We start from the raw sequence: 55,979 nt of genomic DNA on the forward strand, positions 1-55,979 counted from the left end.
GGCCGGCGGTGGGCGTCTCGGGGATCCCCCGGCGAAGCAGGGCCCGGGCGCGGGCCAGGAGCTCAGCCAGCCGGAACGGCTTGGTGACGTAGTCGTCGGCGCCCGCATCGAGCCCCACGACGGTGTCGACCTCGTCGGCGCGGGCGGTGAGCACGAGCACCGGCACGGTGTAGCCCTCGCCGCGCAACCTGCGGCACACCTCGAGCCCGTCCATCGTGGGCAGGCCAAGGTCGAGGACGAGGAGGTCGGGGCTGTCGCGCGCGGCCTCGAGTGCCTCGCGCCCGTCGGCGCGCACCTCCACCTCATAGCCCTCGCGCCGCAGGGCTCGGGCCAAGGGCTCCGAGATCGCCGGGTCGTCTTCGGCGAGCAGCACGCGAGTCATGCGGGCGATGCTAGTGGGAACAGGGGGAATCACGCGTGTTGGTCCCACGGGCGGTCCTTGCGCGCGCCGCTGGACCGGGCGAGCTCGAACGGGGTGATCGTGCCGATGCCACGCAGGTGGCGGCGGCGTTGCTCGATCATCGAGAACCCCGACAAGGTGCCCAGCGCCCGCGCGACCTCGTCGTCGACGAACACCCGACCGGGAGGCGTCACGGCCGTGAGCCTGCTGGCCCGGTTGACGGTCGTGCCGAAGACGTCGCCCAGCCGGCTGATGACCTTGCCCGAGGCCATGCCGACGCGCACGTCGGGCAGCAGGTCGTCTTCCCCCATGGCGTCGACGAGGTCGAGGCCGATGGCCGCCGCGGCGTTGGCGTCGGCGTGGACGAACAGCACCTCGTCGCCCACCGTCTTGATGACGCGCCCGCCGTGCGTCGTCACGACGTCGCTCGCGAGCTCCTCGAAGCGCTGGACGAGGGTGCCGAGCTGCCGCTCGGTCATCCGCCGCACGAGCGAGGTGAAGTTCACGAGGTCGGCGAAGCCCACGACCCGCAGCGGGGCACTCGGGTCGTGGTCGGTGTCGCGTGCATCGGCGAGCATGCGGGTGATCGCGGATGTGAGGTGACGTCGCCAGACATAGACCATGAGCGGCTCGAGCTGGTCGACGAGGTCGACGATGAGGGTCGCCGACGCCTCGGCCACGCCGCGGTCGGGCACCGAGCGCGCGTCCTTCTCACCGATCTCGGCCTCCTGCTCGTCGGGCGTGAGGTACTCCGCCACGAGCTGGGTCTGCCACACGGCCAGCCGGTCGGAGGTGCGCGCGAACGCGCGGGCCATCGCCAGCGCCATGTCCTCGTCGAGGTCGCTGTCACGGATGAGGTTCGAGACCCGCACCAGTGCGTCGAGGTCGGCCTCGGTGAACATGATTTCCTCGTCGTCGACGATCTGGAAGCCGAGCGCGTGCCAGAGCTTGCGGGCCGACATGACCGACACCGCGGCCTCGCGGCTGATCTCGCGTCGTCCCATCGTGGCCGGGCGCCCGAGGAGCTTCTCCTCGATCTCGGCCTCGAAGTCACGCGGACGCTCGCTCACGTGCCACTCCTCCTCGGGCTTCTCAAGATCTCACCGGACGTGGACGACGTCACCGGCGGCCACGGCATACGGACCGTTGTCGGTCTCCAGGCACAGTCTGCCGTCTGCGTCGATCCCGGTCGCGACCCCGCGCACCTCACCGTGCGGGAGGTGGGTGACGACGGTTCGTCCGAGCGTTCCGCAGACTGCGGCGTATGCCGTCCGCACGGCATACGGGTCGTCGTCCAGCTCGCGCAGGAGGACTGCCAGACGTCGCAGGTATGCCGTGAGCGCACCTTCGCGACTCACTCCCGGTGCGCCCGCGAGACGGAGCGAGGTGGCCGTGTCAACGGGGAGGTCGGCGCGCTCCTGGTCGATGTTGACGCCGGTGCCGACGACGACGCCTGCCGGGGTCAGCTCGGCGAGGATGCCGGCGAGCTTGCGGTCGTCGTCGGCGGGGACGAGGAGGTCGTTGGGCCACTTGAGGGCGATCTCGACACCGCTGACCTCGGTGAGGGCGTCGCGCAGGGCGAGGCCGACGACGAGAGGGACCCACCCCAGTGGCGCCCGCGCCGGGCGGGGCACGACGACGCTGGCCGCGATGCTCGTGCCGGGTGTCGTCGTCCACGCGCGGTCGAGTCGGCCACGTCCTGCTCGCTGCTCCTCCGCGGTGACGACGCGCCAGGGCCTCGGGTCGCGCACGAGCTCGGCATTGGTGGAGTCGACGATGTCGTGGACCTCGACGGGCAACCAGGGAGAGCCGGGTGTGACGAGGGACGCATCCATGGGGCGAGAGGCAGCAGGAAGGGTCACGGTCACAAGGCTAGAGTCCCTTGCATGGCGCAGACCGACACCCAGCCCACCGGCGGAACCGACCTCCCGGCGGCTGACACCGGCATCGACATCCACACGACGGCAGGCAAGCTGGCCGACCTCAAGCGGCGGGTCGGCGAAGTCGCCCACGCGGGGTCCGAGCGGGCTGTCGAGAAGCAGCACGCGCGCGGCAAGAAGACCGCCCGCGAGCGTCTCGAGATGCTCCTCGACGAGGGCTCGTTCGTCGAGATGGACAAGTACGCGCGACACCGCTCGGTCGCGTTCGGCCAGGACGCGAACCGCCCCTACGGCGACGGTGTCGTCACGGGATACGGCACGGTCGACGGACGCACGGTGGCCGTCTTCGCGCAGGACTTCACCGTCTTCGGCGGGTCCCTCGGTGAGGTCTTCGGCGAGAAGATCACCAAGGTCATGGACTTCGCGATGAAGGTGGGCTGCCCGGTGGTCGGGCTCAACGACTCCGGGGGCGCGCGCATCCAGGAGGGTGTGGCGTCGCTCGGCCTCTACGGCGAGATCTTCCGCCGCAACGTGCACGCGTCCGGCGTCATCCCGCAGATCTCGCTGATCATGGGGCCGTGCGCCGGTGGCGCCGTCTACTCCCCCGCCGTCACCGACTTCACCGTCATGGTCGACCAGACCTCGCACATGTTCATCACCGGGCCCGACGTCATCAAGACGGTCACCGGTGAGGACGTGGGCTTCGAGGAGCTCGGCGGTGCCCGCACCCACAACTCCAAGTCCGGTGTCGCGCACTACATGGGGACGGACGAGGAGGACGCCGTCGAGTACGTCAAGGCGCTGCTGTCCTACCTGCCGTCGAACAACATGGAGGAGCCGCCGTCGTTCGCGGACTTCTCGGCCGACGACCTCCCCTCGCTCGAGGTGACCGACGAGGACCGTTTCCTTGACACGATCATCCCGGACAGCCCCAACCAGCCCTATGACATGCACCAGGTCATCGAGTCCTTGGTCGACGACGGCGACTTCCTGGAGGTCGCCCCGCTCTTCGCGCCCAACATGGTCATCGGCTTCGCCCGCATCGAGGGTCGGTCAGTGGGGATCGTGGCCAACAACCCGATGCAGTTCGCGGGGACCCTCGACATCGACGCCTCCGAGAAGGCTGCGCGCTTCGTGCGGACGTGCGACGCCTTCAACGTCCCGATCCTCACGCTCGTGGACGTGCCCGGGTTCCTGCCCGGCACCGACCAGGAGTGGGACGGCATCATCCGCCGCGGCGCGAAGCTGATCTACGCCTACGCCGAGGCCACGGTCCCACTCGTCACCGTCATCACCCGCAAGGCCTATGGCGGTGCTTACGACGTCATGGGGTCCAAGCACCTCGGCGCCGACATCAACCTCGCCTGGCCCACGGCGCAGATCGCGGTCATGGGCGCCCAGGGCGCGGTCAACATCCTCTATCGCAAGCAGCTCGCGGCAGCGGCCGAGCGTGGCGAGGACGTCGATGCCGCCCGCCAGACGTTCATCACCGAGTACGAGGACACGCTGGCCAACCCCTACGTCGCCGCCGAGCGCGGCTACATCGACACCGTCATCACGCCCTCCAACACCCGGATGAACGTCACCAAGGCGCTGCGGGCCCTGCGCACCAAGCGCGAGACCCTGCCCCCCAAGAAGCACGGGAACATCCCCCTCTGATGGCTGACGACGAAGCCCAGCCCGAAACCGGTGCGGCACAACGCATCGAGGTCCTCGGTGACGCCACGCCCGAGCAGGTGGCGGCCCTGGTCGCCGTCCTGTCGGCAGCCTCCGGGGGCGCTGCTGAGGCCGCACCCGCCCGCCAACCATCGGCATGGTCCGCACCCGCAGGACTGCTCCGCCGCTCCATGACCCCAGGACCCGGCGGCTGGCAGCACTCCCTCCGTCCCTAACTCCCCAATTCCCCCCAAATGCACGAGACACGCCGGTATGCCGGCCGCCCGGTCTCCCGTGCTTTTCTCACCCAATTCCCCCCAAATGCACGAGACACGCCGGTATGCCGGCCGCTCCCTACCGCTCCCAGCGGACGAGCTTCCCGGCCAGTTTCTCGTGCTCTCGCTCGGGCATGACACGAGCGGCCAGCACCTTCCGGGCTAGTTCGGGGTCGCCCATGCAGGCCCGGAACACCTCCGGCACGGTGATGCCGTGGCCCGGGCGCCAGACCACCTGAATCTCGTCGGAGGGACGGATCATGCCGCACTGGGTGACTGCCAAGTAGGCCCCTGTCCGCCCACGTTCGGTGAAGGCCTTCACCCAGCCGCGCACACCCATGTGGGCCGAGAACGTGGCGCAGGGGACGCGCGGCCCGGTCACCGTCAGGACAACTGAGCTACCGATGCGCCACTGTTCGCCGATCACCGATGCATCAACGTCGAAGCCCGCGGTCGTGAGGTTCTCGCCGAACGCTCCCGGTCGCAGGTCACGACCCAGGTCAACCGACCACCGGTCGAGCTCCTCGCGCGCAAAGGCGTACACGGCCTGTGTCGAACCCCCGTGGTGCTTGAGATTGACGACGGCGTCGCCGCTGACTCCGCTGGCGCCGGTTCCCTTGGGACCGGGGTCGAAGACAGTGGTCTCGTCGGTGGGGTGCTTGTCGATTCCCGTGAGCCGCTTGATGATCCCGGCAGTGGGGAGACCGATGTTGACCGAGTGCACGCGGGCTGTCATGGGGGCAGCGTAGGTGGGCTTGTGGATATCTCGAGCTCCATTTTCCGCGGAGCCGCCACAGTGGGGTGATGTCCGACTTCGACCCCTTCCGCCCCTTCCTCACGGACTGGGCCACCACGGCTGGTGTGTCGAGACGTGAGCTCGCGGGGCCGGCATACCGGCGTATCTTCCACGGGGTCCACATCAGTGCGGCGGTTCCCGACACCCTGGTCGTCCGGGCACGCGCTGCCGTCCTGCGTGCCCCTGCCCACTGCAGGCTGAGCCACGAGACGGCGGGCCAGCTGTGGGTGCCGTCGTGGCCCAGCAGCAGCGACGTGCATCTCGCCTTCAGCCGGGACGTGAAGTCGATGGGCGAGGGCATCAAGACGCATCGGTTCACCTATGAGATGGAGAAGTGGACTCGGCACGGGCTCCCCGTCACTGGCCCGGCGATGACGTTCATCCACCTCGCTGTGCGGTTCGACCTCGTTGGCCTCGTCTGTTTCGGCGACCGGTTGGTGGCGCGCGACGCCATCACGCCCGAGGAGCTCGTGTCCGCCGTGGAGGCCTGGGAAGGGCACGGGCGCCGGGCAGCGACCGCCGCCGCGCGGCTGGTGCGCGCCCGCTCCGAGTCCGTGCCCGAGACCCAGTCCCGCCTGCTCGTCGTCCTTGCCGGGCTGCCCGAGCCGGTGTGCAACCACCCGTACCTCGTGGGTGGCATCGAGCGATACCGGCTGGACCTGGCCTGGGTCGAGTACAAGGTGGCGTTGGAGTACGACGGGCGGTGGCACGACGAGCCAGAACAGCGACAAAAGGACGAGGCACGGCGCAAGGAGATGCGCGATGCCGGATGGATCATCATCGTCATCCGCGCGGAGCACCTCTATGACTTCCCCGACGAGGTGGTGCGTGAGGTGGCGGACGCCCTGCGACAGCGAGGCTGCCCGGTGAGGGTCCGCGCCACCTACCAGCGCTGGTTCCAACCGCGCGGGAAGATCGCGTGAGGTGGTCGGGCGAGCTGCGCGGACGGCATACCCGGCGTGTCCGTGCTTTTCGGGGGAATTGGGTGGGATGTGCACGCGGGCGGGCGGACGGCATACCGGCGTGTCTGGTGCATTTGGGGGGAATTGGGTGAGATGTGCACGAGGTAGCGTCGGGCTGGTGACCCAGACCTCCCCCACGTCAGCGCCCACGTCCGTCCGCACCCCGACCGCCGTCGACGCCATCGCGGAGCGGCACTTCGACGCCGTCGTGCACCACAGCCCCATCGAGGCGACCTACCTCGGGATCGACGTGCGCCAGGACGAGCTGGACGACTTCTCCCCAGAGGGCTACGACGCCCGGGCCGAGCTCGCGCGGACCACGCTCGCCGAGCTCGACGGCGCCGAACCGGTGGACGACATCGACCGGGTGACGATCGCGGCCATGCGCGAGCGCCTGGGCCTCGACCTCGAGATCCACGAGGCCGGACTCAGGCAGTGCGACGTCAACGTCCTCGCCTCGCCGATGCAGTCGGTGCGTGACGTCTTCGACCTCATGCCCACAGCGACGCCGGAGCACTGGGCGACGATCACCCGGCGCCTGAGGGCTCTGCCCCCGGCTCTGGAGCAGTGGCGCGCCACGCTGCTCGCCGCCGTCGAGGCCGACCCCACCCACGTCGCGGCCCGCCGCCAGGTCCGGGCCTGCATGAGCCAGTGCGACGACCTCGTCAGGGACGACGGCTTCTTCACCACGTTCGTCAGCGGCGCCCGCATCGGCGGCCCCCAAGGCCAACGACTCGACGAGGCGGCCCAGCGTGACCTCGAGGCCGCAGCGGCGTCGGCCGTCGAGGCCTATGCCGAGCTCAAGACCTTCCTGGGCGAGCAGCTGCTCCACCGCGCCCGCACCGAGGACGCCGTCGGGCGCGAGCGCTACCAGCGGGCCAGCCGCCTGTTCCTCGGGGCCACGGTCGACCTGGAGGAGACGTACGCCTGGGGGCAGGAGGAGACCGCCCGTCTCGACGCCGAGATGCGCCGCACCGCCGAGCGCATCGTCCCCGGCGGCAGCATCACCGACGCGATCGCAGCGCTCGGTGCCGACCCGGCATACCAGCTGCAGGGGACCGATGCCCTGCGCGACTGGATGCAGACCAAGGCGGACGAGGTGATGGACCTGCTCGACGGCACCCACTTCGACATCCCCGAGCCCGTGCGGACGATCGAGTGCAGGATCGCGCCGACCCACACCGGCGGGATCTACTACACGGGCCCGAGCGAGGACTTCACCCGCCCGGGCCGCATGTGGTGGTCGGTGCCGCGAGGTGTCGAGACGTTCGGGACGTGGAACGAGCTGAGCACCGTCTACCACGAGGGCGTCCCCGGCCACCACCTCCAGGTCGCGCAGACCACCTATCGCGCAGAGCTGCTCAACCGCTGGCGCCGGATGCTGTGCTGGGTGAGCGGCCACGGCGAGGGCTGGGCCCTCTATGCCGAGCGGCTGATGGCCGACCTCGGCTTCATGGAGGACCCCGGGAACTACCTCGGCTTCCTCAACGCCCAGTCGCTGCGAGCGGCGCGGGTCGTCCTCGACATCGGCATCCACTGCGGCTTTGAGGCACCGGCCGAGGTGGGCGGCGGCGAGTGGACCTACGACAAGGCGTGGACCTACCTCACCGCACACAACATCGACGACGAGGCCTCGCTGCGCTTCGAGCTCGACCGCTACCTGGGGTGGCCGGGCCAGGCCCCGAGCTACAAGGTCGGCGAGCGCATCTGGATGCAGCTGCGCGACGACACCGCTGCGCGAGAGGGCGACTCGTTCGACCCCAAGGCCTTCCACCGTCGTGCGCTCGACGTCGGCTCGGTGGGGCTGGACGTGCTCGTGGAGGCCATGCAGGGCTGAACCCGGGTTTCGAGGTCGCCCGCATCCCCGACAATAAGCACGTGACCCTCGCCCTGACCCTCGTCGCCATCGCCCTGACCGTCATCGTCGTGGCGCGCCTGAGCGCCCCGATCGGACTGCCCGCCCCGATCGCGCTCCTGGTCGTCGGCCTCGTGGCCTCGGTGCTGCCCTTCGTACCGGAGGTGACCCTCGACCCGGAGGTCGTCCTCCTGGGACTGCTCCCGCCCCTGCTCTACGCCGCCGCCATCGGAACCTCGCTGGTGGACATCAGGGTCAACCGGCTCCCGATCCTGGGGTTGTCGGTCGGCCTCGTCCTCTTCACCGCCTTCGGCGTCGCCCTCGTCGCCCACTGGCTGCTGCCCATCCCGTTCCCGGTCGCGGTGGCGCTCGGCGCGATCGTGGCACCGCCCGACGCCGTCGCCGCCACGGCCGTGGCGCGTGGCATCGGCCTGCCGCGCCGCATCACGACGATCCTCGAGGGCGAGTCCCTGCTCAACGACGCCACCGCGCTCGTGACGCTGCGGACCGCGATCGCCGCCGCCGGACTGGCCACCTCGCACCACGGGTTGGCCTCGCACGGGCCCGTGTCCATCGGTTCGGTGGCACGTGACTTCGGCCTCGCCGTGGTGGGTGGCGTCGGCGTCGGCTGGCTCGTGTTCATGCTCATCGGGCTCGTCCGCAAGCACCTCACCGAGGCCACCTCGGACACCGCACTGTCCTTCGCGGCGCCCTTCCTGTCCTACCTCCCGGCTGAACAGCTCGGCGCCAGTGGCGTCCTCGCCGTGGTCACGACCGGCCTCCTGCTGGCCCACAAGTCGCTCATCCTGCAGTCCGCCGCCTCACGACTGAGCGAGCGGGTCAACTGGGCCAGCGTCACCTTCCTCCTCGAGAACACCGTGTTCCTCCTCATCGGGCTGCAGCTCTCGAGCGAGGTGGCCGACGTGCGGGCGAGCGAGATCTCCCTGGGCCGTGCCGTCGTCGCCGGGCTCGTCGTTCTGGTGTGCGTGCTGCTGCTGCGACCGCTGTGGATCTTCCCGTTCTCCTGGCTCTCGCACGCCCTGGGACGGGGAGACGGTATGCCGGCCCAGGCCGCCGGCATCGCCGTCACCTCCTGGGCGGGCATGCGTGGTGTGGTCACCCTGGCCGCTGCCCTCACCCTGCCCGTGACGACTCCGCAGCGACCCACGCTCGTCCTCATCGCCCTCATCGTCACCGTCGGCACGCTCGCCCTGCAGTCCTCGACGCTGCCGGCCCTGGCGCGCGCCCTGGGGGTGCGTGGACCCGACCCGCGTGAGGACGCGCTCCAGGAGGCGACCGTCGTGCAGGCCGCGACCGGTGCGGGGCTGCGCTCGCTCGACGAGGAGCCCGACCTCGACCCGGTCGTCGCGCAGGAGCTGCGTGAGAATGCCGAGCTGCGGGTGAACCGCATCTGGGAGCGCCTCGGCACCCTGGGGCCCGGTGAGGCGGAGCCGCCGACCGAGATCCGACGACGGCTGCGCATGGTGATGCTCGACGCCGAGCGCCGCGAGCTGGTGCGCATCCGCGACGAGGACGAGGTGGACCACGAGATCCTGTCCAGCGTCATGAGCCAGCTCGACGCCGAGGAGGCAGCGCTGACGTGGAACATGGCCCGGGCCGCGAAGGTGCGCGACGCCCCGCTGCTGGCTCCCGACCAGGTCCGGACGGCGTGCGAGCACCTCACCGCCGAGCCCGACTGCGCGGTCCCCTCCAGCGCCGAGGGCTGCGAGGACTGCCTGCGTGAGGGACTGACGTGGGTCCACCTGCGGGTCTGCGTGTCCTGCGGCAACGTCGGCTGCTGCGACTCGTCCGAGGGCCGCCATGCCTCGAAGCACTTCGGCGCGTCACAGCACCCGGTGATGCGCTCGCTCGAGCCGGGCGAGGCGTGGCGCTGGTGCTTCGTCGACGAGGTCCTGGGCTGATGACCTCCGTGCCACTCGTCCTCGCCTCCGCCTCCCCGGCCCGTCTCGCCACGCTCAGGTCGGCGGGGGTCGAGCCACTCGTGCAGGTGAGCAGCGTCGACGAGGACGCGGCCCTGGCTGCGGCCGAGGCCATCCACGGTGTCCTGCCCCCCGCCGATGTCGCTCTCCTGCTCGCCAGGGCCAAGGCGGAGGACGTGGTGCGCGCCCGGGTCGACGCCGACGAGCCCGAGTACCTCGTCCTGGGCTGCGACTCGGTGCTGGAGCTCGACGGCGAGGTCCACGGCAAACCCGCCGACGCCGCGCAGGCCACGGCCCGGTGGACCCGGATGAGGGGTGGCTCGGGGGTGCTCCACACCGGCCACTGGCTCATCGACGACCGCGGCCCGGAGGACGGCGGCACCCGGGGCGTGGTCGGGGCGACGGCGTCGACCACCGTGCACTTCGCGGACCTGGACGACGACGAGATCGCGGCCTACGTCGCGACGGGGGAGCCACTGCACGTGGCCGGCGCCTTCACGCTGGACGGGCTCGGCGCGCCCTACGTGCGCGCCATCGAGGGCGACCCCTCCAACGTCGTGGGCGTGTCACTTCCCCTGCTGCGCGAGCTGTTGCGCGACCTCGGCGTGGCTTGGCAGGACCTGCGCGCTCGCTGAGCGTCGGCTGGGGCTCAAACCGGAGGTATGCCGCGTCGCTTGGTTGCGAACGTGCGGTCCCGGTGCGCTGCGTAGCGCAGGCGGCGCAGGAGCTCGTCGCGCAGGTCCTCGGGCTCGACCACCTGGTCGATGACGAGGTCGGCGGCCAGGCGTTCGAGGTCGACGTCCTCCTCGTACTCGGACCGCTTCTGCGCGACGAAGGCGTCGCGCGCCGCGGCCCCCTCCGCGGCCTCGACCTCGGCGATCTTGTTGGCGTAGACGGCGTTGACCGCTGCCTCGGGTCCCATCACCGCGATGCGGGCGGTGGGCAGCGCGATGGTCGCGTCCGGGCCGAACCCCGGGCCACCCATGGCATAGAGGCCGGCTCCGTAGGCCTTGCGGACGACGACGCAGAACTGCGGGACCGTGGCGCTCGACACGGCGGAGACCATCTTGGCGCCGTGGCGGATGATGCCACCGCGCTCCACCTCGAAGCCGATCATGAAGCCGGGGACGTCGGCGAGGTAGACGAGCGGGATGGAGTAGGCGTCACAGAGCCAGATGAAGCGCGCGGCCTTGTCGGCACTGTCCGTGAAGAGCACGCCGCCCTTGACCATCGAGTTGTTGGCGACGATGCCCACGGTCTCGCCGTCCATGCGGCCGAGACCGATGACGAGCTCGGGAGCGAACAGCGCCTTGATCTCGAAGAAGCTGTCGTCGTCGACGAGGCCGTCGATGACCTCGTGGACGTCGAAGGGCTGGCTCTCCCGCTCGGGGACGGACGTGCGGGTGAGGGGGGCGGAAGGCGACTCCACGGCATACGAGGGCCCTGGGGTCCGCCAGTTCTGCGGGACGTAGGAGAAGTAGAGCCGGGCCATCTCGATGGCCTCCGCGTCGTCCTGCACGAGGATGTCGCCGACTCCGGAGACGGTGCAGTGCATCCGGGCTCCGCCCATCTCCTCGAGTGAGACCCTCTCCCCCACGACCATCTCGGCCATGCGCGGACTGCCGAGGTACATGGACGCGTTGCCCTCGACCATGATGAGCAGGTCGGTGAAGCTCGGGATGTACGCGCCGCCGGCGGCCGACGGGCCGAAGAGGCAGCAGATCTGCGGGACCTTGCCGGAGAGGGCGACCTGGTTGTGGAAGATCCGGCCGGCGCCGCGGCGGCCGGGGAACATCTCGACCTGGTCGGTGATGCGGGCACCGGCGCTGTCGACGAACCAGAAGACGGGCAGCTCCTCGCGCAGCGCCATCTCGGTCGCACGCACGATCTTCTCGACAGTGCGAGCACCCCACGACCCGGCCTTCACCGTGGGGTCGTTGGCGATGACGATGACGGGCCGGTCGTCCACGGTCCCGCGGCCGGTGACGACCCCGTCGGCCGGCAGGCCCTTGGCGAGGGCGTTGGCGTAGCGGCCGTCCTCGACGAAGCTGCCCTCGTCGACCAGCAGGGCGATGCGGTCGCGGACATAGAGCTTGCCCTGGGAGGCCAGCTTGGCTGCCGCCTTCTCGGGCGCGGACGCCGACGCCGCGTGGGCGGCGTCGAGGCGACGACGGACATCGGCGACCTTGGGATCGGACTCGCTCACCGGCATACCTCCCACTCTGTCAGGGACACGACGGGACTCAGGCGCCGAGACCGAGGTGGCGTGCGATGAGCATGCGCTGGACCTCGCTCGTGCCCTCGCCGATCTCGAGGATCTTGCCGTCGCGGTAGAAGCGCGCGACGGGGTACTCCTCCATGAAGCCGTTGCCGCCGAAGATCTGCACGGCGACGCGAGTGGCGGTGACGGCGGCCTCGCTCGAGTAGAGCTTGGCGATCGACGCGGCCTGCTTGACCTCCTTGACGGAGCGTCGGCCGGCCTCCATCTCGTCCTTGAGCCACGCCGCCTTGTAGGTGAGCAGGCGCGCGGCCTCGACCGACACGGCGAGGTCGGCGACCTGGAAGGACACGCCCTGGTTGGCGCCGATGGGGCGGCCGAACGCGGTGCGGGTCTTCGCGTAGTCGGTGGACAGCTCGAGCATCGCCTGCGCCATGCCGAGCGCCAGGGCGGAGATCGCGATGCGCCCGTCGTCGAGCGTCTTGAGGAACTGCTTGAACCCCTGGCCCTGCTCGCCGAGGAGGTTGGCCTCCGGCACGCGGCAGCCGTCGAAGCTCAGGCCGTGGGTGTCGCTGATGTGCCAGCCGAGCTTGTCGTAGGGCTCCTCGACGGTGAAGCCCGGTGTGCCGGAGGGGATCATGATCGCGCTGATCTCGGCGTTGCCCTTGTCGTCCGTCCCCGTGCGGGCGGTGACCGTGACGACGGAGGTGATGTCGGTGCCGGAGTTGGTGATGAACGCCTTGGACCCGTCGACCACCCACTCGTCACCGTCGCGGACGGCCTTGGTGCGCGTGGCGCCGGCGTCGGAGCCGGCATCGGGCTCGGTCAGGCCGAAGCCGGCGAGGGTGCGTCCGGCGACGAGGTCGGGCAGCCAGCGCTGCTTCTGCTCGTCGGTGCCGTAGGTGAGGATCGGGTTGATGCCCAGGCCCACGCCAGCCGACAGGGTGATGCCGATGGACTGGTCGACGCGACCGAGCTCCTCGATGGCGACGCAGAGGCTGGTGAAGGCGCCACCCTCCTCGGGGTCCAGGCTGCCGCCGAACTCCTCGGGGACGACGAGCCCGAAGAGGCCGAGGTTCCCCATCTTGGGCACGAGGTCGCTCGGGAAGTGGTGGTCCTTGTCCCACTGCGCGACGTGGGGAGCGACCTCGCGTTCGGCGAAGTCGCGCACGACCTTACGGAAGTCCTCGTGGTCCTGGCTGAGCTCGAACATCGATGTCCTCTCGGGGTGACGCTGTGGTGCTTGACGTTGACGTAAACGTAAAGCAATACTACCTCCGTGGCAAGCCGCGTGAAGGACGACGAGACCTGGACGATCCGCGAGATCGCCCAAGAGTTCGACGTCACCCACCGCACCGTGCGCCACTACGAGGAGCTCGGGCTCATCTCCCCCGAGCGGCACGGCACGAGCCGGATCTACCGCCGCCGCGACAAGACCCGCCTCAACCTCATCCTGCGCGGCAAGCGCCTCGGGTTCCCACTCGAGGAGATCCGCACGATCATCGACCTCTACGAGACGCCGCGCGGGCGCCGCAGCCAGCTCGAGTACGTCCTCGGCCAGATCGGCGAGCGTCGCACCGACCTCGAGCAGCGCCGTCGCGACCTCGACGCGGCGCTCGGCGAGCTGGACCGCTTCGAGGAGTCCTGCCGGGCGGACCTGGACCGTCTGCGCTGAGACCCTTGACCGCAGGGGCCTGCGTGGACCACGGTGACCACTGGACGCCGCAACCACACCTCGAGGAGTGCCGCATGGACCGCGCGGATGAACGATCAGCCTTCGCCTGGATCATGTCGGGCACCGTGGGCGCGGTGATGGTGGGCAGCCTCGGCAAGGTGCTCCTCGACCGGCGCAGGGAGCGGGCGCTGGCCGAGGCCCAGGCGGCTTCTGCCCCGCCGGCTGCTGACCAGACCGACGCCGGCCAGAGCGACCCCGGCGAGAGCGACGCCGGCGAGGCCGACGCCGTCGAAGCGGAGGGCCACCCGAGCTGAGGCTGCGCCTGCCGATCAGGCCTGTTCGGCGAGGAAGCTGTCGATCTCGGCTGCCGTCGGCGCGGTGGCCGGCCCGCGTCGGGTCACCTTGATCGCCCCACCGGCGTTGGCCCGGCGTGCGGACTCGACCCACGGCATACCGGCTGCTCGACAGGCCACGAGGACACCGGTGTGGGTGTCCCCGGCACCGTTGGTGTCCACCGCCTTCTGGGGGTAGCCGTGGAGCTCCGTGGTCAGACCGTCCGCGTGGACCGCACACCCATGCGGGCCGTCCCTGACGATGGCGACGGCGCCCGCCGGCAGGTGGTCGAGGCACTTCTCAGCGGCCATGACGATGTCGGAGACCCCAGTGAGGAACTCGCTCTCCTCCGCGTTGCCCGTCCACACCGTCGTCATCGCCAGCATGCGCTTCCGGATCCCGTCGTCGAGCTCGGCGAAGATGGCTCCCGGGTCGAGCACGACCTCGACGCCCTCGGGAAGGCCAGCAAGCCACTGCAGCAACGGATCTCGTGTCGTGCCGGTCAGGCTGTAGCCGCTGACGCAGACGAGGTCTCCTGCGGCGGGCTCCGACGTCTGCAGCGACTCGACGCTGATGACCCGCTCCGCGGCCTGCGTGGTGACGAACGTGCGCTCGGCCGTCGGCTCGAGCATGACGACGCAGATGCCGGTGTCGAGATCGGGAACGACCGGGCTGGACACGGAGACGCCTTCGGCGGTCAGGGCCTCCCGGACGAGGTCACCGTGCGGGCCGGTCCCGGTCGCTCCGGCATGCACGCACTGGGCACCTTGCCGCGCCGCTGCCAGGAGGATGTTGACCGCTCCCCCGGCATAGTCGTGCGGCGGCGGCGCCATGACGTTGCCACCCCGCCGTGGCAGCGAGGGCACCTCGACCACCACGTCGACGAGTGCCTGAGCGGTGTGGATCACCCGGGGAGACATGAACGGCAGCGTATGCCGTGGAGTCGGGGCTGCGAGGATGTCGCCGTGAGCACCTCCGCGCCTTCCGCCGCAGCCACCACCCGCTTCTCGTCCGTCGACGAGGTGCGCGAACGCCTCGCCGAATCCGGCTACCTTGCCTCCGACGCCATCGCGACAACGGCCTTCCTCGCCGACCAGCTGGGCAAGCCGTTGCTCGTCGAAGGACCTGCAGGAGTCGGCAAGACCGAGCTGGCGAACGCCGTCGCGGCCGCCACGGGAGCCCGGCTCATCCGGCTGCAGTGCTACGAGGGTGTCGACGAGGCACGAGCGCTCTACGAGTGGAACCACGCCAAGCAGCTCCTGCGCATCACCGCCGAGCGAGGCTCCTCCGATGGCTGGGATGCGTTGCGCGACAACATCTTCAGCGACGAGTTCCTCCTCCCCCGCCCGCTGCTGGCGGCCATCCGGAGCGAGGAGCCGGTCGTCCTGCTCATCGACGAGCTCGACAAGGCCGACGTCGAGATCGAGGGGCTGCTGCTCGAGATCCTCGGTGACTTCCAGGTGACCGTCCCCGAGCTCGGCACCATCACCGCGACCCACCGCCCCTTCGTCGTACTGACGTCCAACGCGACGCGTGAGCTGTCCGAGGCGCTGCGACGGCGCTGCCTCTTCCTCCACATCGACTACCCCACCGCCGAGCTCGAGCAGCGCATCGTCACGCTGCGTGCCCCCGGCCTGGACGACACCCTCGTCGCATCGGTCGTCCGCCTGGTCCAGCGCCTGCGCGAGCTGCGCCTGCGCAAGGCACCCTCGGTCTCCGAGACCGTCGACTGGGCGCGAACGCTCATCGCCCTGGGTGCCACGCAGGACCACGACCTCAGCGCCGAGCTCGTGCGCGACAACCTCGGCGTCCTGCTCAAGCACCAGGACGACATCCAGCGTGCAGCCGTGGCCCTCGACCTCCCTGCTCCGTCCTGACCGGCACAGCGACCGCACCCACGACCATGTCCACGGCACTCGACTCCCGCCTCGTCGGCTTCGCGCGCGCGCTGCGCGGCCACGGAGTCGTCGTCGGCACCAGCGAGGTCGTCGACGCCGGCTCCGCGGCCCACGTCCTCGGGCTCGAGGACCGCGAGCGCCTGCGCGAGGGCCTGGCGGCCGCGCTCCTGCGCCGGGCCGGTCAGCGGCAGGTCTTCGACGACCTCTTCGACGTCTGGTTCCCGGCAGCGATCGGCGAGCGTGACGGCGTCACCAGCGATGTGCCACCGGCCACCTTGGAGGACCGCCGCAGCCGCGCCGCAGAGCTGCGCGACGACCTCGCCCGCGCCCTGGCACTGGGCGACGAACGCGCCCTCGACGAGCTCGCAGCCCGCGTCGTCGCCGAGCTCGGTGCCCTCGCCAACGCCGCGACCACCGGCTCGTTCTCTGCCCAGCAGGCCCTCGACACCCTCGCGCCGCAGACCGCCATCGCTGGGGCGCTCGCCCGCATGCAGGATCCTGCCGAAGATGCCGCCGGCGGGTCCGGCGACGGCAGTGGTGGTTCCGGAGGCTCCGGTTCCGGAGTCAGCGGTCCGGCGAGCGGCACCAACTTCGCGTCCCGCTTCACCCGCGACGAGCTCCGCAGCGACGTCACTGCCTTCCGCCGGCGCGTCGAGGCCGAGACGCGCCGTCGCAACGCCGAGGCTCGCGGCGCCGAACGGATCAGCCGGTATGCCGTGCGCGCGCCTGCCGAGCAGACGCCCTTCCTCCTCGCCGGCCCGGTCGAGCTCGACGAGCTCCGCGGGGCGATCCAGCCGCTGTCCCGCAAGCTGGCCACCCGCCTCGCGGCCCGGCGCCGACGCTCCTCGCGTGGCCGGATCGACATCCGACGCACGCTGCGTCGCTCACTCAGCACGGGGGGCATACCCCTGCGTCCGGCACTGGAACACGCGAGCCCGCACCGTCCCGACCTCGTCATCCTCTGCGACCTGTCGTCCTCGGTCGCCGGCTTCTCCCGTTTCACGATCCTGCTCGTGCAGGCCCTCGCGACGCAGTTCCGCCGCGTGCGCATCCTCGGCTTCGTCAACCGGGTCGAGGACCTCACGGACCAGGTCCTCGGTGCCCCTCCGGGTAGCGACCTCAGCGGCGCCTTCGACGACCTCTCCCGGATGACGCGCTGGCACCGCAACAGCGACTATGGAGCCGTCTTCGCCGACGTGGTCGAGCACCACCTCGACGCCATCGGGCACCGCTCGGCCGTGCTCATCCTCGGCGACGCGCGCTCCAACCACACCGACCCGCAGTTCGACCGGCTCCGCGAGATCGCCGGGGCGGCCAGGCACGTCTCGCGGCTCAACCCCGAGCCCGTCCGCATGTGGGGCAGCGGCGACTCGGTGGCCCTGGGCTACAGCGAGATCGTCGACATGCACGAGTGCCGCAACGTGGCCCAGCTCCGCGAGTTCGTCGCCCGCCTCCTCCCCATCTGACCTCCCCTTTTCCGGCTGATCACGGAATGGGAGTGTTCGGCCCGGAACCGTTCCCGGCCGAACGCTCCTCTTCCGTGATCAGCCGGAAAAGGTGGGGCGGGGTCAGCCGTTGAACTCGTCGGGGTTCGGGCCCGTGCGCATGCCACGGTCGAGCGCGGCGATCTCGGCCATGTCGGCCTCGCTCAGCGTCACTGACGTCGAGGCGAAGTTCTCGGCGATGCGCGACGGCGTGACCGACTTCGGCAGGACGACGAAGCCGCGAGCCAGGTGCCACGCGAGAATCACCTGCGCGGGTGTCGCCTCGAGCCGCTGGGCGATGGCACCGATGACCGGGTCGTCGAGGACCTCCTTGCCGGAGGCGAGCGGGCTCCACGCCTCGGTGACGATGCCGTGCTCGGCGTTGAACTCGACGACCTCACGCTGCTGGAGGTAGGGGTGGAGCTCGATCTGGTTGATGGCGGGCCACTCGCCGGTCTGGTCGAACAGCGTCTGGAGGTGCTCGACGTGGAAGTTGCAGACACCGATGGCGCGCACCCGCCCGGAGTCGCGCAGCGCCTGGAGCGCCTTCCACGCGTCGACGAAGCGGCCCTTCGCGGGGAACGGCCAGTGCAGCAGGAACAGGTCGAGGGTCTCGAGTCCGAGGCGGTCCATCGAAGCGGTGAACGACTCGACGGTCTCCTGCGCACCGAACTCCGTGGGCCACACCTTGGTCGTGACGAAGATGTCCTCGCGGGGGACGTCGGTCGCGGCGAGGGCGCGGCCGACACCGGACTCGTTGTTGTAGAGCTTCGCGGTGTCGATGTGGCGGTAGCCGGTCTCGAGGGCGGCCAGCACGGCGGCGTCGACCTCGTCGTCGGGGACCTGCCACACACCGAAGCCGAGCTGCGGGATGGCGATCCGGTTCGTGCCGGAGGTCAGGGGGATGTCGTGGATGGGCATGCGCCCACCGTATGCCGCGTGCTCACCGAACGTTCGCGAGTGCCCCGGGCATCTCGGCCGGGTGCGCAGGCAGTGTGACCGACCCCGCGTGACCGTTCCCCACACGGACTGCGGCGACCTACTACAGTCCGGTCCATGGCCATCAGCAAAGTCCTCATCGCCAACCGCGGCGAGATCGCCGTCCGGATCGCCCGCGCCTGCAAGGACCACGGCATCGGCTCCGTCGCCGTCTATGCCGAGCCCGACCGCGACGCCCTGCACGTCAAGGTCGCCGACGAGGCCTATGCCCTCGGCGGCACGACGCCCGCCGACTCCTACCTGCTCCAGGACAAGCTGATCGAGGTGGCCCAGGAGGCCGGCGCCGACGCGGTCCACCCCGGCTACGGCTTCCTCGCCGAGAACGCCGACTTCGCCCAGAAGGTTCTCGACGCCGGTCTGACCTGGATCGGCCCGGGCCCCCAGGCGATCGACTCCCTCGGCGACAAGGCCAAGGCCAAGCACATCGCGGTCAAGGCGGACGCACCGCTCGCTCCCGGCACCAAGGACCCGGTCAAGGACGCCGACGAGGTCGTCGAGCTCGCCAAGGAGTTCGGCCTGCCCATCGCCATCAAGGCGGTCTACGGCGGTGGCGGTCGCGGCCTCAAGGTGGCCCACACCCTCGAGGAGATCCCCGAGCTGTTCGACTCCGCCGTGCGTGAGGCCGTGACCGCCTTCGGTCGCGGCGAGTGCCTCGTCGAGAAGTTCCTCGACAAGCCGCGGCACGTCGAGACACAGTGCCTCGCCGACCAGCACGGCAACGTCGTCGTCGTCTCGACCCGCGACTGCTCCCTCCAGCGCCGCAACCAGAAGCTCGTCGAGGAGGCTCCCGCGCCCTTCCTCACCGACGAGCAGAACGCCGAGCTCGTCCGCGCGTCCAAGGCGATCCTGCGCGAGGCAGGCTACGTCGGCGCCGGCACCTGCGAGTACCTCGTGGCCAGCGACGGCACGATCAGCTTCCTCGAGGTCAACACCCGCCTCCAGGTCGAGCACCCCGTGACCGAGGAGGTCACCGGCATCGACCTCGTGCGAGAGCAGTTCCGCATCGCCGACGGCGAGGAGCTCGGCTACGACGACCCGTCGCCGATGGCGCACTCCATCGAGTTCCGCATCAACGGCGAGGACGCCGGCCGCAACTTCATGCCCGCCCCGGGCACGGTCTCGCGCATGGTCGTACCCCAGGGGCCTGGCGTGCGCTGGGACGCCGGCATCGTCGAGGGTGACACCGTGGCCGGTGCGTTCGACTCGATGATCGCCAAGCTCATCGTCACGGGCCGCACCCGCAAGCAGGCCCTCGAGCGCTCACGCCGCGCCCTGGCCGAGCTCGAGGTCGACGGCATGCCGACCGTCGTCCCGTTCGACCGCGCGATCGTCGACGACCCCGCGTTCGCCCCCGAGGGTGACGCTCCCTTCACGATCCACACCCGCTGGATCGAGACCGAGTTCGACAACCAGATCGCGCCGTTCGCCGGCGAGGCCGCCGCAGACGGCGCCGAGGAGGCCGGCGAGCGCCAGCGCGTCACGGTCGAGGTCGGTGGTCGCCGACTCGAGGTCGTCCTGCCCGCCGGGCTCGCGCTCGGTGGTGGCGGTAGCGCAGCCAAGAAGAAGGCGCCCAAGCGCTCCGGTGGCAGCAAGGCCGGTGCGGCCGCGTCCGGCGACTCGCTCACCGCGCCCATGCAGGGCACCATCGTCAAGGTCGGCGTCGAGGACGGCCAGGAGGTCGCCGAGGGTGACCTCGTCGTCGTCCTCGAGGCGATGAAGATGGAGCAGCCGATCACCGCCCACAAGTCCGGCACGATCAGCGGTCTCACCGCCGAGGTCGGCGCCACCGTCACCAACGGCGCCGTGCTCTGCGAGATCAAGGACGCCTGACGCTCCACCCACGACGAACGCCCGTATGCCGGTCAGCCGGCACACGGGCGTTCGTCATGTTTGCGTCGTGGTCGCCTCACCGGGCAGAGGTGTCGTCCTGACCGAGGTCGATCGACTCGCCGCCATCGACCGGCTGGGTGCCGCCGGGGGCGCTCGACGTGCCGGGGTCACCCTGCTGGGTGGGTCCACCCTCGGGGAGCCCGCCAGCCTCACCCGGTGTCGCGCCACCCGGGCTCTGGGGCTCGGCGTCCTGTGGCGGGAAGGAGGAGTCGGCCGTCGTGTCGGGGGCGGTGCTCGGAGCGGTCGGGTCCTGCTGCGGCTGCGGGTCCCCCGTGCCGGGAGCGGGGTTGGGGACAGGCACCTCTGAGGGCTGCTCGGGCGTCGTCGGGGTGCTGCCCGGGTCGGCCGGCGGTGTGCTCGGGGGCGTCTCGGGTGCCGACGGGGGCGTGGTCGGTGTCGTGCTCTCGGTGGGGATGCCGAGCTGTCCCTCGATGAAGTCACCCCCCTTGTCGATGGCGTCCGAGAACCTGCCACCGGTCTGCCGGTCGAGCATGTCCTCGACCTTGTCGATGGCGCTGCGTGCCGTGCCCGGGTTGTCCCGGGCGTAGTCCTTGGCCTTGGTGAAGGCCTCGTCGCCGCTGATCGGCTGCTTCTGGTCGCTCATCGTTGCTCTCTCCCAGGGTCTCGGGTTCGGATGGTCCCCAAGGTAGCCACGGGCGAGAGCGAAGTGTGGCTCAGCTGTCGGTGGTGTGCAGGCGGCGGGCCGCTTCTGCGATGGAGCCGGAGAGCGAGGGGTAGACCGTGAAGGTGCTCGCCACCTGGTCGACGTTGAGCCGGTGGTGGACGGCGAGCGTGACGGGGAAGATCAGCTCCGAGGCGCGCGGCGCGACGACCACGCCGCCGATCACGGCGCCGGAGCCCTTCTGCGCGAACAGCTTGACGAAGCCGTCGGTGATCCCCGACATCTTCGCGCGGGGGTTGCGGGAGAGGGGAAGCATGACGACGTCGGCGTCGACCAGGCCCTCGTCGAGCGCCTTCTGGGAGATGCCGACGGTGGCGATCTCGGGGTCGGTGAAGATGTTGGCCGAGACGACTCCGAGGTTGAGCGGCGCCACGGCGTCACCCAACGCGTGCGACATGGCGATGCGTCCCTGCATCGCCGCCACGGACGCCAGGGGAAGCACACCCGTGCAGTCGCCCGCGGCATACACACCTCGCACGGACGTGCGCGCGACCCGGTCCACGGCGATGTGTCCGGACTCCTTGAGCTCGACCCCGACCTCCTCGAGCCCCATGCCGGAGGTCTGCGGGATGGACCCGACGGCGAGCAGCGCGTGCGACCCCTCGACCTCACGCCCGTCGACGAGCCTGACCACCACGCCATCCCCTCGACGCTCGACGGCGGCCATGCGGGACTGTCCGAGCACCTCCATGCCACGTCGCTTGAAGACGTCCTCGATGACCGTCGCGGCGTCGGGGTCCTCACCCGGCAGCACGCGTTCGCGCGAGGAGACGAGGACGACCTCGGTGCCGAGACCGAGATAGGCCTGGGCGAGCTCGGCACCCGTCACGCCGGATCCGACGACGATGAGGCGCTCGGGCAGGGAGTCGAGCTCATAGATCTGTTGCCAGGTGAGGATCCGCTCGCCGTCCGGTTCGGCCGTCGTCATCGTGCGCGGCGTGGCACCGGTGGCGATGAGGATGACGTCCGCGTCGAGCTGCTCGGTGCCGCCGCCCTCGAGCGTGGCTTCGACCCGCGTGGCGGACAGGAGCCGGCCGGTGCCGCGCAGGATGCGTACGCCGACCTCGGTCACGCGCTCGGTGATGTCGCGGCTCTGGGCGGCCGCGAGGTCCTTGACGCGGGCGTTGACCTCCGCGAGCTCGGCCTTGGCGTCGCTCACCTCGTCACCCTCGCCGTCCTCGAGGTGGACACCGAGCTGGGCAGCCGTCTCGAACTCGGACATGTAGTCGGCGGTGGAGATGAGCGTCTTGGAGGGCACGCAGTCGGTGAGGACAGCGGCTCCGCCGAGCCCGTCACGGTCCACGATCGTCACGTCGCCCCCGAGCTGCGCGGCCACGAGAGCCGCCTCGTAGCCACCGGGGCCCCCACCGACAATGACCACTCGACCGGTTCGCGCATTCACGGGCTCCATCCAACCACGCGGCGGCTACCCTGCTCGCGTGACCGACATCGCCGCAGCCTCGCCGTCCCTCGACCTCGCCGATCCGGCGACCGACCCGTTCGCCGTTGCCGACGCAGCGGCCGCCGTGATCCGCGAGCGCACCGGCCTCGAGACCCACGACGTGGCACTCGTCCTCGGCTCCGGCTGGGGCCAGACCGGTGACCTCATCGGCGAGACCCTGACCGAGATCGACAACACCGACGTGCCCGGCTTCGGCAGGGCCGCCGTGGCGGGACACTCGGGCACGATGCGCTCGGTCGCGATCGGTGACACGGGTCGGCGAGCCCTCGTCTTCGGCACCCGCACCCACTTCTACGAGGGCAAGGGCGTGCGCGCGGTGGTCCACAACGTGCGCACCGCTGCGGCACTCGGCTGCCGCACCATCGTCCTCACCAACGGCTGCGGCGGGCTGCGCGAGGAGTGGCCTCCCGGAACCCCGGTGCTCATCCGCGACCACATCAACCTCACCGCGCACTCCCCCATCGAGGGAGCGAACTTCGTCGACCTCACCGACGTCTACACCCCACGGCTGCGCGACCTGGCCCGCGAGGTCGACGCCGGCCTCGACGAGGGCGTCTACGTGCAGTTCCGCGGCCCGCACTACGAGACACCGGCCGAGGTGCAGATGGCCAAGGTGATCGGTGGCGACCTCGTCGGAATGTCCACCTCACTCGAGGCCATCGCCGCCCGTCAGAGCGGCATGGACGTCCTTGGCATCTCGCTCGTCACCAACCCGGCGGCCGGCATCTCCAAGACGCCGCTCAACCACGAAGAGGTCCTCGAGGCCGGCCGCAACGCGGCGCAGCGGTGCGGGAAGCTGCTCGCGGCCGTCGTCGCCAAGATCTGAGGGCTACCATGACCACGACCGACACCCAAGTGACCGACGCCATCGCGGCCGCTCGCGCCTGGGCCGCCGACGACCCCGACCCGCAGACCAGGTCAGAGCTCGAGGCCGTCGTCGCGGCCTGTGAGGCCGGTGACGATGCCGCGACCGAGGACCTCCTGGACCGCATGTCCGGGATGCTCCAGTTCGGCACGGCCGGCCTCCGGGGCGCGCTTGGCGGTGGACCGAACCGGATGAACCGCGCGGTGGTCATCCGAGCGGCAGCCGGCCTCACGGCATACCTTCAGAAAACCGACCCGGAACCCTTCGTCGTCATCGGGTTCGATGCACGCTTCAACTCCGACGTCTTCGCTCGCGACACGGCTGCGGTCGTGCTCGGTGCCGGTGGGCGCGCCTCGGTGCTGCCACGGCCCCTGCCGACGCCGGTGCTCGCCTACGCCATCCGGCACCTGGGCGCCGACGCCGGTGTCATGGTCACCGCCAGCCACAACCCGCCCGAGGACAACGGCTACAAGGTCTACCTCGGCGACGGTTCGCAGATCGTGTCCCCCTCCGATACCTACATCGCAGCCGAGATCGCGCGCATTGAGCGCGTGGCCGACGTGCCACTAGCCGACGACGGTTGGGACACGCTCGGCGACGAGGTGCTCGAGAGCTACCTGACGCACGTCGTCGACGTCGTCTCGCCCGACTCCCCGCGTGACCTCGTCGTCGTCCACACGGCCCTGCACGGCGTGGGTTCCGAGACGGTCGCCCGCGCGTTCGAGGCAGCCGGGTATGCCGCCCCGCTCCAGGTCCCGAGCCAGGCGGAGCCCGACCCGCTGTTCCCGACCGTTCCGTTCCCCAACCCCGAGGAGCCGGGTGCGATGGACGCGGCCCTCGACCTCGCGGAGCAGACCGGTCCGGACGTCGTCATCGCCAACGACCCCGACGCCGACCGCTGCGCCGTCGCCGTGCCGGGCCCCGGTGGCTGGCGCATGCTGCGAGGCGACGAGGTGGGGGTCCTGCTCGGAGCCCACCTGCTCGACCGCGGCGTGAGCTCGGACGCGGTGTTCGCGAACTCCATCGTGTCGTCGCGGATGCTCGCGACCGTGTGCCGTGCGGCCGGCATCGCGCACGAGGAGACGCTGACGGGGTTCAAGTGGATCTCGCGCGTACCCGGTCTGCGTTACGGCTACGAGGAGGCGCTCGGCTACTGCGTCGACCCTGACGAGGTGCGTGACAAGGACGGGGTGTCGGCGGCCCTCGTCGTGGCCGAGATCGCGGCCTCGCTCAAGGCGTCGGGCGGCTCCATCACGGAGCGTCTTGACGAGCTCGCCGTGACGCACGGCGTCCACGCGACCGACGCCTTCGCCGTCCGGGTCGAGGACCTGTCACTCATCGACCAGATCATGGCCCGGCTGCGAGCCAGCCCGCTGAGCAGCGTTGCGGGAGTGGAGGTCTCGACCGTGGACGACCTCGCCAAGGGCGACGGGGGGTTGCCGCCGACGGAGGGTCTGCGCTGGTTCCTCGCGGACGACTCGAGGATCATCGTGCGTCCGTCCGGGACCGAGCCCAAGCTCAAGGTCTACCTCGAGGTGATCGAGGCTGTGGTCGAGGGGGACCTGGCCGGCGCGCGGTCGCGTGCTGCCGAACGCCTGGCCGCGATCCGGTCCGAGCTCGAGGCCGCCACCGCCCTCTGAGCTTGGGCAAGGGGCGCGGGAAGCTGCACGCGGGCAGGACCCGTGGGTCATGCTTGTCTCATGTCCTTCCATGAGTCGTGGGTGGAGAAGCAGATCCGTGAGGCGCAGGAGCGCGGGGAGTTCGACAACCTGCCGGGCGCCGGGAAGCCGCTGAGCGGGCTCGATGATCCGGACCCGGACTGGTGGGTCAAGAAGATGATGGCCCGTGAGGGCCTGAAGATGTCTGATGCCATGCCGCCGGTGATGCTGCTGCGCCGGGAGTACGCGTCGTTCTCCGAATCACTGCTCGACGTCCGCTCCGAGGCGGGGGTTCGAGAGGTGCTGCAGGACTACAACGCTCGGGTGCTCGATGACCGCCGTCGTCCGGCGCTGGGCAAGCAGCCGCCAATCTGGGCCCGGTTGGTGGACGTCGACGAGATGGTCGCCCAGTGGCAGGAGCTGCGGGCCGAGCTGGCGGCTGCGGCGGCATCCTCGTCGACCGAGGCGACTCCCGAACCCGACCCGCCGCGCAGACGCCGTTGGTGGCGGTGGCGCCGACGCTGAGACGGTCTCTGGCGTTGAAGTCGTTGAGTCGCAGCGGGTTTGGTGCGCGGGCGCGGTCCGTTGTCAGTGGTCGCCGATAGGTTGATGGTATGGACGAGATCGCGATCCGGGACGGGGTACCTGCAGCGCAGGTGGCCTCCTTGGTGTCGTGGTTGTCGTCGGTGGACCCCGAGGGCGTGGACGAGCGGCAGCGCTTGGACGCGGTCTCGGCGTTGGAGGCGCTCAAGGGTGCGGCTGCTGCGGCGCAGGCCCGCTTGACCGCGGCTGCGGTGACCGACCGTGAAGCGTTGGGGGAGGACTCGCGCAGTGTGCGCGCGGAGGTGGCTCTCGCGCGGCGGTGCTCTCCGACGCTGGCGGACCAGCACGTCGGGGTGGCGAAGGCGCTGGTGTCGGAGATGCCGGAGACGATGGGCGCGCTCACGCGTGGGGAGATCAGTGAGCGTCGGGCGATGATCCTGGTGCGCGAAGTGTGGAGCACCGGCGCGAGGTGGACCGACGGTTGGCGTCGAAGCTGGCGATGATGGGTGACAAGGCGTTGGCGGGGGCGGCACGGCGTGCGGGTGCTGCACTGGATGCGGAGAGCCTGGCGGAGCGCAACCGCCGGGCAGTGGCGTCCCGGCGGATTTCGGTGCGTCCGGCGGCCGATGGGATGGCGTGGCTGTCGATCCTGGGCCCTGTCAAGGACATCATCGGAGCCCACGTCGCGTTGACCGCTGAGGAGAAGCGCCGCCACGTCCTCGACCCGGACCTGCCCGCGGACCAGTGGGAGGCCGCCGCGGCAGCCGCCCGGGCCGACACCCGGAGCAAGGGTGCGTGGCTGGCCGACCGGGCGTTGGAGCTGCTCAGTGGGCGGGCGAAGGACCAGCCGCAACCGGTTGATGTGAACCTGGTGATGACCGACCGGGTGCTGCTGCCGGCCGCGTTCGGCGGAAAGGCCCCGACCGACGACGTTGCGGTCATCCCCGGCTGGGGTGTCATCCCGGGGGCAGACGCCCGAGCGCACATCGCCGCACTGCTCGACCAAGCCTCTGACATGGCGGACACGCCGGCGTTCGTGTGGTTGCGGCGCCTGTTCACCGACCCGACCGGGCGCAACCTCGTGGCCCTGGACTCGGTGCGCCGCCGGTTCGAGGGCGGGCTGCGGCGCTTCCTGGAACTGCGGGACCCAACCTGCCGAGTCCCCTGGTGCGACGCACCAGCGGTCCAGGCCGACCACACCCAGGCCCACGCCGAAGGCGGCACCACCGACGCCGCCAACGGCGCCGGGCTGTGCCAACGCCACAACCTCGTCAAGGAGATCACCGGCTGGCACGTGCGCGTGCAGTCCACCGGCCTCGACGGGACGGGTTCACATTCGGTGCGGATCATGACTCCCACCGGGCGCGTCCATGACTCCACCGCACCACCCATCCTCGGTGAGGGCTGGCTCGAACCGGCTCCCGACGTCCACCTCCAGGACCTGCCGCTACCGCAGGACCCATGGCACGGCTGGATGCCCGACCCGCCAGAGGACTGGCTCATGGACCATGAGGAGCTGCAGGTCGCCTGACGCCTCCAAAGCCACTCCTGGGCCGCCTGACCCCAGTACGTGACGATGTGGGGGCGATCCCGCACGCGGATAGACTCCCGGGGTGAGCATCACCCAGACCGCCGACCCCGCACTCGATGCGACGTCTCGCGCCCGCGACCTGCTCGGGGTCTCCCGCCTGACCAACCAGGCCCTGACCCGCTGGCTCCACGGACTGCCGGGGGTCGACCAGGTGGGGTGCGAGGCCCGGGCGGCCGGACTCGGCACCCGCTCGATCAAGACGACGAGCAAGGCCTGGGCGATCGACCTCGCCATCTCGATGATCGACCTCACCACCCTCGAGGGCGCCGACACCAGGGGTCGCGTGCGTGGCCTGGCCGCCAAGGCGCTCCTGCCCGACCCCAGCGACCCGAGCACCCCCCGCCCGGCCGCCCTCTGCGTCTACGGCGACATGGTGGGCATCGCCCGGGAGGCGCTCGGCGCCGACTCCGGCGTCAAGGTCGCGGCCGTCGCCACCGCCTTCCCCAGTGGGCGCGCGAGCATGGCGGTCAAGCTCGCCGACACCAAGGACGCGGTCAGGGCCGGCGCCGACGAGATCGACATGGTCATCGACCGTGGCGCGTTCCTCTCGGGCGACTACCTCACGGTGTTCAACCAGATCGCGCAGGTCAAGGAGGTCTGCGGCGACGCGCGGCTCAAGGTCATCATGGAGACCGGCGAGCTCGTCACCTACGACAACGTCCGCCGCGCCAGCTGGCTGTCGATGCTCGCCGGCGGCGACTTCATCAAGACGAGCACCGGCAAGATCCAGCCCGCCGCAACGCTCCCCGTCACCCTGATCATGCTCGAGGCCGTGCGCGACTGGCGCGACCTCACCGGCGAGCAGGTCGGCGTCAAGCCCGCCGGCGGGATCAGGACGAGCAAGGACGCGATCAAGTTCCTCGTCACGGTCAACGAGATCGCCGGTGAGGACTGGCTCGACAACCACTGGTTCCGCTTCGGGGCCAGCAGCCTGCTCAACGACCTCCTCCTGCAGCGCCAGCGGATGACCACCGGCGCCTACTCGGGCGCCAGCTACATCGCCGACGACTCCCCCTCCACGGCCTACTGATGCACGCGCGACGAACGACAAGGACAGCCCACTGATGCCAAAGTTCGAGTACGCACCGGCCCCCGAGTCACGGGCCGTCGTCGACCTCCAGAGCTCCTACGGACTCTTCATCAACGGCGAGTTCGTCGACGGCTCCGGAGCCAGCTTCAAGTCGATCAGCCCCGCCACCGAGGAGGTCCTCGCCGAGGTCTCGGTTGCGAGCGACGCGGATGTCGACGCGGCGGTCAAGGCCGCGCGGACGGCATACACGCGGGTCTGGTCGCGGATGAGCGGCGCCGACCGCGGCAAGTACCTCTACCGCATCGCCCGCATCCTGCAGGAGCGCGCGCGCGAGTTCGCCGTCCTCGAGAGCCTCGACAACGGCAAGCCGATCAAGGAGAGCCGCGACGTCGACATCCCGCTCGCCGCCGCGCACTTCTTCTACAACGCCGGCTGGGCCGACAAGCTCGGGTATGCCGCGTTGCCCGGTGGTGCGAACCCGCAGCCCCACGGCGTGGTCGGGCAGATCATCCCGTGGAACTTCCCGATGCTCATGCTCTCGTGGAAGATCGCCCCGGCTCTGGCGACCGGCAACACCGTCGTGCTCAAGCCCGCCGAGACGACGCCGCTCACCGCGCTGCTCTTCGCCGAGGTGTGCCAGCAGGCCGACCTGCCCCCGGGCGTGGTCAACATCGTCACCGGAGCCGGCCCGACCGGACAGGCGATCGTGGACCACCCCGGCATCGACAAGCTCGCCTTCACCGGCAGCACGGGTGTCGGCAAGATGATCGCCCGCGCCATCTCCGGCACCCGCAAGAAGGCCACCCTCGAGCTCGGCGGCAAGGCCGCCAACATCGTTTTCGACGACGCACCCATCGACCAGGCCGTCGAGGGCATCGTCCGGGGCATCTTCTTCAACCAGGGCCACGTCTGCTGCGCAGGGTCGCGGCTCCTCGTGCAGGAGACGATCGCCGAGGAGGTCGAGAGCCGCCTCAAGCGCCGCCTCGAGACCCTGCGCGTCGGGGACCCGCTCGACAAGAACACCGACGTCGGCGCCATCAACAGCAAGGCCCAGCTCGACCGCATCATCGCGCTCACTGACGTCGGCGAGGCCGAGGGCGCCGAGCGCTGGGACAACGGCTGCGAGCTGCCGAGCAAGGGATTCTGGTTTCGGCCAACGGTTTTCACCGGTGTCTCACAGACGCACCGCATCGCGCAGGAGGAGGTCTTCGGACCCGTCCTGTCGGTGCTCACCTTCCGCACCCCGCAGGAGGCCGTGGCCAAGGCCAACAACACGCCCTACGGCCTGTCCGCGGGCATCTGGACCGAGAAGGGCTCGCGCATCCTCTGGATGGCCGACCAGCTCAAGGCCGGTGTCGTGTGGGCCAACACGTTCAACCAGTTCGACCCGACCAGCCCGTTCGGTGGCTACAAGGAGTCCGGCTACGGCCGTGAGGGCGGCCGGCACGGTCTCGAGCCCTACGTGAAGGGAACGCACTGATGGCCCGCGTCGACGTCAAGAAGACCTACAAGCTCTACATCGGTGGCAAGTTCCCGCGCAGCGAGAGTGGTCGCTCCTACGAGGTGTATGCCGCCCGCAAGGGCGAGTTCCTCGCCAACGCCGCCCAGGGGTCGCGCAAGGACGCGCGTGACGCGGTCACCGCAGCGCGAGCCGCGCAGCCCGCGTGGGCCGGTGCCACGGCATACAACCGCGGTCAGGTCCTCTACCGCGTCGCCGAGGTCATGGAGGCGCGCCGCCCGCAGCTCGTGCAGGAGGTGCGCGACGCCGAGGGACTCACCGCCGCAGCAGCCGAAGCCGTTGTCTCGCAGGCGATCGACCGCTGGGTCTGGTATGCCGGGTGGTCCGACAAGTACGTCCAGATCCTCGGCGGGCTCAACCCCGTCGCGGGTCCGTACTTCAACATCTCCGCGTCCGAGCCGACCGGCGTCGTCGCCGTCCTCGCACCGCAGGAGTCGAGCCTGCTCGGTCTCGTGTCGGTCATCGCACCCGTCATCGTGTCCGGCAACGCCGTCGTGGTCGTGACGAGTGCCGACCGGCCGCTGCCGGCCATCACGCTGGCCGAGTGCCTCGCCACCTCCGACGTCCCCGGCGGTGTCGTCAACATCATCACGGGCAAGGCGTCCGAGATCGCCCCCTGGCTGGCGAGCCACCGCGACGTCAACGCCATCGACCTCGCGGGCGCGGCCGGTGCCGACGGCGTCGACTGGGGTGCCCTCGAGGAGGCGAGCGCCGAGAACCTCAAGCGCGTCCTGCGTCCGGCCGGCACCGGTGCCGACGCGGTCGAGCCCGACTGGACCGCCACCCCAGACCTGTCCCGACTCACCGCCTTCCTCGAGACCAAGACGGTCTGGCACCCCAAGGGCCGGTGACAACGGATCGCACCGGTCGGGCGCGCGTCGTCGTCCTCGCCGGCCCCAGTGGTTCCGGCAAGTCGCGGCTGGCGGAGCGGCTCCACGACCGGTTCGGCTGGCCGATCGTGCGCCTCGACGACTTCTACCGGAACCTCGACGACCTCGAGGAACCACCGATGCCGCGGCAGGTCGGCCTCGGGATCGTCGACTGGGACCACCCCGACTCGTGGCACGCCTCCGCGGCCGTCGCCGCCCTGGTGGAGCTCGTCGACACCGGCTCGACCTCGACACCGGTCTATGACATCTCCCAGAGCCGGGCGGTCTCGACGACCACCGTCTCCGCGGGTCCGGACGACCTCATCCTGGCCGAGGGCATCTTTGCCGCCGAGATCGTCGCCTCCCTGCGCGAGGCCGGGATCCTGCACAGCGCGTGGTGCATCTCCCACCGGCCGTTCGTGACGTTCGTGCGACGCCTCGCGCGCGACCTCAAGGAGCGGCGCAAGAGCCCCACGGTGCTCATGCGCCGCGGCTTGGGGCTGATGCGCGCGGAGCCCGAGGTCATCCGCCGGCAGGTCGCGCTGGGCGCCGTGGCCGCCCGCGCCAAGGACGTCGAGGCCCAGTTGGCCTGAGACGGCCCGAGCACCCGGAAGACTCCCAGCCCCGCTGTCAGCGCGCGGGGTTAGCGTGGAGGGGTGACTGCACCCGATCCCCGTACCGTCGGCCAGCTGCGCGCGGCCGGACATGAGTCCAAGCACCTGCGCCAGGAGATCCGCGACAACCTCCTCGCGAAGCTGGCCGCCGGCGAGGACCCGTGGCCGGGCCTGCACGGCTTCGCCGACTCGGTGATTCCCCAGGTCGAGCGGGCACTGCTCGCCGGCCACGACATCGTGCTGCTCGGGGAGCGCGGCCAGGGCAAGACCCGGCTGCTGCGCGCGCTCGTCGGCCTGCTCGACGAGTGGTCCCCCGTCATCGAGGGCTCCGAGCTCGGCGAGGACCCCTTCCTCCCGATCACGCCGGGCTCGATCCGGCGCGCGGCCGAGCTGGGCGACGACCTGCCCGTCGTGTGGCGGCACCGCGATGAGCGCTACGCCGAGAAGCTCGCCACGCCCGACACCAGCGTCGCCGACCTCATCGGTGACGTCGACCCGATGAAGGTGGCCGAGGGCCGCAGCCTCGGCGACCCCGAGACCATCCACTTCGGGCTCATCCCCCGCAGCCACCGCGGCATAGTGGCGATCAACGAGCTCCCCGACCTCGCCGAGCGCATCCAGGTCGCGATGCTCAACGTCATGGAGGAGCGCGACATCCAGATCCGCGGCTACGTCCTGCGGCTCCCCCTCGACGTGCTCGTCGTCGCCAGCGCCAACCCCGAGGACTACACCAACCGCGGCCGGATCATCACCCCGCTCAAGGACCGCTTCGGCGCCGAGATCCGCACCCACTACCCCCGCGAGGTCGGCGAGGAGATCGCGGTCATCGCCCAGGAGGCCGAGCTCGTCGCCGACGTGCCGGACTACCTCCTCGAGGTGCTGGCCCGCTTCACCCGCGGGCTGCGCTCGTCCTCCAGCGTCGACCAGCGCTCGGGGGTCAGCGCACGCTTCGCCATCGCGGGCGCCGAGACCATCGCGGCTGCGGCACTCCACCGGGCGACGACCCAGGGCGAGGACGTCGCGGTGGCGCGCGTCGTCGACCTCGAGACCGCCGTGGACGTGCTCGGCGGCAAGATCGAGTTCGAGAGCGGCGAGGAGGGTCGCGAGGCCGAGATCCTGCGCCACCTGCTGCGCAGCGCCGTCGCCGAGACCGTGCGGGCGCACCTGGCCGGGGTCGACCTGCGGCTGCTCGTCGAGGCCATCGAGGAGGGAGCCATGGTCACCACGGGCGCCCGCGTCAGCGCGCGCGACTTCCTCGCCGGCCTGCCGGTGCTCGGAGAGTCCGACCTCTACGACCAGGTCACCGAGCGGCTGGGAGCGACCGACGACGGCTCCCGCGCCGGGGCGATCGAGCTGGCCCTCGAGGGCCTCTTCCTCGCCCGCAAGATCGGCAAGGAGAGCGGCGCCGGTGAGACGATCTATGGCTGAGCCGCGGCCATGAGCCGCTACCGCAAGTACGACGGCGGCGACCCCCTCGCCCCGCCGGTGGACCTCGCCGAGGCGCTCGACGCCATCGGGCAGGACGTCATGGCCGGCTACTCCCCCGAGGGCGCCATGCGGGAGTTCCTGCGGCGGGGCGGCCGCGACCAACAGGGTCTCGACGACCTCGCCCGCCGGCTGGCCGAGCGCCGACAGGACCTCCTCGAACGCCACAACCTCGACGGCACCATGCGTGAGGTGCGCGAGCTCCTCGACAAGGCCGTGACCGCCGAGCGCGGCCAGCTCGCGCGCGACATCACCATGGACGACGACGACCGAGCATTCCGCGAGCTCACCCTCGACAGCCTGCCCACCTCGACCGCCTCGGCCGTGAGCGAGCTGTCGTCCTACGACTGGCAGAGCAGCGATGCCCGGCAGGCCTACGAGCAGATCAAGGACCTCCTCGGCCGCGAGCTCCTCGACCAGCGCTTCGCGGGGATGAAGCAGGCGCTCGAGGGTGCCACCGACGAGGACCGCGCGGCCGTCCAGCAGATGCTCTCCGACCTCAACGACCTGCTCGAGAAGCACCAGCAGTCGGACGGCTCGCCCGAGAGCAAGGCTGAGGTCGACAAGGCCTTCGCCGAGTTCATGGACAAGCATGGCGACTACTTCCCGGATGACCCGCAGGACGTCGACGAGCTCCTCGACTCGCTGGCGCAGCGCGCCGCCGCCGCCCAGCGCATGCTCAACTCGATGAGTCCCGAGCAGAGGGCCGAGCTCATGGAGCTGTCGCAGCAGGCGTTCGGCTCCCCGGGACTCATGGAGCAGCTCGCCCGCATGGACTCCAACCTGCAGTCACTGCGCCCCGGCGAGGACTGGTCGGGCTCGGAGAGCTTCGAGGGCGGTGAGGGCCTGGGCCTCGGCGACGGCACCGGCGCGCTCCAGGACCTCGCACAGCTCGACGCCCTCGCCGACCAGCTCTCGCAGTCCTACGGCGGCGCCCGGCTCGACGACCTCGACCTCGACGCCCTCGCCCGCCAGCTCGGCGACGACGCCGCTGTCGACGCCCGCGCCCTGCAGGAGCTCGAGCGCGCCCTGCGCGACAGCGGCTACCTCAAGCGCGGCTCCGACGGCGAGCTGCGCCTCTCGCCCCGGGCGATGCGCGAGCTCGGCAAGGCGCTGCTGCGTGACGTCGCAGACCGGATGAGCGGACGGACCGGCGCCCGGGAGTCCCGCACCTCAGGCCTCGCCGGCGAACCCTCCGGCGCGACGAAGCCGTGGGAGTTCGGCGACACCCAGCAGTGGGACGTCCCGCGGACCATCACCAACGCCGTCCTGCGCGACGGCGGCTCGCCGGTGCGGCTCCACATCGACGACGTCGAGGTCGTCGAGACCGAGGCACGCACCCAGGCGGCTGTCGCGCTGCTCGTGGACACCTCCTTCTCGATGGCGATGGACGGACGCTGGGTGCCGATGAAGCGCACCGCCCTCGCCCTGCACCAGCTCGTGCAGTCCCGCTTCCGCGGGGACGACCTCCAGCTCATCGGCTTCGGGCGCCACGCCGAGGTCATGGAGATCGAGCAGCTCACCGCACTCGACGCACGCTGGGAGAAGGGCACCAACCTCCACCACGCGCTGCTGCTCGCCAACCGCTTCTTCCGCCGCCACCCCAACGCCCAGCCGGTGCTCCTCATCGTCACCGACGGCGAACCGACCGCGCACCTCGAGGCCGACGGGGCGGTCTGGTTCGACTACCCGCCCGACCCGGTGACCATCGCCCGCTCGGTGCGCGAGCTGGACGGCTCGGCCCGGCTCGGTGCGCAGGTGACGTTCTTCCGGCTCGGTGAGGACCCGGGCCTGGCCCGCTTCATCGACTCGATGGCGCGGCGGGTGGGCGGCCGGATGGTCAGCCCCGAGCTCGACGACCTCGGTGCCGCCGTGGTCGGGTCCTACCTCGGGTCGCGCGCCCCGGGGACGTCCTACCGCGACCAGTTCGGCGACTGGAACGGTGGTCGTGGCTTCTGGGTCTGACGAGGTGCCATCGCCGGCACGGCGCCTCGGTTAGGGTTCTGACCAGTCAGCGCCGCGGGGAGGCACGCACACATGAGCGACCACGGTTGGTCCGCACCGGGAAGTGCTTCCGGACGCCCTGAGCAGGACCCGTATGCCGGCCGCCCCGGTCCCCCGCCGGGCGCGGCTCCCGCGCCGGTCCCGTCCCAGGTTCCGTACCCGGGCTACCCGCCGGCTCGGCCGAGCTACGTCCCACCTGAGCAGCTGCGCCACCTGGACTTCCGACCCGGCATCATCCCCCTGCGCCCGCTCACGATGAACGACGTCTTCGGTGGTGTGTTCCGCGCGGTGCGCGGCAATGTCGCCGCCACCGTCGGTCTGGCCGCGCTGACCTCGCTGGTCTTCCTCGTGCCCTTCACGGCCCTCGGCGCCTGGGTCTCGAGCAACGAGGAGTCTGTCTCGCTGGAGGAGTCGGTCAACAGCGACACGGCCGGCCTCGTCGGGACGGTGGGCTCGTTCATCCCCTCGATAGGCTCCTGGTTCTCCACGATCCTGCTCGCCGGGTTCCTCGCCTACGTCATCGGCCAGGCCGTCCTCGGACGCAAGGTCAGCGCCGGCGAGACGTGGCGCGGGACCGCGCGGCGCATCTGGGCGCTCCTGGGTGCGACCGTGCTGACCTCGCTGGCCTTCCTGGCCACCGCCGCCGTCCTGGTCGGCCTCCCCATCGGGGTCTTGGTCGCGGCCGACAGCGCGGGCAGTGACGGGCTCAGGGCCGCCGGCATCCTCGCCATCATCTTCGGCGCGATCCTGCTGCTCATGGCCATGTGCTTCCTCTGGACCCGGTTGGCGTTCGTCACGCCCTCGCTCATCCTCGAGAACCTCAGCGTGGGCAAGGCCTTCGGCCGCTCGTGGCGGCTCACCGGTGGCAACCTGTTCTGGCGGCTCTTCGGGATCCGCCTGCTCGCCGCGATCGCGATCGGCGTCATCGGCTCCCTCATCACCGCCCCGCTCGCGATCCTCGGTGGCGCCCTCGCCTTCACCGGCATCCCCCTCGACCAGATGTACGTCTGGCAGGCGGTCATGACGGGTGTCAGCGGTGTCGTGGCCGGCGCCATCACGACCCCGATCACGGCCGGGCTCGACGCCCTGCTCTATGTCGACCACCGCATCCGGCGTGAGGGCCTCGACGTCCAGCTCATCCAGACCGCGCAGGGCGCAGCGGCTCCCCCCTGGGGCTCAGCGCGGGCATGATCCTGCCCTTCCTCCTGCGCCTGGACGCGCCACCTCTCGACCCGTCCCGAAGCGAGGGACGCCGCCTGCTCGAGGACGAGCTGTCCAAACCCCGGTATGCCGTCGAGCCCAGTCTCTGGGACCGCTTCCGGGAGTGGCTGCTCGGGCTCTTCGAGACCAGCGGGCCGGGGCTGCCCCCCTGGGTCCTCGTCGTCGTGCTGCTCGTGGTGGCCGCGCTCATCGCCCTCGTCGCCGCGGTCCTGCTGCGACCGGAGGCCCGGGCGCGCCGGAGCCGGAGCGGGCGCGAAGTCCTCGACGAACGCGGAGTGGACGCGACGGCATACAGGGATCGGGCGCACGGCGCTGCGCGAGAAGGCGACTGGAACACGGTCGTCCTCGACGGCTACCGCGCGATCGTCGCCTCCGCGGTGGAGCGCACGATCCTCGACGCGCAGCCGGGCCGTACCGCCCACGAGGCCTCCCTGGACCTGTCGCGCGCCTTTCCGAGCGAGGAGCGCGGTCTGCGGGTGGGGGCTGACCGGTTCGACGCGGTGCGCTACGGGCACGACAAGGCCGGTGAGGACGAGGCGCGCGCGCTGCTCGCCCTCGACGAGCGCCTGGGCCGAGCACGTCCCCGCCTTGAGGGGGTCCTGGCATGAGCGCCGTGCTGCGGTGGCGGCGCGCCGGCCTCTGGCTGCTCCTCGTCGCACTCGGGGTGGGAGCCCTGGCGGCCATCGCCATCGCCACCACCCCACCGGGCGGCGCCATGGACCCCGAGGGCGTGCAGGCTCCCGGGGCAGCCGCGCTCGTGGCGGTGCTCGAGCAGAACGGCGTGGACGTGCAGGTCTCGACGTCCATCGAGGACGTGTCTGGCGCACTGCGCTCGAGCGACGCCGGCACCAGCCTCGTCGTCGCCAACACCACCAACCTCGGCACGGCCGCGGCGGCAACGCTGCGGCAGGAGTCCGTCGCCGTCGACCGCTTGGTGGTGCTGTCCCCGTCGACCGACCAGCTGCGCGCCCTGGGCGTCACGGCCACCGCACTGCCGATCGGCGCGAACGTGCAGGTCGAGAGCCGCTGCCAGACCGACACGGTCGACGAGGGCGACTCGCTTCTCGGCATCGACACCCGCTACGAGTCCAGCAGCGAGGCGGCCGGCGCACAGGTGTGCTTCCCGTTGACCCTCGCGTCGCAGGACGGAGACGAGGGCGAGGGGGCGCACGGCGCCGGCCTGCTCGAGCTGCCGTCGACGTCGGCCCACGCACCGGTGACCGTCGTCGGGAGCACCGCAGGCTTCTCCAACGGCACGATTCGCGACGAGGACAACGCGGCCATCGCGCTCCGGTTGCTCGGTGGGTCGCCGCGGCTCCTGTGGTACCAGCCCGACGTCGGCGACCTCGCGGGCTCTGCCTCGGATGACGGCGAGAGCGGTGGGCTGCTCCCCGCGTGGCTCGCACCCGCCCTCGCGCTGCTGGCGACCTCCCTCATCGTCCTTGCCCTCGTGCGGGGGCGGCGGCTGGGCCGACTCGTGCGCGAACCCCTGCCCGTCGTGGTCCGCGCCGTGGAGACGACCGAGAGCCGCGGTCGGCTCTATCGCCGCGCGCAGGACCGGCCGCGCGCCGCCGCCGTGCTCCGGATCGCCACGCTCGACCGGCTGCGCTCCCGGCTGGGTCTGCGTCGCGCAGACTCGCTCGAGACGGTCGCCCGCGCTGTCGCGGCCGCCTCCGGCCGTCCCGTCAGCGAGGTCCTCGCCCTCGTCGCCGGACCCGAACCCACTGATGACGCCGCCCTCGTGCGGCTTGCCCAGGACCTGTCCGACCTCGAGGAGAAGGCACACCGCACATGACCGAGACCCCTGCCCACGCAGCCGCACCCCAACCCGTCGCACCCGAGGCTCGCGAGGCACTGCTGCGCGTGCGCGCCGAGGTCGCCAAGGCGGTGGTCGGCCAGGACGCCGCAGTCACGGGACTGCTCGTCGCGCTGCTGTGCCGCGGCCACATCCTCCTCGAGGGGGTTCCCGGCGTGGCCAAGACGCTGCTCGTGCGCTCGCTCTCGCAGGCGCTGGACGTGCAAACCAAGCGCGTGCAGTTCACCCCGGACCTCATGCCCGGCGACCTCACCGGCTCACTCGTCTTCGACGCCCGCACGAGCGACTTCACCTTCCGCGAGGGTCCGGTGTTCACCAACATCCTGCTGGCCGACGAGATCAACCGCACGCCCCCCAAGACCCAGTCGGCGCTGCTCGAGGCGATGGAGGAGCGGCAGGTGAGCGTCGACGGCGCGCCGCACTCGCTGCCCTCGCCGTTCATGGTGGCCGCGACCCAGAACCCCGTCGAGTACGAAGGCACCTATCCCCTGCCCGAGGCCCAGCTCGACCGCTTCCTGCTCAAGGTGACCCTGCCCCTGCCCTCGCGAGGCGACGAGGTGGCGGTGCTCCGACGTCACGCCGACGGGTTCGACCCGCGTGACCTGGGTGCCGCCGGCCTGGGCCCCGTCGCCTCCGGAGCCGACCTGGAGGCCGGGGCGCACGCGGTGCGGCAGGTCGAGGTCAGTGACGACGTCGCGGCCTACGTCGTCGACATCGCCCGCGCCACCCGGACGTCTCCCTCGCTCTCCCTCGGGGTCAGCCCGCGAGGCGCCACCGCCCTCATGTCCACGGCGCGGGCGTGGGCCTGGCTCAACGGGCGCGGCTACGTCACCCCGGACGACGTCAAGGCCCTCGCGCACGCCACGCTGACCCACCGGCTCTCCCTGCGTCCCGAGGCCGAGCTCGAGGGCGTGGACGTCAGCGCCGTCCTCGACAGCGCCCTGGGGTCCGTGCCGGTCCCCCGCTGACGCGCTGATGGCCCTGACCCCGCGAGCCATCTGGCTCGTCCTCCTCGGCATCGTCCCGGTGGTGCTGCGGCCCGCCGCGTCGACGGTGTGGCTGTGGCTGCTGCTGTGCGCGGTCGTCGTCACCGTGGACGTGTGGCTCGCTCCTCGACCCCGCGACCTGCGGTTCGAGCGCGGGCTGCCCGCGTCGGTGCGTCTGGGTGACTCGGCGAGCACCTCCCTGCTCGTCACCAACCCCGGCACCCGCACCGCCCGAGGCCTGCTGCGTGACGCCTGGCCGCCGTCCACGGGAGCCGAGCCCACCCGGCATACGCTCCGCCTTGCCGGTGGTGAACGCACGCGGCTCACCACGACCCTCACGCCCACGCGCCGCGGCGACCGGGTGGCCGACCGCACCACGGTCCGCCTGCGGGGACCGCTGGGGGTGGGCGCCCGCCAGGCATCGCTGGAGGTGCCCGGGCGATTGCGCGTGCTCCATCCGTTCCCGTCGCGCAAGCACATCCCCAGCCGCCTCGCCGTGCTGCGCCAGCTCGACGGGCGCGCGGCCATGCGCACCCGTGGACAGGGCACGGAGTTCGACTCGCTGCGCGACTACGTCGAGGGCGATGACGTGCGCTCCATCGACTGGCGGGCGACAGCGCGACGACGAGACCTCGTCGTGCGCACGTGGCAGCCCGAGCAGCACCGGCGCATCGTCATCGTCCTCGACACCTCTCGCACGAGCGCGGGCCGCATCGGTGACGCCCCCCGTCTCGACTCGGGCATGGACGCCGCACTCTTCCTCACGGCCATCGCCGGCCACGCACGGGACCGGGTCCACGTCATCGCCGGCGACCGGGTCGTGCGTGCCCACGTGTCGGGCCACGACCGGGTCGGCGTGCTGCACGACGCCATCTCCGAGCTGGCACCGGTGCAGGCCCAGCTCATCGAGGCCGACTGGCGGCTGCTCGCGGCCGAGGTCACCCGCGCCAGCACGCAGCGGGCCCTGGTCGTCCTCATCACCCCGTTGGAGTCGTCGGCTCTCGAGGAGGGGCTGCTCCCGGTCCTGCCCGCGCTGGCGGCACGCCACCGCGTCGTCGTCGCCTCGGTCGCCGACCCGGCCGTCGAGGCGTTGCGTCGTGGTCGGGGAACCGCGACGGACGTGTATGCCGCCGCGGCAGCCGAGCGCACCGTCGGGCTGCGTGCCCGGACAGCGGGTGCCTTCCGCGCGCTCGGCGTCGACGTGCTCGACGAGACCCCCGAACAGCTGCCCCTGGCCCTGGTCGACCACTACCTGTCCCTCAAGCGCCAAGGCCTCCTCTGACGCTCAGGCCAGTGGGTCGGGCGGCAGGAGCCGGTGGGCGCGCGCGTCCTCGGACGACAACCGCTCGAGGTCGCGTCGGCGGCGCTCGGCCAGGACCGCTCGCAGGATCCACTCGGGATGCACCCCCGGTGGAGGCGGCGGCGACACGTGGCGCAGTACCTGCGCGCAGAGGTCCTCGCCGAGGTGGTGTCGCGACTGGGCCGAGAGCGACCCGGTGCGCGTGAGGAACTGCCTCATCCCGATCGCCAGCGACGCCGGCATCGGGCCGATGTCGGTCCCGCGGACCCAGTGCTCGAGGGCGGGAGGTGCCTCCGGCGGGGCCGTCATCTGCAGCTTGTGGCGCAGCGACATGACATAGGTGCCTGCTGCCATGTCACCCAGGCGCTTGGCCCGAGGGTGGATCACGGCTGCGATGACCGCTGGAGCGCCCTGCAGGAGATAGAACTCGACGAATCCCACGAGGTGCCGGATGACGCTGTGCCGCAGGGTGATCGGGCCACCGTCGTCGCGGACGGTGCAGAGCCCGAGCGCGTACTTGCCAGGACTGTGCCCCTTGGTGAGCACCTCGAAGGCCACCGGCAGGATCACCGTGAGGCCGACGACGAGGACGAGCGCGGCGGCCTGGGCGACGGCGTCGGAGGCGAACCCCACGAGCGATCCCACGACGAAGAAGGAACCGACGGCCAGGACGACCGTGATGAGGAGGTCGATGAGGCGGGACGCGACCCGGCTCGGGACGCTCGCCACGGGGACCTCGACGGAGACACCCTCGCCGGTGACGAGGTCCTCGCCGGCGTAGGTCTGGTAGCCCGCCTCGACGCTCATGCGGCGAGCGTACTTGGGCCCGCATGGTCCTGGTCGAGCAACATAGAGTGGCGCCGTGGACCTCGACGCCTACATCGCCACTCATGTGGGTCAGTGGCGCCGACTCGAGGAGCTCGTGGGTCGGCGCAGGCTCTCGGGGGCAGAGTCCGACGAGCTGCTCGACCTCTACCAGCGGGTCTCCACCCACCTCTCGGTCGTGCGGTCGGCCAGCCCGGACCCGTCGCTGGTGAGCTATCTGTCCGCGCTCCTGGCACGGGCACGGCATACGGCCACGGGGTCTCGCACCACGACGTTCGGTGACGCGGCCCGCTTCTTCACCCAGACCTTTCCGGCCGCCCTCTACCGCACGCGACGCTGGTGGCTCGCGACGATGATCGGCAGTGTCGTGCTGGCGGTGGTCGTGGGCGCCTGGGCGGTTCAGCACCCGGAGGTCTTCACCCAGCAGATGACCCGCGCCGAGATCGACGCCTACGTCAACACGGACTTCGAGAACTACTACTCCGAGTACCCGCACCACGAGTTCGCCACCCTGGTGTGGACCAACAACGCGTGGGTGGCCGCCCAGTGCATCGCCCTGGGTGTGCTCGGTCTCCCGGTGCTGTTCGTGCTCGCGCAGAACGTCATCAGCGTCGGGATCGCGGGCGCGCTCATGGTGAGCCACGACCGCGGCTCCCTGTTCTTCGGGCTGATCCTGCCCCACGGCCTGCTCGAGCTCACGGCGATCTTCGTGGCGGCCGCGGTCGGGCTGCGGCTCTTCTGGTCATGGATCGAGCCGGGGCCGAGGACCCGGCTGGACTCCCTGGCTGCTGAGGGCCGCACTGCGGCTGGCATCGCCCTGGGACTCGTCGTCGTGCTCTTCGTCAGTGGAGGGATCGAGGGCTTCGTGACGCCGTCGGGCCTGCCGACGTGGGCCCGCATCGTCATCGGCGTGGTGGCCGAGTCACTCTTCTTTGCCTATGTGTTCGTCGTCGGTGGCCGGGCCTCACGTGCCGGCGTGACGGGCGACGTCGCCGAGCGCGACCAGGCCGCCACGGCCCCCGCCGCGGCCTAGCTGTGTGGCCGGCCGCCCGCAGGGGCGAGCCGGGGCTCAGGTGGCGGCGGTCAGCGCGGCATAGCCCGGCTTGACGACGTGCTCGATGATCTGGAGCCGCTCGTCGAACGGGATGAAGGCCGACTTCATCGCGTTGATCGTCGCCCACCGCAGGTCCTCGAGCGTCCACCCGGCCTCGTCGACGAGGAGCTGCATCTCGCGAGTCATGGACGTGCCCGACATGAGCCGGTTGTCCGTGTTGACGGTGACCCGGAAGCGCAGGTCCTTGAGGAGCGTGATCGGGTGTGCCGCAATGGATTCGGCGGCGCCGGTCTGGAGGTTGGACGTCGGTGCCATCTCGAGCGGGATCCGGGTGTCACGCACGTATGCCGCGAGGAGACCCAGCGTGTGCGTGTCACCATCGCTCGTGATGTCGTCGACGATGCGGACTCCGTGCCCGAGCCGGTCGGCGCCACACCACTGGATGGCCTCCCAGATGCTCGGCAGGCCGAACGCCTCGCCCGCGTGGATCGTGAAGTGGGCGTTCTCGCGGCGGAGGTACTCGAACGCGGACAGGTGCCGGCTGGGCGGGAACCCTGCCTCGGCGCCGGCGATGTCAAACCCGCCCACGCCCCGGTCGCGATAGCGCACGACGAGCTCGGCGATCTCGTCGCTCTTGGCCGCGTGCCGCATGGCCGTGAGGAGGGCGACCATGCGAATCGGGGTGCCGGCCGCGGCCGCCTCCTCCTCGCCCTCGCGCAGGCCCTCGAGGACCGCCTCGATGACCTCGGGCAGGCTCAGCCGACCCTCGACGTGCTGCTCCGGGGCGAAGCGCGACTCGGCATAGACCACCCCGTCCGCAGCGAGGTCGAGCGCGCACTCGCGCGCCACCCGGCGCAGCTGCTCCGCGGTCTGCATGACCGCGACCGTGTGGCTGAAGGTCTCGAGGTAGCGCTCGAGCGAGCCGGAGTCGGCGCTGTCGCGGAACCAGCGGCCGAGCTCGTCGGCATCGGTCGAGGGCAACCCGTCGTAGCCCGACTCCAGGGCGAGGTCGATGATCGTCTGCGGTCGCAGGCCACCGTCGAGGTGGTCGTGGAGCAGCGCCTTGGGGGCGCGCTGGACGATGGCGGAGGGCACGGCGCCGGGCATCAGGCGATCCTGTCGATGAGCAGGGGCAGCAGGTCCGGGCGCGACCCCTCGGGGGCGATGGTGAAGCCGCCCTCCAAGGACTCCTTGGCCCGTTCGAACTTCTCGGGGGTGTCGGTGTGCAGCGTCATGAGCTTCTCGCCGCCCCGGACGATGGCACCTGGCTTGACGTGCAGCTCGACGCCGGCGCCGGCCTGCACCGGGTCCTCCTTGCGCGCCCGGCCCGCACCGAGGCGCCACGCGGCGACGCCCACGGCATAGGCGTCGAGCTGGGTGAGGACGCCGTCGGCGGGAGCCAGGACCTCCTCGGTGTGCTTGGCGACGGGCAGCTCGGCGTCGGGGTTCCCGCCCTGGGCGGAGATCATCCGGCGCCAGGCGTCCATGGCCCGCCCGTCCTTGAGCGCAGCAGCGACGTCGTCGCCGTCACGACCAGCCGCGGCGAGCATCTCCTGGGCCAGCGCGACGGTCAGCTCGACGACGTCCTCGGGACCGCCCCCGGCGAGCACCTCGACGGACTCGCGCACCTCGAGGGCGTTGCCGGCCGTGAGCCCCAGCGGGGTCTGCATGTTGGTGAGCAGGGCGACGGTGTTGACGCCCGCATCGGTGCCGAGCTCGACCATGGTGCGGGCCAGCTCGGTGGCGTCCTCACGGTTCTTCATGAACGCGCCGGAACCGACCTTGACGTCGAGGACGAGGGCACCGGTGCCCTCGGCGATCTTCTTGCTCATGATCGAGCTCGCGATGAGGGGGATAGCCTCGACGGTGCCGGTGACGTCGCGCAGGGCATAGAGCTTCTTGTCGGCCGGCGCCAGGCCCGAGCCAGCAGCGCAGATGACGGCCCCGACGTCGTCGAGCTGGCGCAGCATCGCCTCGTTGGACAGGTCGGCCTTCCAGCCGGCGATCGACTCGAGCTTGTCGAGGGTGCCGCCGGTGTGCCCCAGGCCGCGGCCGGACAGCTGCGGCACGGCCACCCCGAAGACGGCGACCAGCGGCGCCAGCGGCAGCGTGATCTTGTCGCCGACGCCGCCGGTCGAGTGCTTGTCCGCAGTGGGTCGCGAGAGGGAGGAGAAGTCCATCCGCTCACCGCTGGCGATCATCGCGCCGGTCCACGTGGCGATCTCACGGCGGTTCATCCCGTTGAGGAGGACCGCCATGGCCAGTGCGCTCATCTGCTCCTCGGCGACGCCGCCACGGGTGTAGGCGTCGATAACCCAACGGATCTGCTCGTCGCTCAGCTCGCGCTTGTCACGCTTGGCCATGATGACGTCGACGGCGTCAAAACTCTCGCTCATGGGCGTCATCATGTCATCAGCCCTCGCGGGCCCACCGCGGCTCTGGCGCGCCGCTGCCCACCGGTCGAGCTCGGCTCAGGCTCGCTGCTGGAGGTTCTCCGGCCCGAACGCCTGGGGCAGCACCTGCGCCATGGTCTGGATGCCCTCGGGGGTCATCAGCTGGCAGGCCGCACCACCGTTCTCCCAGAGCAGCTGTCGGCACCGGCCGCACGGCATGAGCGCCTCGCCCCGGCCGTCGACGCAGTAGACGGCGACGAGCCTTCCGCCACCGGTGGCGTGCAGCTCGGAGACCATGCCGCACTCAGCACACAGCGTCACGCCGTAGCCGGCGTTCTCGACGTTGCAGCCGGCGACCATCCGTCCGTCGGCGGTGAGCCCAGCCACCCCGACCGGGTAGTTCGAGTAAGGCGCATAGGCCCGGGCCGTCATCTCGACGGCCCTGTCCCGCAACGCATCCCAGTCGATGTCACTCATGTTCACCGGCCCCCTTCGCGAGCACGTCTCCGCCTGCCTTGACCGTGTGGGCCACGACGACCGACGCGAGGAGCCGGGCTCCGCACGAGATCGCCTCCTCGTCGATGACGACGTCACCTTGGTGCAGGTCATAGGTTCGTCCCCCCGGCGTACGCGTGCCGAGGCGCGCCATGGCGCCCGGCGCGTGCGAGAGGTACCAGGAGTAGTCCTCGCCGCCGAGCGACTGGACCGTCGACGCCATCTGCAGACCCGAGCCCAGACACGCGAAACGCAGCGCGTCGATCGCGTCGGCCTGGTTGACGACGGGCGGCACCCCCTTGATGCGCTCCAGCCGGGCCGTCACACCGTAGGGGGCGACGACCCCCTGGACGATCTCCTCGAGCAGCGGTCCGACGGTGAGCCAGGCGTTGGCGTCGAGCATGCGCAGGGTCCCACTGCACTCCCCCGTGCTCGGGATGACGTTGCTCGCCGTCCCGGCCCGCACGACTCCCCACACGAGCGCGGCACCGGCTCGCGGGTCCAGCCGCCGCGACAGCACTGCGGGGACGTCGGTGACGACCTTGGCCAGGGCATAGGTCAGGTCCTGGGTCAGCTGCGGCCGCGACGTGTGCCCGCCACTGCCGGTGAGCTCGACCCTGAGGTGGTCGCACGCAGCGGTGATCGGTCCCTCGCGCAGGCCGACCTGTCCGACGTCGAGCGACGGGTCGCAGTGCACCGCGAAGATCGCGTCGACGCCGTCCATCACACCCTCGGCGATTGCCTCGTGCGCACCACCGGGGATGACCTCCTCGGCCGCCTGGAAGATCGCGCGCACCGCGGTGCCGCGCTCGAGCAGCGTCTGCTCGTGCTCCTTGAGCGCGAGCACCGCACCGAGGAGCGCCGTGACGTGGACGTCGTGCCCGCACGCGTGCGTCACGCCGTCGCGGGTCGACGCGAACGGCAGTCCCGTCCGCTCCTGCACGGGGAGTGCGTCCATGTCCGCACGCAGGGCAACCCGGTATGCCGCCTGCTCGGCTCCGACGTCAGCGACCAGTCCGGTTCCCGAGAGTCGGCGGACGCGCACGCCGGCCGCCTCGAGGCGGGTGGCGATGAGGTCGGTGGTGCGGGTCTCGAGCCGGGCGAGCTCGGGGTGCGCATGCAGGTCGCGGCGGATCTCGACGAGCTCGGGCAGGAAGGTCGCGACGGTGGCGCCGAGGGCAGAGAGGGTGTCAGTCATGAGGAGCCCATGCTACTGGGCCCCCGCCGCTTCCCCTGCGTCTGCGCCTGTGGTCGCCACAGGCACCGAGTCCGCAGACGCAACCTCGGGAGGCACCGCGCCGGCGCTCCTCACCGAGTGCGCTTGTAGGCGTCCCAGCGCTCGCTGATCCCCTGCATCTCCACCGAGACGAACTCGAGGAACTCCTTGGACAGCTGCAGGCGGTCCCCCGGCTGGGTGCCGACACCGAAGTGGTCCACGCCCTCGGTGAGCGCCGCGAGGATCGGCGCATGGACCTGGTCGGTGCTCGTCATCGCACCGTGCCAGGCGTCGTCGAGCACGACGAAGACGTCCTTGCGTCCGCCCCGCTCGCGCTCTCGCCGGATGAGCCCGACGTGGGCGAGGTAGCGCACCGCCCCCGACACGGCCGCGGCACTGACGGACAGCTGCTCGATCAGCTCGGCAGCGGTCATCCGGCCGTCGTGGTCGGCGAGCAGGGCGGCGAAGATGCGCGAGGGCATCGGCGGGAAGCCTGCGCCGGCCAGCGCCGACCCGAGCCGCTCGACGACCGCGTGCGACTCGCCCCGAGGATCCGACTGACGTCCGTCACCAGCCCTGCGAGTGGCGGTGCGATCAGCGGGAGGCGAGACGGACGTGGTCGTCGAGCGGGCCGGCATACGGGAAGTTTAGATTATTCACTCATTTGTGAAAAGAGCGTAGATTCGGGGTCGTGAACACCGTCATCGAGACACGCGACCTCCGCAAGACGTTCGGCGCCACCGTGGCGCTCGACGGTCTCGACCTCACCGTTCCCGAGGGTGAGGTCCACGGCTTCCTCGGTCCCAACGGCTCCGGCAAGTCGACGACCATCCGCATCCTCCTCGGGCTCACCCGGCCCGACTCCGGGCACACCAGCCTCTTCGGGGGCGACCCGTGGGCCGACGCGACCGAGCTGCACCGGCGCGTCGCCTACGTCCCCGGCGACGTGGCGCTGTGGCCCAACCTCACCGGCGGGGAGGTCATCGACGTCCTCTCCCGGCTCCGAGGGGGCATCGACGAGGGACGTCGCGCCGACCTCATCGAGCGCTTCGAGCTCGACCCGAGGAAGAAGTCGCGCTCCTACTCCAAGGGCAACCGGCAGAAGGTCGCGCTCATCGCCGCCCTCGCCTCCGACGCTCCCCTGCTCATCCTCGACGAGCCGACGTCCGGCCTCGACCCGCTCATGGAGCGCGTCTTCCAGGACGAGCTGCGCGCCGCCCGCAGCCGCGGCCACTCCGTGCTGCTGTCGAGCCACATCCTCAGCGAGGTCGAGCACGCCTGCGAGCGCGTGAGCATCGTGCGCGCCGGGCGGATCGTCGAGTCGGGCACCCTCGCGGACCTGCGCCACCTTTCGCGTTCGACCGTGCACGCCGTCGTGAGGAGCCCTGTCGCACAGGACATCTCGCAGTGGGCCGGAGTGAGCGACGTCCTGGTCGACGGAGGCCGCACCGAGGTCCGCTTCTCCGTCGACGCCCCCCATGTCGGTGATGCCGTGAGCCGGCTCGACCGGCTGGGCCTGACGAGCCTGACCTGTGAGCCGGCCAGCCTCGAGGACCTCTTTCTCGCGCACTACAGCGCGCCGCCCGAGGGGGTGCCGGTCGCATGAGCACCCTGACCGGGACCGGCACGTTGCTCCACCTCGCGTGGCGTCGAGACCGCGTCCTCATCCCCGTCAGCCTGCTCGCCCTCACCGCCCTCTCGGTCGGGTCGGCGCAGGCCACCATCGACCTCTATCCGACCGACGAGGCCGCCCGCAACGGTCTGGGCTCGGTCCTGACCAACCCGTCCGTCGTCGCGATGTACGGCCCGGTCGCCGCCACCAACCGGGACGCGTTGTCGGTGTTCAAGACCGTGCTCATGGGTGCGGTCTTCGTCGGGTTGTTGGCGTATGCCGTGGTGCGCCGCCACACGCGCCTCGAGGAGGAGGTGGGTCGCCTCGAGCTCGTGGGGGCGGGCGTCGTCGGGCGACGCGCACCCCTCACCGCCGCGATGACGCTCGCCGCTCTCGCCGTCGTCGGGGCTAGCCTGCTGACCACGATCGGGCTCATCGCCGTGGGTCTGGACGCCACCGGGTCGGTCGCCATGGGCGTGGCGTGGATGATCGCCGGCCTGGCGATGGTCGGGGTGACCGCCGTCGCCGCCCAGCTGACGACGAGCGCCCGGGCCTGCGCCGGGATCGCGCTCAGCGCCCTCGCGGCCATGTTCGTCCTGCGCGCCATCGGCGACACGGCCCGTGGCTCGGTGGCTGTCATCTCGTGGGTCAGCCCGCTGGGTTGGGCGTCGAAGGTCAGCGCCTACGGAGGCAACCGGTTCTGGGTTCTCGGGCTGGCGGTGGCGCTTGCGGTCGCGCTGGTGGCGCTCGCGTTCTCCCTCCTCGACCGACGTGACCTCGGGGCCGGGCTCGTCGCTGCGCGTCCCGGTCCGGCCCGCGCCAAGGACGGGCTGGGCACCCCCCTGGTTCTCGTCTGGCACCTCGCCCGGCCTGCTGCCCTCGGGTGGCTGGCCGCCTTCGTCATCCTCGGAGCGGTGCTCGGCGGGCTGGTCGGATCCGTGGCGGATATGGCCTCCGACCAGTCGGTCGTTGACATGCTCAAGGCGCTCGGCGGGAGCGCCGGCAGCATCACCGACATCTTCCTCGCGACCGAGCTCGCGTTCGTCGCCGTCGCTGCTGCCGCCGCGGGCATCTCGCTGGCGCTGCGGCTCGCGTCCGAGGAGCGGGCAGGTCGCGGCGAGCCGGTCCTCGCCACCGCGACCTCACGCAACGCCTGGCTCGGCGCCCATGCCCTGCCCGCGTTCGCCCTCCCTGCTGCGCTGCTGCTCGCTCTCGGCCTGGTCGTCGCGCTGGTCTCCGGCGGTCAGGACGAGGCTCCCGGCACGGTCTCGATGCTGGCTGCGTCGGCCTCCCGCCTCCCTGCGGTCGCCGTCCTCGTGGCGGTGGCTCTCCTCGCGTCCGCGGCCCTGCCCATCCGGGCGCCGGCCATCGGCTGGGGTGCCCTGGCGGTCGCGTTCGCACTCGGTGAGTTCGGCGCCACGGTCGGCCTCCCCGACTGGCTGGTGAAGGTGTCACCGTTCGCGCACGCGCCCCAGCTGCCGGGAGGCAACTTCTCGCCGACGTCGGCGATCGTGCTCTGCGCGGTCGCTGCGCTGCTCACGGGACTGGCCTTCTCGGCATACCGGCGTCGCGACGCTGCCTGAGCCCCGCCGCACACTCACGCGACTGGTTGCAGGGGTTTGACCTTGGGGATCCCGCCTGCTCGCTCCGTGGCGAGGTCGTAGGCCGCCTGCATGGCGAGCCAAGCCCGTGCGGTGCCCACTCCAGCCGCTTCGAGGCGAACAGCGAGATTGGAACTGATACGGGCATGACCGTGCAGCACCCGGCTCAACGTCACGCGGGAGATGCCCAGCCGTGCGGCGGCCTCGCTGACGCTCAGCCCGATCTCTGCGAGCACGTCGTCGCGCAGAATCTCGCCCGGATGGACGGGGTTCTTCATCATGTGGTTCTCCTTCCTGCTCAGTGGTAGTCCTGATAGTCGACGAGCTCAACATCCGATTCGATGAAGCGGAAGGTGATCCGCCAGTTGCCGTTCACCCAGATCGAGTAGTACCCGGCCAAGTCACCTTTGAGTCGGTGCGTCCGAAATGATGGGATTGCCAGGTCGTCGGGGGCCTGTGCCACATCCAGCGCCGACAGTATTCGGAGCAGTTTGGGGACGTGGTCCGCTTGCACACCCTTCTTCGTGCCATGGCGATACAGCTTCTCCAGACCCTTGTGGCGGAAGCTCACGATCACCACACAACTGTATCGCGTATCGATACGCGCTACAACAGCTCCCCAGCTCGTAGTGAGGCACTCAAGTGAGGTCGGTCCGGCCCAGCTCCTTGAGCAGCGCGACGACCTGCTTGACGTCCTGGGCACGCTCCCGGGTCGTGACGAGCACGGCGTCCCCCGAGTCGATGACGACGACGTCCTCCACCCCCACGACGGCGATGGGTCGACCGCCGCGCGGCGAGACGAGGCCGGTGGAGTCGACCGAGTGCACGAGCGCCGGGTCCCCGAGGATGCGCGGCCCTTCCTCGGGTTCGGGCAGCAGCGAGGCGAGGCTCGAGAAGTCCCCGATGTCGTCCCAGGCGAAGTTCCCGGGCACCACGGCTACCACGCCGATGTCGGCGGCGGGCTCGGCGACCGCATGGTCGATGGCGATCTTCTCGAGGGTGGACCAGATCGCGTCGAGCCGCGACGGGTCCGCGGCGATGGCGCGCACGCCGTCGGCCAGCTCGGGGTGCCAGCGGTGCAGGAGGTCGAGCAGGGTTGCCGCTCGCACGACGAACATGCCTGCATTCCAACGGAACTCACCAGTTGCAAGATAGGCAGCGGCACGTCGGCCGTCCGGCTTCTCGACGAACTGACGCACCCGCCGGGCCGTTGCCACGCCGGGGATCGCCGCTCCCATCTGGATGTAGCCGAAGCCCGTCGACGGATGGGTCGGCTCGATGCCGATGGTCACGACGCGTCCGCCGCGGGCCACCTCGACCGCCTCGGTCACGCAGGCGTGGAAGGCCGACGCGTCGGGGATGACGTGGTCGGCCGCGAAGGAACCGAGAATCGCCTCGGGGTCCTGCGCCTCGACGACGGCTGCTGCCAGCCCGATCGCCGCCATCGACTCGCGGGGGGCCGGCTCGGCGATGACCTGCGCATCGGCGAGCGAGGGCAGCTGCTCCCGCACCGCGGCCTCGTGGGCCGCGCCCGTCACGATGACGACCCGGTCGCCGGCCAGCGGCGTCACCCGGTCCACGGTCTCCTGGAGCAGGCTGCGCCCGGAGCCGGTGAGGTCGTGCAGGAACTTGGGGTGGCCGGCGCGAGACAGCGGCCACAGGCGGGTCCCGGCTCCCCCCGCAGGGATGACGGCCCAGAACCCGGGAATGTCTGACATGGCGTCAGGCTAGCCACCCCGACACCTACGATGGCCCGATGGATCTGCTGGAGCCGGTGCTGTTCACCGACGCCTGGGGCTCCCACGTGTCCATCGCCAGCCTCCAGGGCCGCTCCATCCCCAGCGCCGAGCCCGAGTCCGAGCTCTGGATGGGCGCCCACGAGAGCGGCCCCTGCGGCATCACCCGCGACGGCGTGGCCACGACGCTGGCCGACGTCATCCGGGCCGACCCCGAAGGTGAGATGGGGGCGGAGTGCTGCACGGCATACGAGGGCCGTCTGCCGTTCCTCCTCAAGGTGCTCGCCCCCGGTCGCGCGATCTCCATCCAGGCCCACCCCACCGCCGAGCAGGCGCGAGAGATCCGCGAGCGCGACCATGCCGCCGGGGACGCCGACGCGACCTACGTCGACGACTGGGCCAAGCCCGAGATGCTCGTGGCCATCGCGCCGTTCATGGTCTTCGTCGGCATGCGGCCACCGGACGAGGTCGCCTCGCTCACCAAGCGACTCGCCATCCCGCGGCTCACCGCCTTGGTCGACGCGGCGAGCACCCAGCCGAACCCCAGCCATGCCCTGCTCGCCGCCATCCTCGCCACCCCGGCCGAGGAGCACGCCGGGTTCGCCCGCGAGCTCGTCGCGGCCTGCGTGCGCGTCTCCGCCAGCCGCGACGCCGAGGGTCACCACTGCGCGGCCATCGCGCGCGTCGCCGAGGACCACCCGGACGACATCGGGCTCGTGGTGCTCCTGCTCATGTACCACCGGGTCCTCGAGCCCGGCGACTACCTCGACGTGCCGGCCGGCGTGCTGCACTCCTACGTGCGCGGTCTGGGCATCGAGGTGCTTGCCAACTCCGACAACGTCGTTCGCGCCGGACTCACCGGCAAGGAGATCAACATCCCCGAGCTCCTGCGCATCGTCGACCCCGATGCCGACGGCTGCGTCGGGCACGCCGAGACCGACCCGGAGCTCCCCGCCACCGAGCGCTTCCCCAGTCGGTCCGACCGCTTCGCCCTGCGCCGGCTACACTCCCCCGACCAGGTCATCCTGCCGGGCGACGGCACTCCCCGCATCGCGTTCTGCCTGCACGGGGACGTCACCCTCACGACGCCGCAGGCGAGCCTGGCGCTGGGGTCGGTGCAGGCGGCCTACCTGTCGGCCCGTGACCGCGACGTCACCGTGACCGGGAGCGGCGAGGTCTTCCTCGTCACGCTGCCCACGGTCTGACGTTCACCCGCTGCTCACCTGACACACCACCGCAGGCCGCTGCCCCACCACCAGGCACCGAGACCGTGGACCCATGCGAGTGGCCATGGTGACGGAGTCGTTCCTCCCGACGCTCAACGGCGTGACGACGAGCGTATGCCGGGTGGCACAGTCGCTGCGTGCGCTCGGCCACGAGGCCCTCATCATCGCCCCCGGGCCGGCTCCGGCGACGTTCGAGGGGTTCCGGGTGCGCGGCCTGCCCTCGATCCCGGTGCGTCAGTTCCCCGCCGGCGTGCCGACTCCCGCGCTGCGCCGGGCGCTCGAGGAGTTCGAGGCGGACGTCATCCACGCGGCCTCGCCGTTCGTCCTGGGTGCGCGCGCCCTGCAGCTGGCCGACCAGACCGGCACCGCCGCCGTCGCGATCTACCAGACCGACATGCCGAGCTACCTCGCCCAGCACGGCCCCGACCGGCTCCGGGCAGGTGCGGCCAGTGCAGCGTGGCGCTGGATCCGGCGGATGCACGCCCACGCCGACATCACCCTCGCCCCCTCCCGGGCCACCCTGTCTGAGCTGCGCGCCCACGGGGTGCCGCGCACCGACCTGTGGGCCAGAGGCGTTGACACGAGCCTGTTCTCGCCACGCTGGCGCACCGACCCGCGGACGGCTCAGCTGCGCCGCGCCCTGGCACCGGGCGGCGAGGTCCTCCTCGGCTACGTCGGGCGGCTCGCCCCCGAGAAGGAGCTGTGGCGCCTGACCGAGGTCGCCCAGATCCCCGGAACCCGGCTGGTCATCGTGGGAGACGGCCCCGGCCGCGCGCAGGTCGGAGCGCAGCTCACCGAGGCCGTGGCAACCATGCCCGGGCGCCCCAACCGGTCACCCGTCTTCCTGGGTCGCCAGAGCGGCGACGAGCTGGCCCGCTCGTATGCCGCGTTCGACGTCTTCGTGCACACCGGCACCCGCGAGACGTTCGGGCAGACACTCCAGGAGGCGGCCGCGGCCGGCCTGCCCGTGGTTGCTCCGGCGCGTGGTGGCCCCCTCGACCTCGTCGAGCACGGCCGCACGGGCCTGCTCTTCGACCCCGACAGCCCAGGCTCGCTGCACGACCACGTCGACGCGCTCGTGGGCGACGCCGGCTGGCGCGCCGCCATGGGGGCATGCGCCGAGCAGGCCGTCCGCGGCCACTCGTGGGTCAGCCTGACCGAGCAGCTCGTGGGCCACTACACCGCAGCAGGCACGGCCCGCGAGGCCCGCGCATTTCACGCCGCCTGAGGGGCCCGGTCCCGTAGGGTCGACAGGTGGCCCTCTCCCCCTCGCGCGTCGTCAGAAGGACGGCACTCGTGGTGGCCGCACTGGTCACGACCGCGGTGACGGCCACCGCCTCTCCGGCGCTGGCAGCACCCACCCCGAAGCCCGCTCCCTCCGCGAGCCCGACCCTGCCGAGGGTCACGGAGTCGCTCGACCCCGCGCGCAGCGTCGGCGGTCCGCGCCTCGCCGAGATGAACTCGGTCATCGTCGACACGCCTGCGGGCGTACCGGCACCGCCGGCGATCCGTGACGTCGCCTGGCTTCTCGCGGACGCCGACACCGGTGAGGTGATCGCGGCCAAGAACCCGCACGCCCACCTGCTCCCGGCCAGCACGCTCAAGACGCTCACGGCGATCCACCTGCTGCCGCGGATCCCACCCAAGACGATCCTCAAGGCCACGAGCACCGAGGCGAACGCCGAAGGCACTCGTGTCGGCATGGTGGCAGGCGCGACCTACAGCGCCGGGCAGCTCTTCCAAGCGCTCGTCATGTCGTCCGCCAACGACGCGGCCTACGGACTCGCCACGCTCAACGGTGGCCTCGACAAGACGGTCACCGAGCTCAACGCGCTCGCCGACGAGCTGGGAGCCCACGACACCGTCGTCGCCGACCCCAGCGGCCTCGACGCGGCGGGCCAGCACAGCAGCGCCTACGACTTGGCGCTCTTCGGCCGTGCGGCCATCGCCATGCCTGCCTACGTCAAGCTGGCCACGACGAAGTCCGCGAAGTTCCCGGCGGAGGCCGCTCGCGCGTCGCGCAGCCGGTCGTCCTACGCCATCGGCAACCACAACCGCCTGCTCTGGAACTACCCCGGCACCATCGGCGTCAAGAACGGCTTCACCAAGGCGGCCCACCGGACGTTCATCGGTGCGGCGACGCGCGGCGGCAAGACCTACATCGTCACCGAGATGTACGGCACCGAGAGCAGCAGCTGGCGCCCAGCGGCGTCACTGCTCGACTGGGCCTTCGCGCACGGCGACGTCGCCCGGCCGGTCGGCCGACTCGTGGACCGCGGAGAGAAGGTCAGCGCCGCCTCTGTGCAAGAGGCACCCGCCACAGGCACACCGGCTGCTTCAACCAATGCGCTCGACGCCGTTCCCGCACCCGAGCCCTCCGGCCCGCCCGCGGTCGCGGCAGCCTCGCTGACGACGCCGACCGGAGCGGTCCCCCCGTCCCTCATCGCGCTGGCCGCAGGAGCGGCTCTCCTGCTCTGTCTGGCCTGGCTACTGTCCGTGCGGCGTCGAGGCAAGCACCACTGACCTCCCTCGTCCCTGGCCGCAGTTCGGCAGGCCAGTGCGAGCACGGTCAGAGCGTGGCGACGTGGGCCTGCCAGTCGGCATACGTCGGCAGCACAGCAGCGGCACGCGCCTGCGCCAGCGTCGGCGCGGCCTGGTCCTTGGCCGACAGCGTGACCTCGAGGTCCTCGGGGATCGGCAGTCCGATGTCGGGATCCAGCGGATGTATGCCGTGCTCGCCAGTCGGGTTGTAGGCGGCGGTGCACAGGTACATGGCGGTGGTGTCGTCCTCGAGGGCGCAGAACGCGTGGCCGAGCCCCTCGGTCAGGTAGACGGCACGGCGGTCGACGGTGTCGAGGAGAACCTGCTCGACCGTCCCGAAGGTGGGCGAGCCCTCGCGCAGGTCGACGATGAAGTCGAGGAGTTTGCCGCCGAGGGCGGTGATGTACTTGCCCTGCCCGGGCGGGATGTCGGCGAAGTGGATGCCCCGCACCGTCCCACGCGACGAGACCGACACGTTGGTCTGGACGATGTCGGGCCGGTGCCCCAAGTGCTCCGCCAGGCGGTCGCCGCGGAACGACTCGAGGAAGACTCCACGGTCGTCGGGGAACTGGCGTGGCGTGACCACGAACGCCCCCTCGATGGACAGGGGTGCGATGTCCATCAGGCGAAGCCCTTGCCCTGCTCGAGGCAGGTGTGGATGTAGTCGCCGTAGCCACTCTTGACGAGGTCGTCCCCCAGCGCCCTGAACTGCTCGTCGTCGATCCACCCGGCCCGCCACGCGATCTCCTCGACGCAGCCGATCTTGGTGCCCTGCCGCGCCTCGATGAGGTGCACGAACTGGCTCGCGTCCATCAGCCCCTCGAAGGTGCCGGTGTCGAACCACGCGGTTCCTCGCGGAAGCACCGTCACCGTGAGGTCACCACGCTGGAGGTAGGCGTCGTTGACCCCCGTGATCTCCAGCTCGCCCCGCTCGCTGGGCACCAGGTCACGCGCGATCTGCACCACGTCGTTGTCGTAGAAGTACAGCCCGGGGACCGCATAGCTCGACTTCGGCTTGGACGGCTTCTCCTCGATCGAGAGGACGTTGCCCTCGCCGTCGAACTCCACGACGCCGTATGCCGTGGGGTTGTGGACGTGGTACGCGAAGACGTGGCCGCCACTGACGTCTCCCTGCGAGCTCAGCGACCGGCCGAGGCCGGTGCCGTAGAAGATGTTGTCGCCGAGCACGAGCGCCACCGAGTCCGAGCCGATGAAGTCGGCGCCGATGAGGAATGCCTGGGCGAGTCCATCGGGACTCGGCTGCACGGCATACGAGATCTCGATCCCCCAGTCGTGGCCGCCACCGAGGAGGCGCTCGAACTGCTCGAGGTCCTGCGGGGTCGTGATGATGAGGACCTCACGGATCCCGGCCAT

The 55,979-nt window shown here is 71.0% G+C and carries 53 protein-coding genes and 1 pseudogene (2 of these 54 running past the window's edge); 33 read left to right on the forward strand and 21 right to left on the reverse strand.

Annotation, left to right across the window (positions count from 1 at the left end; all coding sequences use genetic code 11):
* The 3 genes in view from ASG74_RS02615 to ASG74_RS02625 are tightly spaced (at most 30 nt apart) and all read right to left on the reverse strand, a layout consistent with a single transcriptional unit that may run on beyond the window.
* Positions 1-382 carry the 5' portion of a response regulator transcription factor gene (locus tag ASG74_RS02615; RefSeq protein WP_056138659.1) on the reverse strand. 296 nt of this gene lie to the left of the window's left edge, so only the first 382 of its 678 coding nucleotides appear in the window; the start codon lies at positions 380-382; its stop codon lies beyond the left edge, outside the window.
* 29 nt (positions 383-411) lie between these two features.
* The gene (locus ASG74_RS02620) at positions 412-1,470 is read right to left on the reverse strand and encodes an adenylate/guanylate cyclase domain-containing protein (protein WP_056138660.1); all 1,059 of its coding nucleotides are present in this window, start codon (positions 1,468-1,470) and stop codon (positions 412-414) included.
* Positions 1,471-1,500: 30 nt separating this feature from the next.
* Positions 1,501-2,262, reverse strand: coding sequence for a biotin--[acetyl-CoA-carboxylase] ligase (locus tag ASG74_RS02625; RefSeq protein WP_235498777.1), 762 nt, complete (start codon positions 2,260-2,262; stop codon positions 1,501-1,503).
* A 24-nt stretch (positions 2,263-2,286) separates the two neighbouring features.
* Between ASG74_RS02625 and ASG74_RS02630 the strand changes: the two genes are divergently transcribed.
* Both ASG74_RS02630 and ASG74_RS02635 read left to right on the forward strand, forming a co-directional pair.
* The gene (locus ASG74_RS02630) at positions 2,287-3,939 is read left to right on the forward strand and encodes an acyl-CoA carboxylase subunit beta (RefSeq protein WP_056138662.1); all 1,653 of its coding nucleotides are present in this window, start codon (positions 2,287-2,289) and stop codon (positions 3,937-3,939) included.
* Positions 3,939-4,172, forward strand: coding sequence for an acyl-CoA carboxylase epsilon subunit (locus ASG74_RS02635; protein WP_056138665.1), 234 nt, complete (start codon positions 3,939-3,941; stop codon positions 4,170-4,172). The genes ASG74_RS02630 and ASG74_RS02635 overlap by 1 nt, the downstream gene beginning before the upstream one ends.
* 118 nt (positions 4,173-4,290) lie before the next feature.
* Here the strand turns inward: ASG74_RS02635 and ASG74_RS02640 are convergent, their stop codons facing one another.
* Positions 4,291-4,947, reverse strand: coding sequence for an MOSC domain-containing protein (locus tag ASG74_RS02640; protein ID WP_056138666.1), 657 nt, complete (start codon positions 4,945-4,947; stop codon positions 4,291-4,293).
* 68 nt (positions 4,948-5,015) lie between these two features.
* Here ASG74_RS02640 and ASG74_RS02645 point away from each other — a divergent pair, with 68 nt between their 5' ends.
* From ASG74_RS02645 to ASG74_RS02660, 4 genes are all read left to right on the forward strand, one after another.
* Complete coding sequence (locus tag ASG74_RS02645) at positions 5,016-5,930, forward strand: endonuclease domain-containing protein (RefSeq protein WP_056138669.1); 915 nt, start codon at positions 5,016-5,018, stop codon at positions 5,928-5,930.
* A 157-nt stretch (positions 5,931-6,087) separates the two neighbouring features.
* A complete protein-coding gene (locus tag ASG74_RS02650) occupies positions 6,088-7,806 on the forward strand; it encodes a DUF885 domain-containing protein (RefSeq protein ID WP_056138672.1) in 1,719 nt (572 codons plus the stop codon).
* Between the two features lie 41 nt (positions 7,807-7,847).
* Positions 7,848-9,746 (forward strand): Na+/H+ antiporter, encoded by a 1,899-nt coding sequence (locus ASG74_RS02655; RefSeq protein WP_056138674.1) that lies wholly within the window; start codon positions 7,848-7,850, stop codon positions 9,744-9,746.
* Positions 9,746-10,399: a Maf family protein gene (locus ASG74_RS02660; RefSeq protein WP_056138677.1), complete on the forward strand. Its 654-nt coding sequence runs from the start codon at positions 9,746-9,748 to the stop codon at positions 10,397-10,399. The genes ASG74_RS02655 and ASG74_RS02660 overlap by 1 nt, the downstream gene beginning before the upstream one ends.
* Before the next feature lie 14 nt (positions 10,400-10,413).
* On the opposite strand, the gene ASG74_RS02665 is transcribed toward ASG74_RS02660, so the two are convergent.
* Positions 10,414-11,976: an acyl-CoA carboxylase subunit beta gene (locus ASG74_RS02665; protein ID WP_056138682.1), complete on the reverse strand. Its 1,563-nt coding sequence runs from the start codon at positions 11,974-11,976 to the stop codon at positions 10,414-10,416.
* Positions 11,977-12,007: 31 nt separating this feature from the next.
* A complete protein-coding gene (locus tag ASG74_RS02670) occupies positions 12,008-13,195 on the reverse strand; it encodes an acyl-CoA dehydrogenase family protein (protein ID WP_056138684.1) in 1,188 nt (395 codons plus the stop codon).
* 66 nt (positions 13,196-13,261) lie between these two features.
* Between ASG74_RS02670 and ASG74_RS02675 the strand changes: the two genes are divergently transcribed.
* Both ASG74_RS02675 and ASG74_RS02680 read left to right on the forward strand, forming a co-directional pair.
* Complete coding sequence (locus tag ASG74_RS02675) at positions 13,262-13,657, forward strand: MerR family transcriptional regulator (protein WP_056138686.1); 396 nt, start codon at positions 13,262-13,264, stop codon at positions 13,655-13,657.
* A 74-nt stretch (positions 13,658-13,731) separates the two neighbouring features.
* Positions 13,732-13,971 carry a hypothetical protein gene (locus ASG74_RS02680; protein ID WP_056138687.1) on the forward strand — a complete coding sequence of 80 codons (240 nt, stop codon included), beginning with the start codon at positions 13,732-13,734 and terminating at the stop codon, positions 13,969-13,971.
* Positions 13,972-13,986: 15 nt separating this feature from the next.
* Here the strand turns inward: ASG74_RS02680 and ASG74_RS02685 are convergent, their stop codons facing one another.
* Positions 13,987-14,910, reverse strand: coding sequence for a PfkB family carbohydrate kinase (locus tag ASG74_RS02685; RefSeq protein ID WP_056138689.1), 924 nt, complete (start codon positions 14,908-14,910; stop codon positions 13,987-13,989).
* A gap of 45 nt (positions 14,911-14,955) precedes the next feature.
* Here ASG74_RS02685 and ASG74_RS02690 point away from each other — a divergent pair, with 45 nt between their 5' ends.
* Positions 14,956-15,867 (forward strand): AAA family ATPase, encoded by a 912-nt coding sequence (locus ASG74_RS02690; RefSeq protein ID WP_056138691.1) that lies wholly within the window; start codon positions 14,956-14,958, stop codon positions 15,865-15,867.
* 26 nt (positions 15,868-15,893) lie between these two features.
* Positions 15,894-17,354: a VWA domain-containing protein gene (locus tag ASG74_RS02695; RefSeq protein WP_056138693.1), complete on the forward strand. Its 1,461-nt coding sequence runs from the start codon at positions 15,894-15,896 to the stop codon at positions 17,352-17,354.
* Between the two features lie 102 nt (positions 17,355-17,456).
* Here the strand turns inward: ASG74_RS02695 and ASG74_RS02700 are convergent, their stop codons facing one another.
* A complete protein-coding gene (locus ASG74_RS02700) occupies positions 17,457-18,293 on the reverse strand; it encodes an aldo/keto reductase (RefSeq protein ID WP_056138696.1) in 837 nt (278 codons plus the stop codon).
* A 135-nt stretch (positions 18,294-18,428) separates the two neighbouring features.
* On the opposite strand from ASG74_RS02700, the gene ASG74_RS02705 reads away from it, so the two are divergent.
* Positions 18,429-20,201, forward strand: a complete 1,773-nt coding sequence (locus tag ASG74_RS02705) for an acetyl/propionyl/methylcrotonyl-CoA carboxylase subunit alpha (RefSeq protein WP_056138697.1) — start codon at positions 18,429-18,431, stop codon at positions 20,199-20,201.
* A gap of 76 nt (positions 20,202-20,277) precedes the next feature.
* Here the strand turns inward: ASG74_RS02705 and ASG74_RS02710 are convergent, their stop codons facing one another.
* Both ASG74_RS02710 and ASG74_RS02715 read right to left on the reverse strand, forming a co-directional pair.
* Entirely contained in the window at positions 20,278-20,865 is a 588-nt protein-coding gene (locus ASG74_RS02710) for an antitoxin (protein ID WP_056138700.1), read from the reverse strand.
* 70 nt (positions 20,866-20,935) lie between these two features.
* A complete protein-coding gene (locus ASG74_RS02715) occupies positions 20,936-22,354 on the reverse strand; it encodes an NAD(P)H-quinone dehydrogenase (RefSeq protein ID WP_056138702.1) in 1,419 nt (472 codons plus the stop codon).
* Between the two features lie 37 nt (positions 22,355-22,391).
* On the opposite strand from ASG74_RS02715, the gene ASG74_RS02720 reads away from it, so the two are divergent.
* The 16 genes from ASG74_RS02720 to ASG74_RS02795 all read left to right on the forward strand — a co-directional run bounded on the left by ASG74_RS02720 (position 22,392) and on the right by ASG74_RS02795 (position 39,888).
* A complete protein-coding gene (locus ASG74_RS02720; RefSeq protein WP_082569520.1) occupies positions 22,392-23,231 on the forward strand; it encodes a purine-nucleoside phosphorylase in 840 nt (279 codons plus the stop codon).
* 8 nt (positions 23,232-23,239) lie between these two features.
* Entirely contained in the window at positions 23,240-24,910 is a 1,671-nt protein-coding gene (locus ASG74_RS02725) for a phospho-sugar mutase (RefSeq protein ID WP_056138705.1), read from the forward strand.
* 60 nt (positions 24,911-24,970) lie between these two features.
* Positions 24,971-25,453, forward strand: a complete 483-nt coding sequence (locus ASG74_RS02730; RefSeq protein ID WP_056138707.1) for a J-domain-containing protein — start codon at positions 24,971-24,973, stop codon at positions 25,451-25,453.
* Positions 25,454-25,542: 89 nt separating this feature from the next.
* Positions 25,543-25,974 (forward strand): DUF222 domain-containing protein, encoded by a 432-nt coding sequence (locus ASG74_RS17525; RefSeq protein WP_056138709.1) that lies wholly within the window; start codon positions 25,543-25,545, stop codon positions 25,972-25,974.
* Positions 25,953-27,002, forward strand: coding sequence for an HNH endonuclease (locus tag ASG74_RS02740; protein WP_235498779.1), 1,050 nt, complete (start codon positions 25,953-25,955; stop codon positions 27,000-27,002). The genes ASG74_RS17525 and ASG74_RS02740 overlap by 22 nt, the downstream gene beginning before the upstream one ends.
* Positions 27,003-27,084: 82 nt before the next feature.
* Positions 27,085-28,092: a deoxyribose-phosphate aldolase gene (deoC, locus tag ASG74_RS02745; RefSeq protein WP_156465251.1), complete on the forward strand. Its 1,008-nt coding sequence runs from the start codon at positions 27,085-27,087 to the stop codon at positions 28,090-28,092.
* Between the two features lie 34 nt (positions 28,093-28,126).
* Positions 28,127-29,572, forward strand: coding sequence for an aldehyde dehydrogenase family protein (locus ASG74_RS02750; protein WP_056138712.1), 1,446 nt, complete (start codon positions 28,127-28,129; stop codon positions 29,570-29,572).
* Entirely contained in the window at positions 29,572-30,462 is an 891-nt protein-coding gene (locus ASG74_RS02755) for an aldehyde dehydrogenase family protein (protein WP_056138714.1), read from the forward strand. The genes ASG74_RS02750 and ASG74_RS02755 overlap by 1 nt, the downstream gene beginning before the upstream one ends.
* The gene (locus ASG74_RS02760) at positions 30,459-31,073 is read left to right on the forward strand and encodes a uridine kinase family protein (RefSeq protein WP_056138716.1); all 615 of its coding nucleotides are present in this window, start codon (positions 30,459-30,461) and stop codon (positions 31,071-31,073) included. Before ASG74_RS02755 ends, ASG74_RS02760 begins: the two co-directional genes overlap by 4 nt.
* A 63-nt stretch (positions 31,074-31,136) precedes the next feature.
* The gene (locus tag ASG74_RS02765; protein ID WP_056138718.1) at positions 31,137-32,522 is read left to right on the forward strand and encodes a hypothetical protein; all 1,386 of its coding nucleotides are present in this window, start codon (positions 31,137-31,139) and stop codon (positions 32,520-32,522) included.
* A gap of 9 nt (positions 32,523-32,531) precedes the next feature.
* The gene (locus tag ASG74_RS02770; RefSeq protein WP_056138721.1) at positions 32,532-34,544 is read left to right on the forward strand and encodes a vWA domain-containing protein; all 2,013 of its coding nucleotides are present in this window, start codon (positions 32,532-32,534) and stop codon (positions 34,542-34,544) included.
* A 72-nt stretch (positions 34,545-34,616) separates the two neighbouring features.
* The gene (locus tag ASG74_RS02775; protein ID WP_056138723.1) at positions 34,617-35,774 is read left to right on the forward strand and encodes a glycerophosphoryl diester phosphodiesterase membrane domain-containing protein; all 1,158 of its coding nucleotides are present in this window, start codon (positions 34,617-34,619) and stop codon (positions 35,772-35,774) included.
* Positions 35,771-36,412, forward strand: a complete 642-nt coding sequence (locus ASG74_RS02780) for a DUF4129 domain-containing protein (protein ID WP_056138725.1) — start codon at positions 35,771-35,773, stop codon at positions 36,410-36,412. Before ASG74_RS02775 ends, ASG74_RS02780 begins: the two co-directional genes overlap by 4 nt.
* Positions 36,409-37,599, forward strand: a complete 1,191-nt coding sequence (locus ASG74_RS02785; protein ID WP_056138727.1) for a DUF4350 domain-containing protein — start codon at positions 36,409-36,411, stop codon at positions 37,597-37,599. Before ASG74_RS02780 ends, ASG74_RS02785 begins: the two co-directional genes overlap by 4 nt.
* Positions 37,596-38,588 carry an AAA family ATPase gene (locus tag ASG74_RS02790; protein ID WP_056138729.1) on the forward strand — a complete coding sequence of 331 codons (993 nt, stop codon included), beginning with the start codon at positions 37,596-37,598 and terminating at the stop codon, positions 38,586-38,588. The genes ASG74_RS02785 and ASG74_RS02790 overlap by 4 nt, the downstream gene beginning before the upstream one ends.
* 7 nt (positions 38,589-38,595) lie before the next feature.
* The gene (locus ASG74_RS02795) at positions 38,596-39,888 is read left to right on the forward strand and encodes a DUF58 domain-containing protein (protein WP_056138731.1); all 1,293 of its coding nucleotides are present in this window, start codon (positions 38,596-38,598) and stop codon (positions 39,886-39,888) included.
* Positions 39,889-39,891: 3 nt separating this feature from the next.
* Here ASG74_RS02795 and ASG74_RS02800 read toward each other — a convergent pair whose 3' ends face one another.
* Positions 39,892-40,713, reverse strand: coding sequence for an RDD family protein (locus ASG74_RS02800; RefSeq protein ID WP_056138733.1), 822 nt, complete (start codon positions 40,711-40,713; stop codon positions 39,892-39,894).
* Positions 40,714-40,768: 55 nt separating this feature from the next.
* Between ASG74_RS02800 and ASG74_RS02805 the strand changes: the two genes are divergently transcribed.
* Positions 40,769-41,764 (forward strand): stage II sporulation protein M, encoded by a 996-nt coding sequence (locus ASG74_RS02805; RefSeq protein ID WP_056138735.1) that lies wholly within the window; start codon positions 40,769-40,771, stop codon positions 41,762-41,764.
* A 36-nt stretch (positions 41,765-41,800) separates the two neighbouring features.
* On the opposite strand, the gene ASG74_RS02810 is transcribed toward ASG74_RS02805, so the two are convergent.
* The 5 genes from ASG74_RS02810 to ASG74_RS02830 all read right to left on the reverse strand — a co-directional run bounded on the left by ASG74_RS02810 (position 41,801) and on the right by ASG74_RS02830 (position 46,527).
* Positions 41,801-42,892, reverse strand: coding sequence for an adenosine deaminase (locus ASG74_RS02810; RefSeq protein ID WP_056138737.1), 1,092 nt, complete (start codon positions 42,890-42,892; stop codon positions 41,801-41,803).
* On the reverse strand, positions 42,892-44,181 hold the full coding sequence (locus ASG74_RS02815) for a thymidine phosphorylase (protein WP_056138740.1): 1,290 nt from the start codon (positions 44,179-44,181) through the stop codon (positions 42,892-42,894). Before ASG74_RS02815 ends, ASG74_RS02810 begins: the two co-directional genes overlap by 1 nt.
* Before the next feature lie 75 nt (positions 44,182-44,256).
* A complete protein-coding gene (locus ASG74_RS02820) occupies positions 44,257-44,655 on the reverse strand; it encodes a cytidine deaminase (protein ID WP_056138742.1) in 399 nt (132 codons plus the stop codon).
* A complete protein-coding gene (locus ASG74_RS02825) occupies positions 44,648-45,871 on the reverse strand; it encodes an amidohydrolase (RefSeq protein ID WP_056138744.1) in 1,224 nt (407 codons plus the stop codon). The genes ASG74_RS02820 and ASG74_RS02825 overlap by 8 nt, the downstream gene beginning before the upstream one ends.
* A 110-nt stretch (positions 45,872-45,981) precedes the next feature.
* Positions 45,982-46,527 carry a GbsR/MarR family transcriptional regulator gene (locus ASG74_RS02830; protein WP_056138746.1) on the reverse strand — a complete coding sequence of 182 codons (546 nt, stop codon included), beginning with the start codon at positions 46,525-46,527 and terminating at the stop codon, positions 45,982-45,984.
* A gap of 53 nt (positions 46,528-46,580) precedes the next feature.
* Here ASG74_RS02830 and ASG74_RS02835 point away from each other — a divergent pair, with 53 nt between their 5' ends.
* Positions 46,581-47,495: an ABC transporter ATP-binding protein gene (locus ASG74_RS02835; protein ID WP_056138753.1), complete on the forward strand. Its 915-nt coding sequence runs from the start codon at positions 46,581-46,583 to the stop codon at positions 47,493-47,495.
* Positions 47,492-49,084: an ABC transporter permease gene (locus ASG74_RS02840; RefSeq protein ID WP_056138755.1), complete on the forward strand. Its 1,593-nt coding sequence runs from the start codon at positions 47,492-47,494 to the stop codon at positions 49,082-49,084. Before ASG74_RS02835 ends, ASG74_RS02840 begins: the two co-directional genes overlap by 4 nt.
* Before the next feature lie 14 nt (positions 49,085-49,098).
* Here the strand turns inward: ASG74_RS02840 and ASG74_RS02845 are convergent, their stop codons facing one another.
* The 3 genes from ASG74_RS02845 to ASG74_RS02855 all read right to left on the reverse strand — a co-directional run bounded on the left by ASG74_RS02845 (position 49,099) and on the right by ASG74_RS02855 (position 50,820).
* Positions 49,099-49,383 carry a HigA family addiction module antitoxin gene (locus tag ASG74_RS02845; protein ID WP_056138757.1) on the reverse strand — a complete coding sequence of 95 codons (285 nt, stop codon included), beginning with the start codon at positions 49,381-49,383 and terminating at the stop codon, positions 49,099-49,101.
* Positions 49,384-49,400: 17 nt separating this feature from the next.
* Positions 49,401-49,679: a type II toxin-antitoxin system RelE/ParE family toxin gene (locus ASG74_RS02850; RefSeq protein ID WP_200942506.1), complete on the reverse strand. Its 279-nt coding sequence runs from the start codon at positions 49,677-49,679 to the stop codon at positions 49,401-49,403.
* Between the two features lie 61 nt (positions 49,680-49,740).
* Positions 49,741-50,820, reverse strand: coding sequence for a mannose-1-phosphate guanylyltransferase (locus ASG74_RS02855; protein WP_056138761.1), 1,080 nt, complete (start codon positions 50,818-50,820; stop codon positions 49,741-49,743).
* Between the two features lie 38 nt (positions 50,821-50,858).
* Here ASG74_RS02855 and manA point away from each other — a divergent pair, with 38 nt between their 5' ends.
* The 3 genes and pseudogenes from manA to ASG74_RS17925 form a co-directional block, all read left to right on the forward strand.
* The gene (manA, locus tag ASG74_RS02860) at positions 50,859-52,043 is read left to right on the forward strand and encodes a mannose-6-phosphate isomerase, class I (RefSeq protein ID WP_056138763.1); all 1,185 of its coding nucleotides are present in this window, start codon (positions 50,859-50,861) and stop codon (positions 52,041-52,043) included.
* A 73-nt stretch (positions 52,044-52,116) separates the two neighbouring features.
* Positions 52,117-53,292 carry a glycosyltransferase family 4 protein gene (locus ASG74_RS02865; protein WP_056138765.1) on the forward strand — a complete coding sequence of 392 codons (1,176 nt, stop codon included), beginning with the start codon at positions 52,117-52,119 and terminating at the stop codon, positions 53,290-53,292.
* A gap of 227 nt (positions 53,293-53,519) precedes the next feature.
* Positions 53,520-54,218 (forward strand): annotated as a pseudogene (locus ASG74_RS17925) (D-alanyl-D-alanine carboxypeptidase family protein); the annotation flags it as partial.
* 415 nt (positions 54,219-54,633) lie between these two features.
* On the opposite strand, the gene ASG74_RS02875 reads toward ASG74_RS17925, so the two are convergent.
* A complete protein-coding gene (locus tag ASG74_RS02875; RefSeq protein ID WP_056138769.1) occupies positions 54,634-55,227 on the reverse strand; it encodes a dTDP-4-dehydrorhamnose 3,5-epimerase family protein in 594 nt (197 codons plus the stop codon).
* Positions 55,227-55,979 carry the 3' portion of a glucose-1-phosphate thymidylyltransferase RfbA gene (rfbA, locus tag ASG74_RS02880; protein WP_056138771.1) on the reverse strand. Its footprint extends 126 nt past the window's final position, so 753 of the gene's 879 nt are visible here — the last part of the coding sequence; its start codon lies off the right edge, out of view; the stop codon is at positions 55,227-55,229. The genes ASG74_RS02875 and rfbA overlap by 1 nt, the downstream gene beginning before the upstream one ends.

It is taken from the genome of Knoellia sp. Soil729 (assembly GCF_001427985.1).
In the GTDB taxonomy this organism is placed as follows: Bacteria; Actinomycetota; Actinomycetes; order Actinomycetales; family Dermatophilaceae; genus Knoellia.

Bases quoted from the DNA above. Each gene is read 5' to 3' on its own strand.
- ASG74_RS02630 (WP_056138662.1), top strand. From the start codon at position 2,287: ATGGCGCAGACCGACACCCAGCCCACCGGCGGAACCGACCTCCCGGCG.
- ASG74_RS02635 (WP_056138665.1), top strand. From the start codon at position 3,939: ATGGCTGACGACGAAGCCCAGCCCGAAACCGGTGCGGCACAACGCATC.
- ASG74_RS02640 (WP_056138666.1), bottom strand. From the start codon at position 4,947: ATGACAGCCCGCGTGCACTCGGTCAACATCGGTCTCCCCACTGCCGGG.
- ASG74_RS02645 (WP_056138669.1), top strand. From the start codon at position 5,016: ATGTCCGACTTCGACCCCTTCCGCCCCTTCCTCACGGACTGGGCCACC.
- ASG74_RS02660 (WP_056138677.1), top strand. From the start codon at position 9,746: ATGACCTCCGTGCCACTCGTCCTCGCCTCCGCCTCCCCGGCCCGTCTC.
- ASG74_RS02665 (WP_056138682.1), bottom strand. From the start codon at position 11,976: ATGCCGGTGAGCGAGTCCGATCCCAAGGTCGCCGATGTCCGTCGTCGC.
- ASG74_RS02670 (WP_056138684.1), bottom strand. From the start codon at position 13,195: ATGTTCGAGCTCAGCCAGGACCACGAGGACTTCCGTAAGGTCGTGCGC.
- ASG74_RS02680 (WP_056138687.1), top strand. From the start codon at position 13,732: ATGGACCGCGCGGATGAACGATCAGCCTTCGCCTGGATCATGTCGGGC.
- ASG74_RS02685 (WP_056138689.1), bottom strand. From the start codon at position 14,910: ATGTCTCCCCGGGTGATCCACACCGCTCAGGCACTCGTCGACGTGGTG.
- ASG74_RS02695 (WP_056138693.1), top strand. From the start codon at position 15,894: ATGTCCACGGCACTCGACTCCCGCCTCGTCGGCTTCGCGCGCGCGCTG.
- ASG74_RS02700 (WP_056138696.1), bottom strand. From the start codon at position 18,293: ATGCCCATCCACGACATCCCCCTGACCTCCGGCACGAACCGGATCGCC.
- ASG74_RS02705 (WP_056138697.1), top strand. From the start codon at position 18,429: ATGGCCATCAGCAAAGTCCTCATCGCCAACCGCGGCGAGATCGCCGTC.
- ASG74_RS02710 (WP_056138700.1), bottom strand. From the start codon at position 20,865: ATGAGCGACCAGAAGCAGCCGATCAGCGGCGACGAGGCCTTCACCAAG.
- ASG74_RS02715 (WP_056138702.1), bottom strand. From the start codon at position 22,354: ATGGAGCCCGTGAATGCGCGAACCGGTCGAGTGGTCATTGTCGGTGGG.
- ASG74_RS02725 (WP_056138705.1), top strand. From the start codon at position 23,240: ATGACCACGACCGACACCCAAGTGACCGACGCCATCGCGGCCGCTCGC.
- ASG74_RS02730 (WP_056138707.1), top strand. From the start codon at position 24,971: ATGTCCTTCCATGAGTCGTGGGTGGAGAAGCAGATCCGTGAGGCGCAG.
- ASG74_RS17525 (WP_056138709.1), top strand. From the start codon at position 25,543: ATGGACGAGATCGCGATCCGGGACGGGGTACCTGCAGCGCAGGTGGCC.
- ASG74_RS02750 (WP_056138712.1), top strand. From the start codon at position 28,127: ATGCCAAAGTTCGAGTACGCACCGGCCCCCGAGTCACGGGCCGTCGTC.
- ASG74_RS02755 (WP_056138714.1), top strand. From the start codon at position 29,572: ATGGCCCGCGTCGACGTCAAGAAGACCTACAAGCTCTACATCGGTGGC.
- ASG74_RS02770 (WP_056138721.1), top strand. From the start codon at position 32,532: ATGAGCCGCTACCGCAAGTACGACGGCGGCGACCCCCTCGCCCCGCCG.
- ASG74_RS02775 (WP_056138723.1), top strand. From the start codon at position 34,617: ATGAGCGACCACGGTTGGTCCGCACCGGGAAGTGCTTCCGGACGCCCT.
- ASG74_RS02780 (WP_056138725.1), top strand. From the start codon at position 35,771: ATGATCCTGCCCTTCCTCCTGCGCCTGGACGCGCCACCTCTCGACCCG.
- ASG74_RS02785 (WP_056138727.1), top strand. From the start codon at position 36,409: ATGAGCGCCGTGCTGCGGTGGCGGCGCGCCGGCCTCTGGCTGCTCCTC.
- ASG74_RS02790 (WP_056138729.1), top strand. From the start codon at position 37,596: ATGACCGAGACCCCTGCCCACGCAGCCGCACCCCAACCCGTCGCACCC.
- ASG74_RS02795 (WP_056138731.1), top strand. From the start codon at position 38,596: ATGGCCCTGACCCCGCGAGCCATCTGGCTCGTCCTCCTCGGCATCGTC.
- ASG74_RS02800 (WP_056138733.1), bottom strand. From the start codon at position 40,713: ATGAGCGTCGAGGCGGGCTACCAGACCTACGCCGGCGAGGACCTCGTC.
- ASG74_RS02810 (WP_056138737.1), bottom strand. From the start codon at position 42,892: ATGCCCGGCGCCGTGCCCTCCGCCATCGTCCAGCGCGCCCCCAAGGCG.
- ASG74_RS02815 (WP_056138740.1), bottom strand. From the start codon at position 44,181: ATGAGCGAGAGTTTTGACGCCGTCGACGTCATCATGGCCAAGCGTGAC.
- ASG74_RS02820 (WP_056138742.1), bottom strand. From the start codon at position 44,655: ATGAGTGACATCGACTGGGATGCGTTGCGGGACAGGGCCGTCGAGATG.
- ASG74_RS02825 (WP_056138744.1), bottom strand. From the start codon at position 45,871: ATGACTGACACCCTCTCTGCCCTCGGCGCCACCGTCGCGACCTTCCTG.
- ASG74_RS02830 (WP_056138746.1), bottom strand. From the start codon at position 46,527: ATGCCGGCCCGCTCGACGACCACGTCCGTCTCGCCTCCCGCTGATCGC.
- ASG74_RS02840 (WP_056138755.1), top strand. From the start codon at position 47,492: ATGAGCACCCTGACCGGGACCGGCACGTTGCTCCACCTCGCGTGGCGT.
- ASG74_RS02845 (WP_056138757.1), bottom strand. From the start codon at position 49,383: ATGATGAAGAACCCCGTCCATCCGGGCGAGATTCTGCGCGACGACGTG.
- ASG74_RS02855 (WP_056138761.1), bottom strand. From the start codon at position 50,820: ATGTCAGACATTCCCGGGTTCTGGGCCGTCATCCCTGCGGGGGGAGCC.
- manA (WP_056138763.1), top strand. From the start codon at position 50,859: ATGGATCTGCTGGAGCCGGTGCTGTTCACCGACGCCTGGGGCTCCCAC.
- ASG74_RS02865 (WP_056138765.1), top strand. From the start codon at position 52,117: ATGCGAGTGGCCATGGTGACGGAGTCGTTCCTCCCGACGCTCAACGGC.
- ASG74_RS02875 (WP_056138769.1), bottom strand. From the start codon at position 55,227: ATGGACATCGCACCCCTGTCCATCGAGGGGGCGTTCGTGGTCACGCCA.